The organism is Holtiella tumoricola (assembly GCF_027857615.1).
Lineage (GTDB): Bacteria > Bacillota > Clostridia > Lachnospirales > Cellulosilyticaceae > Holtiella > Holtiella tumoricola.
Genome location: NZ_JAQIFT010000030.1, coordinates 1 through 52,772 on the forward strand (window position 1 = coordinate 1; position 52,772 = coordinate 52,772).

50 protein-coding genes and 2 tRNA genes are annotated in these 52,772 nt (G+C 33.3%); 41 read left to right on the top strand and 11 right to left on the bottom strand.

The features are described from left to right. Positions 1-19 precede the first annotated feature (19 nt). The 8 genes from PBV87_RS07135 (at position 20) to PBV87_RS07170 (ending at position 7,043) form a co-directional block, all read left to right on the top strand. Positions 20-101 (top strand) — tRNA-Tyr (locus PBV87_RS07135). 5 nt (positions 102-106) lie between these two features. Continuing rightward, positions 107-179 (top strand) — tRNA-Phe (locus PBV87_RS07140). A 130-nt stretch (positions 180-309) separates the two neighbouring features. Beyond that, on the top strand, positions 310-1,650 hold the full coding sequence (locus tag PBV87_RS07145) for a L,D-transpeptidase family protein (protein ID WP_271011661.1): 1,341 nt from the start codon (positions 310-312) through the stop codon (positions 1,648-1,650). Between the two features lie 293 nt (positions 1,651-1,943). Beyond that, positions 1,944-3,293 carry an NADP-specific glutamate dehydrogenase gene (gene gdhA, locus PBV87_RS07150; protein WP_271011662.1) on the top strand — a complete coding sequence of 450 codons (1,350 nt, stop codon included), beginning with the start codon at positions 1,944-1,946 and terminating at the stop codon, positions 3,291-3,293. A gap of 150 nt (positions 3,294-3,443) precedes the next feature. After that, the gene (locus tag PBV87_RS07155; RefSeq protein WP_271011663.1) at positions 3,444-4,418 is read left to right on the top strand and encodes an HD-GYP domain-containing protein; all 975 of its coding nucleotides are present in this window, start codon (positions 3,444-3,446) and stop codon (positions 4,416-4,418) included. Positions 4,419-4,427: 9 nt separating this feature from the next. Then, positions 4,428-5,264 carry a sulfide/dihydroorotate dehydrogenase-like FAD/NAD-binding protein gene (locus tag PBV87_RS07160; protein ID WP_053983367.1) on the top strand — a complete coding sequence of 279 codons (837 nt, stop codon included), beginning with the start codon at positions 4,428-4,430 and terminating at the stop codon, positions 5,262-5,264. Further along, a complete protein-coding gene (gene gltA, locus PBV87_RS07165; protein WP_271011664.1) occupies positions 5,257-6,642 on the top strand; it encodes an NADPH-dependent glutamate synthase in 1,386 nt (461 codons plus the stop codon). The genes PBV87_RS07160 and gltA overlap by 8 nt, the downstream gene beginning before the upstream one ends. Positions 6,643-6,758: 116 nt before the next feature. Beyond that, positions 6,759-7,043 (top strand): hypothetical protein, encoded by a 285-nt coding sequence (locus PBV87_RS07170; protein ID WP_198524867.1) that lies wholly within the window; start codon positions 6,759-6,761, stop codon positions 7,041-7,043. 50 nt (positions 7,044-7,093) lie between these two features. On the opposite strand, the gene PBV87_RS07175 is transcribed toward PBV87_RS07170, so the two are convergent. Beyond that, on the bottom strand, positions 7,094-7,462 hold the full coding sequence (locus tag PBV87_RS07175; RefSeq protein ID WP_271011665.1) for a hypothetical protein: 369 nt from the start codon (positions 7,460-7,462) through the stop codon (positions 7,094-7,096). A 115-nt stretch (positions 7,463-7,577) separates the two neighbouring features. Between PBV87_RS07175 and PBV87_RS07180 the strand changes: the two genes are divergently transcribed. Both PBV87_RS07180 and nth read left to right on the top strand, forming a co-directional pair. After that, positions 7,578-9,308: a B12-binding domain-containing radical SAM protein gene (locus PBV87_RS07180; protein ID WP_271011666.1), complete on the top strand. Its 1,731-nt coding sequence runs from the start codon at positions 7,578-7,580 to the stop codon at positions 9,306-9,308. 14 nt (positions 9,309-9,322) lie between these two features. Next, entirely contained in the window at positions 9,323-10,015 is a 693-nt protein-coding gene (gene nth, locus PBV87_RS07185) for an endonuclease III (RefSeq protein ID WP_053983371.1), read from the top strand. A 67-nt stretch (positions 10,016-10,082) separates the two neighbouring features. Here nth and PBV87_RS07190 read toward each other — a convergent pair whose 3' ends face one another. Further along, a complete protein-coding gene (locus tag PBV87_RS07190) occupies positions 10,083-11,297 on the bottom strand; it encodes a glycosyltransferase family 4 protein (protein ID WP_271011667.1) in 1,215 nt (404 codons plus the stop codon). A gap of 67 nt (positions 11,298-11,364) precedes the next feature. Further along, positions 11,365-11,859: a hypothetical protein gene (locus tag PBV87_RS07195; RefSeq protein WP_271011668.1), complete on the bottom strand. Its 495-nt coding sequence runs from the start codon at positions 11,857-11,859 to the stop codon at positions 11,365-11,367. Positions 11,860-11,990: 131 nt separating this feature from the next. On the opposite strand from PBV87_RS07195, the gene PBV87_RS07200 reads away from it, so the two are divergent. The 3 genes from PBV87_RS07200 to PBV87_RS07210 are packed head-to-tail and all read left to right on the top strand — an operon-like array spanning position 11,991 to position 15,745. Further along, a complete protein-coding gene (locus tag PBV87_RS07200; RefSeq protein ID WP_271011669.1) occupies positions 11,991-14,021 on the top strand; it encodes an ATP-dependent helicase in 2,031 nt (676 codons plus the stop codon). Then, positions 14,014-14,166 carry a hypothetical protein gene (locus PBV87_RS07205; RefSeq protein WP_154668778.1) on the top strand — a complete coding sequence of 51 codons (153 nt, stop codon included), beginning with the start codon at positions 14,014-14,016 and terminating at the stop codon, positions 14,164-14,166. Before PBV87_RS07200 ends, PBV87_RS07205 begins: the two co-directional genes overlap by 8 nt. Positions 14,167-14,209: 43 nt before the next feature. Then, positions 14,210-15,745, top strand: a complete 1,536-nt coding sequence (locus PBV87_RS07210; RefSeq protein WP_271011670.1) for a VanW family protein — start codon at positions 14,210-14,212, stop codon at positions 15,743-15,745. Between the two features lie 62 nt (positions 15,746-15,807). On the opposite strand, the gene PBV87_RS07215 is transcribed toward PBV87_RS07210, so the two are convergent. Further along, positions 15,808-18,411, bottom strand: a complete 2,604-nt coding sequence (locus PBV87_RS07215; RefSeq protein ID WP_271011671.1) for a transglycosylase domain-containing protein — start codon at positions 18,409-18,411, stop codon at positions 15,808-15,810. Between the two features lie 235 nt (positions 18,412-18,646). Here PBV87_RS07215 and yunB point away from each other — a divergent pair, with 235 nt between their 5' ends. From yunB to PBV87_RS07250, 7 genes are all read left to right on the top strand, one after another. Next, complete coding sequence (yunB, locus tag PBV87_RS07220; RefSeq protein WP_271011672.1) at positions 18,647-19,414, top strand: sporulation protein YunB; 768 nt, start codon at positions 18,647-18,649, stop codon at positions 19,412-19,414. Between the two features lie 119 nt (positions 19,415-19,533). After that, positions 19,534-21,639 (top strand): glutamine synthetase III family protein, encoded by a 2,106-nt coding sequence (locus PBV87_RS07225; protein WP_271011673.1) that lies wholly within the window; start codon positions 19,534-19,536, stop codon positions 21,637-21,639. Positions 21,640-21,840: 201 nt separating this feature from the next. Further along, positions 21,841-23,097 (top strand): GTPase HflX, encoded by a 1,257-nt coding sequence (gene hflX / locus PBV87_RS07230; RefSeq protein WP_271011674.1) that lies wholly within the window; start codon positions 21,841-21,843, stop codon positions 23,095-23,097. A 196-nt stretch (positions 23,098-23,293) separates the two neighbouring features. After that, positions 23,294-23,539 carry a DUF6514 family protein gene (locus PBV87_RS07235; protein ID WP_053983381.1) on the top strand — a complete coding sequence of 82 codons (246 nt, stop codon included), beginning with the start codon at positions 23,294-23,296 and terminating at the stop codon, positions 23,537-23,539. 149 nt (positions 23,540-23,688) lie between these two features. Continuing rightward, the gene (locus PBV87_RS07240) at positions 23,689-24,327 is read left to right on the top strand and encodes a YigZ family protein (protein WP_053983382.1); all 639 of its coding nucleotides are present in this window, start codon (positions 23,689-23,691) and stop codon (positions 24,325-24,327) included. 82 nt (positions 24,328-24,409) lie between these two features. Continuing rightward, positions 24,410-25,144, top strand: coding sequence for a YebC/PmpR family DNA-binding transcriptional regulator (locus PBV87_RS07245; RefSeq protein WP_053983383.1), 735 nt, complete (start codon positions 24,410-24,412; stop codon positions 25,142-25,144). Between the two features lie 370 nt (positions 25,145-25,514). Next, complete coding sequence (locus PBV87_RS07250; protein ID WP_053983384.1) at positions 25,515-25,775, top strand: type II toxin-antitoxin system Phd/YefM family antitoxin; 261 nt, start codon at positions 25,515-25,517, stop codon at positions 25,773-25,775. A 93-nt stretch (positions 25,776-25,868) separates the two neighbouring features. On the opposite strand, the gene PBV87_RS07255 is transcribed toward PBV87_RS07250, so the two are convergent. Together PBV87_RS07255 and PBV87_RS07260 are read right to left on the bottom strand one after the other, a co-directional pair. Further along, the gene (locus PBV87_RS07255) at positions 25,869-27,077 is read right to left on the bottom strand and encodes a Coenzyme F420 hydrogenase/dehydrogenase, beta subunit C-terminal domain (RefSeq protein WP_271011675.1); all 1,209 of its coding nucleotides are present in this window, start codon (positions 27,075-27,077) and stop codon (positions 25,869-25,871) included. A 78-nt stretch (positions 27,078-27,155) separates the two neighbouring features. Next, the gene (locus tag PBV87_RS07260) at positions 27,156-29,006 is read right to left on the bottom strand and encodes a polysaccharide biosynthesis protein (RefSeq protein WP_271011676.1); all 1,851 of its coding nucleotides are present in this window, start codon (positions 29,004-29,006) and stop codon (positions 27,156-27,158) included. 177 nt (positions 29,007-29,183) lie between these two features. Here PBV87_RS07260 and PBV87_RS07265 point away from each other — a divergent pair, with 177 nt between their 5' ends. The 14 genes from PBV87_RS07265 to PBV87_RS07330 all read left to right on the top strand — a co-directional run bounded on the left by PBV87_RS07265 (position 29,184) and on the right by PBV87_RS07330 (position 43,461). Continuing rightward, entirely contained in the window at positions 29,184-29,864 is a 681-nt protein-coding gene (locus tag PBV87_RS07265; RefSeq protein ID WP_271011677.1) for a PIG-L deacetylase family protein, read from the top strand. Between the two features lie 10 nt (positions 29,865-29,874). After that, a complete protein-coding gene (locus PBV87_RS07270) occupies positions 29,875-30,501 on the top strand; it encodes a sugar transferase (protein ID WP_271011678.1) in 627 nt (208 codons plus the stop codon). A gap of 15 nt (positions 30,502-30,516) precedes the next feature. After that, positions 30,517-31,218, top strand: a complete 702-nt coding sequence (locus PBV87_RS07275) for a WbqC family protein (RefSeq protein WP_271011679.1) — start codon at positions 30,517-30,519, stop codon at positions 31,216-31,218. Then, positions 31,205-32,170: a hypothetical protein gene (locus PBV87_RS07280; protein ID WP_271011680.1), complete on the top strand. Its 966-nt coding sequence runs from the start codon at positions 31,205-31,207 to the stop codon at positions 32,168-32,170. Before PBV87_RS07275 ends, PBV87_RS07280 begins: the two co-directional genes overlap by 14 nt. 5 nt (positions 32,171-32,175) lie before the next feature. Beyond that, positions 32,176-33,336, top strand: coding sequence for a glycosyltransferase (locus tag PBV87_RS07285; protein ID WP_271011681.1), 1,161 nt, complete (start codon positions 32,176-32,178; stop codon positions 33,334-33,336). Continuing rightward, a complete protein-coding gene (locus PBV87_RS07290) occupies positions 33,311-34,381 on the top strand; it encodes a glycosyltransferase family 2 protein (protein WP_271011682.1) in 1,071 nt (356 codons plus the stop codon). Before PBV87_RS07285 ends, PBV87_RS07290 begins: the two co-directional genes overlap by 26 nt. Before the next feature lie 11 nt (positions 34,382-34,392). Continuing rightward, complete coding sequence (locus PBV87_RS07295) at positions 34,393-35,553, top strand: glycosyltransferase (protein ID WP_271011683.1); 1,161 nt, start codon at positions 34,393-34,395, stop codon at positions 35,551-35,553. Further along, positions 35,547-36,842, top strand: a complete 1,296-nt coding sequence (locus tag PBV87_RS07300) for a phospholipid carrier-dependent glycosyltransferase (RefSeq protein WP_271011684.1) — start codon at positions 35,547-35,549, stop codon at positions 36,840-36,842. Before PBV87_RS07295 ends, PBV87_RS07300 begins: the two co-directional genes overlap by 7 nt. A 7-nt stretch (positions 36,843-36,849) precedes the next feature. Beyond that, the gene (locus PBV87_RS07305; RefSeq protein ID WP_271011685.1) at positions 36,850-39,006 is read left to right on the top strand and encodes a polysaccharide biosynthesis tyrosine autokinase; all 2,157 of its coding nucleotides are present in this window, start codon (positions 36,850-36,852) and stop codon (positions 39,004-39,006) included. A 1-nt stretch (position 39,007) separates the two neighbouring features. Further along, positions 39,008-39,706 carry a YveK family protein gene (locus PBV87_RS07310; protein WP_271011686.1) on the top strand — a complete coding sequence of 233 codons (699 nt, stop codon included), beginning with the start codon at positions 39,008-39,010 and terminating at the stop codon, positions 39,704-39,706. Positions 39,707-39,847: 141 nt separating this feature from the next. Then, positions 39,848-40,993 (top strand): polysaccharide pyruvyl transferase family protein, encoded by a 1,146-nt coding sequence (locus tag PBV87_RS07315; protein ID WP_271011687.1) that lies wholly within the window; start codon positions 39,848-39,850, stop codon positions 40,991-40,993. Beyond that, on the top strand, positions 40,993-42,171 hold the full coding sequence (locus tag PBV87_RS07320) for a nucleotidyltransferase domain-containing protein (protein ID WP_271011688.1): 1,179 nt from the start codon (positions 40,993-40,995) through the stop codon (positions 42,169-42,171). The genes PBV87_RS07315 and PBV87_RS07320 overlap by 1 nt, the downstream gene beginning before the upstream one ends. 109 nt (positions 42,172-42,280) lie before the next feature. After that, positions 42,281-42,463, top strand: a complete 183-nt coding sequence (locus tag PBV87_RS07325) for a hypothetical protein (protein ID WP_271011689.1) — start codon at positions 42,281-42,283, stop codon at positions 42,461-42,463. An 86-nt stretch (positions 42,464-42,549) separates the two neighbouring features. Then, positions 42,550-43,461, top strand: a complete 912-nt coding sequence (locus tag PBV87_RS07330) for a phosphoenolpyruvate carboxykinase (ATP) (RefSeq protein ID WP_271011690.1) — start codon at positions 42,550-42,552, stop codon at positions 43,459-43,461. Here PBV87_RS07330 and PBV87_RS07335 read toward each other — a convergent pair. Then, complete coding sequence (locus PBV87_RS07335) at positions 43,445-45,106, bottom strand: ABC transporter ATP-binding protein (RefSeq protein ID WP_271011691.1); 1,662 nt, start codon at positions 45,104-45,106, stop codon at positions 43,445-43,447. The two genes, PBV87_RS07330 and PBV87_RS07335, sit on opposite strands and share 17 nt — an antisense overlap. Before the next feature lie 193 nt (positions 45,107-45,299). Between PBV87_RS07335 and PBV87_RS07340 the strand changes: the two genes are divergently transcribed. Further along, positions 45,300-45,611, top strand: coding sequence for a hypothetical protein (locus tag PBV87_RS07340; RefSeq protein WP_271011692.1), 312 nt, complete (start codon positions 45,300-45,302; stop codon positions 45,609-45,611). 68 nt (positions 45,612-45,679) lie between these two features. Here the strand turns inward: PBV87_RS07340 and PBV87_RS07345 are convergent, their stop codons facing one another. Next, on the bottom strand, positions 45,680-46,405 hold the full coding sequence (locus tag PBV87_RS07345; protein WP_271011693.1) for a flagellar brake protein: 726 nt from the start codon (positions 46,403-46,405) through the stop codon (positions 45,680-45,682). 173 nt (positions 46,406-46,578) lie between these two features. On the opposite strand from PBV87_RS07345, the gene rlmD reads away from it, so the two are divergent. Next, a complete protein-coding gene (gene rlmD, locus PBV87_RS07350; RefSeq protein ID WP_271011694.1) occupies positions 46,579-47,943 on the top strand; it encodes a 23S rRNA (uracil(1939)-C(5))-methyltransferase RlmD in 1,365 nt (454 codons plus the stop codon). A gap of 67 nt (positions 47,944-48,010) precedes the next feature. On the opposite strand, the gene PBV87_RS07355 is transcribed toward rlmD, so the two are convergent. Together PBV87_RS07355 and PBV87_RS07360 are read right to left on the bottom strand one after the other, a co-directional pair. Further along, a complete protein-coding gene (locus tag PBV87_RS07355; RefSeq protein ID WP_271011695.1) occupies positions 48,011-49,114 on the bottom strand; it encodes a tyrosine-type recombinase/integrase in 1,104 nt (367 codons plus the stop codon). Between the two features lie 130 nt (positions 49,115-49,244). Continuing rightward, positions 49,245-49,937: a helix-turn-helix domain-containing protein gene (locus tag PBV87_RS07360; protein ID WP_271011696.1), complete on the bottom strand. Its 693-nt coding sequence runs from the start codon at positions 49,935-49,937 to the stop codon at positions 49,245-49,247. Between the two features lie 183 nt (positions 49,938-50,120). Between PBV87_RS07360 and PBV87_RS07365 the strand changes: the two genes are divergently transcribed. The 3 genes from PBV87_RS07365 to PBV87_RS07375 all read left to right on the top strand — a co-directional run bounded on the left by PBV87_RS07365 (position 50,121) and on the right by PBV87_RS07375 (position 51,418). Beyond that, complete coding sequence (locus PBV87_RS07365) at positions 50,121-50,645, top strand: hypothetical protein (protein ID WP_271011697.1); 525 nt, start codon at positions 50,121-50,123, stop codon at positions 50,643-50,645. A gap of 76 nt (positions 50,646-50,721) precedes the next feature. Continuing rightward, positions 50,722-51,234, top strand: coding sequence for a hypothetical protein (locus PBV87_RS07370; protein ID WP_271011698.1), 513 nt, complete (start codon positions 50,722-50,724; stop codon positions 51,232-51,234). A 61-nt stretch (positions 51,235-51,295) separates the two neighbouring features. Continuing rightward, entirely contained in the window at positions 51,296-51,418 is a 123-nt protein-coding gene (locus PBV87_RS07375; protein ID WP_271011699.1) for a hypothetical protein, read from the top strand. 246 nt (positions 51,419-51,664) lie between these two features. Here PBV87_RS07375 and PBV87_RS07380 read toward each other — a convergent pair whose 3' ends face one another. Continuing rightward, a complete protein-coding gene (locus PBV87_RS07380) occupies positions 51,665-52,018 on the bottom strand; it encodes a helix-turn-helix domain-containing protein (protein ID WP_271011700.1) in 354 nt (117 codons plus the stop codon). Positions 52,019-52,157: 139 nt separating this feature from the next. Between PBV87_RS07380 and PBV87_RS07385 the strand changes: the two genes are divergently transcribed. Beyond that, positions 52,158-52,334, top strand: coding sequence for a hypothetical protein (locus PBV87_RS07385; RefSeq protein ID WP_271011701.1), 177 nt, complete (start codon positions 52,158-52,160; stop codon positions 52,332-52,334). Further along, positions 52,300-52,772: Rha family transcriptional regulator (locus PBV87_RS07390; protein WP_271011702.1), on the top strand; the 473-nt coding region annotated here is incomplete at its 3' end. The genes PBV87_RS07385 and PBV87_RS07390, both read left to right, overlap by 35 nt.

Sequence of the window (52,772 nt, forward strand, 5' to 3'; positions counted from 1 at the left end):
ATATTGATTAAGTTGATATGGAGGGGTTCCCGAGTGGCCAAAGGGGGCAGACTGTAAATCTGTTGGCACCGCCTTCGAAGGTTCGAATCCTTCTCCCTCCACTTATGCCCAGATAGCTCAGTCGGTAGAGCAGAGGACTGAAAATCCTCGTGTCGCTGGTTCGATTCCGGCTCTGGGCATTTACTTAAAGCATCTCTTAGGAGGTGCTTTTTTGTTTTTTACAATCCTTATTTTCTTGTCCACAAATCTGGTATGTTTGTCCGCTCTCTTACATATATATAAATCTAGAAAGTTATGTGAGGTGAGAGGATGAAGCCAAGTAAAACACTATTTTTAAGCGCTTTAACGCTAGTGTTATTAACGCTTGCACTATTCGTCGTGCGAGATTTAAACTTTCATTGGGTAGAAGTAGATGAAGCGGGTGCAACCGTCACAATTAATTTCCTATTCCCTATGGATAAAGAAGGTTTTAAAGATACGATTAAAGTTAAAAATCAATTAGGATATGCAGAAGAGTTTGGATGCAAGGTAGATTGGGTAAGCCCACAAGTTTGTAAACTCCAGCTTACTGAAGAAGGAGATGTACGTGGACAAAAAATCTATCTCATTATTGATCATGCGCCTACTAAGTATAGTGGAATGACTAAACAAGCAACCATTCCTATCCAGTTCCAAAGTGATATTCAAATTGTTTCTCCGGTGGATGAAATTCTCATTGCAACCACTCAGTCTTTTGAAGTACAATTTAACACACCGATGAATAAAGATGTTATTCATCGCTTCTTATCTTCAGATGCAGACTTTATTATTGAGCCTGTACAGTATACACAAGATGGTAAAAATATTACAGACTATACTCGCTTTAATTTTACGCCTAAAAAGCCATTAGAAAATGATCATAAGTACATATTAACCTTTAAAAAAGGAATGCCATCTCAATCTAATGTGATGTTGGCAGAAAATCAAAAAGTTGTTTTACATACAGATATTAAACCTCAGATTGATACAGTGTCTCCTAATGTTGGAAGTAAGTGGGTAGGACTGTATCCTCGAATTAGTGTTGCAAGTAAGACGCCTATGACAGCAGCTTATTTGCAGTTAGGTGATGAGACATTAGTTGGAAAGCTGAAATCTGAATACCGAGCAGAGTTTTATCCAAAAGAGCTACTAACTCCAGACAAAATCTATAAGGGCAACATACAAATTGAAGCGGCATCAGGGGAAAAGAGTGATCCTTTTGCCATTCATTTTACAACACAACCCTTGGCAGGAGACCGTTATTGGGCGGAAATCAAATTAGGGAAAAATCAAGAAATGATAGTTTATCAAGGCTCTCAAGTGGTAAAAAATATTCAATGTTCAGGTGGAAGTGAGAAAACACCAACTACAAAAGGAACATTTTATGTACAATCAAAGGGAGATAAATATTTTTCAGAGGAACATTTAGAAGGCGGTAATTACTGGATTATGCTCTCAGAGCAAATACGTATTCACGGTATGACACGCGATGAATATTGGCATATTAAGATGGATGTTCTTAATCGTTTAGGTGAAGGACAAACTAAAGGTGATATTGTCATGCGTGAAGAAGATGCTATGTGGCTCTATGAAAACCTCCCAAGTGATACAATGATTGTCATCCATGAGTGAGACACCATAAAATACTAATCAAAAAAGTGTTAGAAGAGGTATTGAACTATTGAAATACTAATAAAATAGTTCAGTATCTCTTTTTTAAAACTTAAAATTTGAACCTATGTATATATATTCTTGCAGGATAAGCGAAAAAGTATAAAAAATTCCCGAGGTTATAGTCATGAATATACAAAAATATGAAATATATAATTTTTAACTTGCATTTTTCTATGAATATGATAATATACTACTATATAAAAATGGTCTTTTACATAACTAACTAATTTAAATTATAGGGGGATAAAATTATGGCATTTCGCACAGCTTATATGACAGATTTAATGGAACGAGTTATTGCAAATCATCCAGCACAACCAGAATTTCATCAAGCGGTTCACGAAGTATTACTTTGTATGGAACCAGTAGCAGAAAAAAATCCTAAATATATAGATGCAGGAATCTTTGAGCGTATGGTTGAACCTGAACGTGTTATTATCTTTAGGGTTTCCTGGGTAGATGATGCAGGTAAAGTACAAGTAAATCGTGGATATCGTGTACAATTTAACAGTGCAATAGGGCCTTACAAAGGTGGTCTTCGTTTCCATCCATCAGTAAATCTTGGTGTCATTAAATTCTTAGGTTTTGAACAAATTTTCAAAAATTCATTAACAGGTCTTCCTATGGGTGGAGGAAAAGGTGGTAGTGATTTTGATCCAAAAGGTAAATCAGATCAAGAAATTATGAGATTTTGCCAAAGCTTTATGACAGAGCTAAGTAAACATATTGGACAATTTACAGATGTACCAGCAGGAGATATTGGTGTAGGTGCACGTGAAATTGGTTATATGTATGGACAATATAAACGTCTTCAAAATGAATTCACAGGTGTTCTTACAGGAAAAGGTCTTTCATACGGTGGCTCACTCGTTCGTAAAGAAGCAACTGGGTATGGTTGCTGCTATTTTACAGCTGAAATGCTTGCAACACGTAATGATTCCTTTAATGGTAAAACAGTTGTTATCTCTGGATCTGGGAATGTAGCTATCTATGCAGCTGAAAAAGCTGTTCAATTAGGAGCTAAAGTTGTAGCAATGAGTGACTCAAATGGTTACATCTATGACCCAGAAGGTATTGACCTTGATCTTGTTAAACAACTTAAAGAAGTAGATAGAAAACGTATTGCTGAGTATACAAAAACAAGAACAAATGCATCATACACAGAAGGATGCCGTGGCATCTGGCAAATTCCATGTGACATTGCACTTCCTTGTGCAACACAAAATGAGCTTCACGAAGAAGATGCTAAAATGCTCGTTGAAAACGGTGTAAAAGCTGTTGCTGAAGGGGCGAATATGCCTTGTACACCAGAAGCTGTTGAAGTACTTTTAGCAAACGGCGTATTATTCGGACCAGGTAAAGCAGCTAATGCAGGTGGTGTAGCAACATCGGGACTTGAAATGTCACAAAATAGTATGCGTTATAACTGGTCATTTGAAGAAGTAGATGAAAAACTTCATAATATTATGAAATCTATTCATCAGAGTGCACGTGATGCAGCGACAGAGTATGGTCAACCAGATAATTATGTACTTGGTGCTAATATTGCAGGGTTCTTAAAAGTTGCAGATGCAATGTATATGCAAGGTGTTGCTTATTAAAAATTAGGCTCCCTCTATGGGAGCTTTAATTTTTATCTGTTTTATTCGACAAAATAATTTTTTTTGATAACTTTACCTATTATTTATAATTGTATTATAATATAATATGCTTAGAAGCATTTATACTATGATCAGATAGGGAGAGAGGCTATGTATAAAATTGATCTTCCAGTTACAAGATGTTTACCAGGTATGGTAACAGCTGAACCTGTTATTGATCTAACTACAGGTTTAACAATTGTGGGGGCTGAGCAAATCTTGACAGATACAATTATACAAAAACTTTATAAATTCAATTATAACAAAATATGTGTCTACGTAGGTCCATGGAACAATATCTGGAATGTAGCACCTGAAGTTATTGAAAAATATGAGGGGCATCGCAAAGAACTTAAAGTTATTTTAGATCATTTAACAGTTACGAAAGTTTTAGATATAAAAGCACTTAAGGAGATTGCAGAACGTATGCAGCTTGACTTTAATCAAAATTATACAATTCTAGCTTGTATTAACATGATTCGTCTTGCTGATGAATATATATATACACATAGTATTAATGTAGCCTTACTTTCTATGCTTATGGGGAAATGGATGGAATGTAATGAAGAAATGATAGAAGAACTTATTCTTCTTGCTCTTGTGCATGATGTAGGACAAGAGAGAATTCCTGAGAAGGTTCTCAATGGGGCTGATGGTTTCGCTTGTGATGATTATAATCAAATGACAAAATATATTCGTTATGGTTATGAGGTGCTTGGTGAAATCAGGCATAATAAGATGGAACATCCTGTAGTAAGTCAAAAGCTACAAAATATTATTAACATTGCAGATATTTATGATGCTATGACTGCACATCGTATTTATCGCAAGAATCAATCACCTTTTGAGGTGCTAGAGCTTTTACAAAATGGGGTCTTTGGTCAATTAGATCCTGAAATATTAATGACCTTCATTAATAATATAGCTAATTATTATGTAGGGACATTTGTTGTTTTATCAACAGGTGAAGTGGGCGAAGTCGTATTTGTTCATCCACACTGTGTTTATAGGCCTATTGTACGTGTAGGGGATATATATATTGATTTACACGTTCAACACCATATCAAAATCTTGCAGATCGCATAGGAGGTTATCGTGTATAAAATAGTAGCAAAACAAAAATTGAATCATCTCGTAGAAAAAATGGTTGTCCATGCACCTTATGTAGCACGTAAGTGTGAACCAGGACAATTTATTATATTATGTGCAAATGAAGGAGACGAGCGTATTCCATTAACTATACAAGATTACGATCGTGAAGCTGAAACCGTTTCTATCATTTATCAGATAGTAGGTTACTCTACAACAAAATTAGCAGAAAAAGAAGTTGGAGATACCATTGCCCATTTTGCTGGGCCTTTAGGCATGCCTGCTCAGTTACATGCTAAAAAACGTGTACTCGGTATTGGTGGAGGTGTAGGTGCTGCACCATTATATCCACAAATTAAAGAACTGAAAGCGCAAGGTGTAGCTTGTGACGTTATCTTAGGTGGACGTGATAAAGACTACGTTATTTTACAAGAGGAGTTCAAAGAAATTACTGATAATGTATACTTTGCAACGAATGATGGTTCACTGGGAACAAATGGATTTGTAACAGACGTACTTAATGAACTTTTAGCTAATGGCGTTGTTTATGATGAAGTTATTGCCATTGGTCCACTGCCTATGATGAAAGCAGTTGTAGGTATTACAAAACCTTTAGACATTAAAACTATGGTTTCACTCAATCCAATTATGATTGATGGAACAGGGATGTGTGGTGGATGCCGTGTAACAGTTGGTGGCAAGACTAAGTTTGCTTGTGTAGATGGACCTGATTTTGATGGTTTTGAAGTAGATTTTGATGAAGCGATGCGTCGTCAAAATATGTATAAGAAACAAGAAGAACATGTATGTCGTATGAAACTTGGAGGTGGCCAAAATGCCTAATATGCGTTTGGATAAAGTGGCTATGCCAGAGCAAGATCCTAATGTACGTAATAAAAACTTCAAAGAAGTTACCCTAGGCTATACAGCAGAAATGGCTGTTGAAGAAGCTAGTCGTTGCTTAAACTGTAAACAACGTTTTTGTGTAGATGGATGTCCAGTTAATGTACCTATCCCAGAATTTATACAAGAAGTAGCTAAAGGTCATTTTGAACAAGCTTATGAAATCATTACAAGTGAAAATGCTTTACCTGCTATTTGTGGACGTGTTTGTCCTCAAGAAAATCAATGTGAAGGTAAATGTGTAAGAGGAAGAAAAGGTGAGCCAGTAGGTATTGGACGTCTTGAACGTTTTGTTGCAGACTATGTAATGGACAATGTAACACAAGAAGTGAAAAAAGTAGAATCAAATGGTAAAAAAGTAGCGATTGTTGGTGCAGGTCCAGCAGGTCTTACATGTGCAGGAGAACTAGCAAGACTGGGCTATGATGTAACCCTTTTTGAAGCCCTTCACGAAGTAGGAGGCGTATTAGTGTATGGTATTCCAGAATTTAGATTACCTAAACAACTTGTTGCAAAAGAAGTTCAAAAAATCGTTGAATCAGGTGTACATATTGAAAAAAATGTTATCGTAGGAAGAAGTATTACGATTGATGAACTCATGGAAGAGGGTTATGAAGCAGTATTTGTTGGTAGTGGTGCTGGACTTCCTAACTTCATGCATATAGAAGGGGAAAATTTAAATGGAGTATATTCTGCAAATGAATTTTTAACCCGTTCTAACTTAATGAAAGCTTATGACTTTCCAAATGCCCCAACACCTATTTTTGTAGGACAAAAAGTAGCGATTGTTGGTGGCGGAAATGTAGCCATGGATGCTGCACGTACAGCAAAACGTTTGGGTGCAGAAGAAGTGTATATTATTTATCGTCGTGGAGAAGAAGAGCTACCAGCAAGACGTGAAGAGATCCATCATGCTAAAGAAGAAGGCATTATTTTTAAACTTCTATGTAATCCTGTAAAAATCCATGGTCAAGATGGTGCTGTAAGCCAACTTGAATGTGTGAATATGACACTTGGAGAGCCAGATGCTTCTGGTAGAAGACGTCCTGTAGAGGAAGAAGGAAGTAATCATTGTCTAGATATGGATACAGTGATTATTGCCATTGGACAAAGTCCAAATCCATTAATCCGTAGTACAACACCAGGACTTGAAGTTCAAAAATGGGGTGGCATTATTGTACATGAAGAGACAATGGAAACGAGTAAAGAAAATGTGTATGCAGGTGGTGATGTTGTAACAGGTGCTGCAACTGTTATTTTAGCAATGGGTGCAGGTAAAAAAGCTGCTCAAGCCATACATGAAAAACTAACAAACTAATAAAAATAAATTAGAGGTTAAATTATCAAATTTAACCTCTTTCTTCTTGGAGTATAAAATATTGAACTTTGCTTATAATAAGGTCATAACATTTATTTAGCAAAGGAGAATGCAATATGAAAAAAGCATGCATGTTAATGTTAGTAGTAGCAGGTGTTTTATCTTTCGTAGGTTGTGCTGCAGGTTATGATTCAACAACAGGTTATGATGGTTATGGCTATAATGGCTATGGTAACTATGGTAATGGTTATGGCTATGGCTATGATGGAACAGGTACTTATAATAACGGTACTTATAATAATGGCACATACAATGGAACAACAGGATATGGTACAACAGGCTATGGCACAACTGGTTATGGCACAGGATATGGTACATCAACTGTAAATCCTAACTACTAAAATTTCTATATAAAAAAGCACTAGCTTAAGCTAGTGCTTTTTTATATAGATTAAGCGATAAAGAGTGTTAAGCCTAATAAAACAAGCGTAATACAGAGCGCCACACCATTAATCATTTTAGAATAGCGTAGAACACCTATAGACCATTTCTTTTTATAGGTTAAATATATACTGATTCCAATTAATAAAAGTCCAACAATAAGTCCAGTCAATCCTATAGGAAGCTGATAGCTTATACCTACATCAATAAACATATACATGATTAAAATAAGAACATCCCCAATTAAGGCAATACTACTTAAATGCCAAGGCTCTAGGGTTCTGGTAGCTTTTTGTTCCCAGTCATAGACTTCTTTTTTTTCTTTTGGTGGTAACTGCCCTTTAACAAGACTAACCGTTGTATCCTTTGTTCTTTTCATAGTCATTCCCCCAAGATTAATAATGTAACATAGTATAACAAATTCTTGCTCCTTTTGGCAATAGACGAACTTATGTTATAATAGTAGTATTATACTAAGGAAGGATTTAATTATTGTGAAGATATTACTTGTTTCATTTAATGCTAAATTTATACACTCTTCATTAGCACTTAGACTTATTCGTGACTATTGTAACGATTACAAAGAGCATATGGAGATATTAGAACTAACGATTAATCACCAGATGGGTGCTATATTAAAAGAGATTTATGTTAAACAACCCGATGTACTTGGATTGTCTTGTTATATTTGGAACATGGATTTAGTGGAAGAACTTGTTCCACTTATTAAAAAAGTACTGCCAGATACAAAAATTGTTTTAGGTGGCCCAGAAGTTTCTTATAATAGTGAAAGTCTATTTGATAAAATGCCTATTGACGTTGTTATTGAGAATGAAGGTGAAGAAACTTGGTATGACTATGCATCTTATCTGATTGAAGATGTAGGTGATTTAGAAAGTATCAAAGGTATTGTATATCGTGACAAAGAAGGAAAAGTACAGCGCAATATGGCACGTCCACTTATGGATATGGCCAAGTTACCTTTTGTATATGATGACCTTACAGGTCTTGAACATAAAATTATGTACTATGAAGCTTCAAGAGGGTGCCCTTTTAACTGCCAATATTGTTTATCTTCTATAGAAAAAGGTGTACGTTTTATGCCACTAGAACGTGTCCTTTCAGAAATTCAATATTTCTTAGATAATCGTGTTAAACAAGTTAAATTTGTGGACCGTACTTTTAATACCCATAAATATTATGCCAGGTCCATATGGCAGTATATTATAGAACATGATAATGGTTATACTAATTTCCACTTTGAAATAGCAGCAGAACTTTTAACTGATGAATGTCTTGGACTTTTAAAAGATGCAAGACCAGGGCTTATTCAATTTGAAATAGGAGTGCAGTCTAGTAATCTAGAAGTTCTGACAGCCATTGACCGTAAAATGCCATTTGAAGATATTCGCGAAATTTCACTAAAAATAAAAAAACTTGGTAATATTCATCAGCATTTAGATTTAATAGCAGGTTTACCTTTTGAAGACTACGCATCTTTTAGACAATCTTTTAATGATGTCATTAGTTTAAGACCAGAACAATTTCAACTCGGTTTCTTAAAGCTTCTTAAAGGTTCAGGCCTTCGTAAAAAAGCAGAAGAATATGGCATTATTTATCATCAAAAAGCACCTTATGAAGTGCTTTACACTAAACATATTAGTTTTGCAGAACTTTTAAGATTACATGGTATAGAAGAACTGGTTGAGCGTTATTATAATAGTGAGCGCTTTAGTAGAAGTTTAGAATACCTCTATACACTTTGTACATCACCTTTTGATTTCTACGAAGCCTTTAATGATTTCTGGGAAGAGAAAGGCTATGATAAGGTTGCTCATAAAAAGGATGCTTATTACTTAATCCTTGTTGAATTTGCAGATACATTAGCAGGTATCAACTCAGAATTAGTACGAGAACTGGTAAAAATGGATTGGTATGCTCATGAAATGATTAAAGAGGTACCGGCTCAACTTGTTACATTAGATCAAACGCCTTACCATGAACATGCAAACAGTTTAATACGTGATGATGCCTTTATGGTAGAAGAAGTAGGTGTAGATTCTACTTGGACCTCTAGACAACGTCTTAGAAAAATGCATATTGAATGGTTTGAGTATGATGTGAATGGTCATTTACAAAAAGAATGCATTCCAATGGCTATACTCTTTGACTATACAGTACAACCTGCACGCTATACACACTTAAACTCATTGATTAAGGCTTAGTAAAAGGAGACAACATGACAGAGAAACAACGTATAGAACGTATTTTAGAAACACTAGATACCTATTATGAAAAAGAAGTGATTTGTTATTTAAATCATGAAAATCCACTTCAGCTTCTTATTGCTACTATGCTTAGTGCACAATGTACGGATGATCGCGTGAATATTGTCACACAGAGCCTTTTTAAAAAATACCGTACAGCAGAGGACTTTGCAAAAGCTGACTTAGAAGAGCTGGAGCAAGATGTAAAAAGTACAGGATTCTATAAAAATAAGGCAAAAAATATTAAGGCTTGTGCAACCACATTATGTGAGAAATATGGAGGGGAAGTGCCACAAGATATTGATGCCTTGACACATTTAGCGGGAGTAGGGCGAAAAACAGCTAATGTTGTACGCGGTAATATCTTTCATATTCCAAGCGTTGTTGTAGACACACATGTTAAGCGTATTTCTATTCGTTGGGGGCTCACATTAGCAACAGACCCAGTTCCAATTGAAATGGAACTGATGAAAAAGTTACCTAAAGAACATTGGATTCGTTATAATACGCAAGTCATTGCTCATGGACGTGCTATATGTACAGCACGTGCACCTAAGTGTCTAGATTGTATGTTCTTAACTGTATGCCCACACGGCTTAACAAAGCGTTTAAAAGACCTTCCAGCACCAGCACAAGAGGCGCTTGAAAGAGGACATATGTACTAAAGAAGAGATGAGTGTACTTCAATGATTAGAAATAAAAAGGAGAGTTGCACCTGACAACTCTCCTTTTTTATTTTTGTTTTTTAGGTTTAATTAAATGTTTTTTTGCTTTTGCTTGATTTTTAGCTTCTTGTTTGGCAGCAAGAATACGTTCATAGTAAGCCATTGCATTTTGACCAAAGATCTCATCTGAAAGTGGTGCAACAGAACTCATGGCATGAACAGATAAGGTTTTACGATAGCGTTCATCTTCTAAAAGATCAATGAGTGCTTTAGAAAGTTCTTCTTTTGTTATAAATTTACGCCCATTGTAATCATCTTGAACAAGTGCTTCAATACTTTCATCATGTTTTGCTACAACAGGTAAGCCAGCAGCCATAGCTTCGGCAAAGGTTAAACCTTGCGTTTCTGAGACAGAAGCACTAACAAAGACATCACCTAATTGATAAAACTTCCCGATAGTTGCCCAAGGTTGCAGACCTGCAAAAATAACTGAATCTTCTAATTGCAACTCTCGTACTTGTTCTTTAAGGTTACTTGTTTCAGGGCCATCTCCTACAATGAAGAATTTAGCCTTTGGAATGTGTCTTACAACCTCAGGGAAAGCGTCAAGTACAAAATCAATACTCTTTTCTTTAGCAATACGTCCTACAAAAAGTACAGTAGGTGCATCTTGTGGTAAATGATACTGTTCTTTCAACGTGCGAATATCCTCTTGTGTATAACGGCTTGGACTAAATGGAGCAAAGTTAATGCCTGTAGGAATAACCTCAATAGGTTTCTTTACACCATAGCTTAAAAGTAAATCTTTAGTTTTTTGTGTAGGTGCCACAATACCATCAACACTATTACAAAACATTTTGCTATATTTACGTGCAAGTTCAGGAGAGAATTCAACACCTTTTGAAATATAGTGCATGTATTCTTCATACATCGTATGGTAAGTATGTACCATTGGTACATCGAGTTTCTTAGAAATAAGTTTTGCTAAGAAACCAAGTGAAAATTCAGTTTGAGATAGAATAATATCTAACTTTAACTTTTTAACACGATTGACAAGTTTTTGTGAGTAGATAATACCTACACGGTGGTCTTTCAAGAAAACAAAAGGTAAGCTTGGTATACGATAGACATAAGATTTATTGTCATCTGCTTGTGGATGGCTAATTGTAAAAATATAAACGTTATGACCTTGTTTTTTTAGTTGTTCTTCAAGCGTTACGATGGAACTGACAACGCCGTTAATTTGCGGTAAATACGTATCTGTAAATATCCCAATATTCATATCTAACACCCTCTTAATTCGTTTTAACTGTATGTTTTAATGCTTTAAGTTTTCAAACAGTCCCCGTCTATTCATAATGAGTCATAAGTTTGCCTCTCATCTTTTGATTGCTGTAATCAAAAGACATAACATATTCATATACCTGTATGCTTTCCTTTAAAAAGTTTTCTTCTTCTAATAGGTCTCCATAAGCAATAAGATGCTTCATAAATTGATAAAAAGTTTCCTCATTTTGAATCAGTTGACTAAAAAAGTTAATTCCATATAGTTTCTTGACTTCTGTATTAGAAAGATCTTTTAAATGGACCATTTTTTTAGTTTCAAAAGATAAAAGTGTATGATAAAAAACTTCACATTTTTCACTTGTAACCTGAGGTATTTTATTCCAATCTATCGTCAATAATAATTGAAAAGGGAAAGAAGTTTGTAGAGTAGCATTGGCTTCACATTCTTCTTTTAAATAGCTTTCCCAACTATCATTACGCTTATGAATTCCTTTTTTTATACACCAAGCACAAACTAGAAAGAGAATTACTACACCGATCACACCACTAAAACGCACGACTAAATTTAAAAAAGGATTCAAAGTATCATTCCTTTCTTTCTTCACTAAGGTATAAAAACTACATTTATTATAATACAAATTGATTTTAATTGAAAGAAGAGAGTATAATGAAAAGAGAAAACTTATGAATGAAAGATGACATACTTATGAAAAATAGAATGCTTAATGACAACCAATATGCTGCAGTTCATATGCCGCTTGGTCCAGTGATGGTTATTGCAGGACCGGGGTCAGGTAAGACCTTTGTTATTACAGAAAGAGTCTATCATATGATTCATGCTTTAGGATGTAACCCTAGAAATATTTTGGTAATTACCTTTACTAAAGCAGCAGCAGAAGAAATGAAAATACGTTATCATCAAAAAGATGGTTTGCATCAAGTGGCATTTGGTACATTTCACTCCATATTTTACCGTATTTTAAGAAATAGTAATCCAAACCGTTATGCGCTGGAGCGTCTGCTTCAAGAAGATAAAAAAAGACAAATCATTGAAAAGATTTATGCAGGAATGGATGTGAGTGATGATTATGAAGATTTTGTAGAAGTCTTCTTAAGCCATTTGACACTTATGCAAAATCAATTGATTCAACCAAGATTTTATAATCCAGATGGGCTTTCTAAAGAACTTTTTTTAGCCGTATATCAAGCCTATGAAAATTTCAAAGAAAGGCAAGGCCTTTTTGACTTTGATGATATGCTTACACATACTTATTATCTCTTACAAAATGATCCTAATGTACTTAAGTTCTACCAAGCTAAGTACAAGCATATTTTAATAGATGAGTTCCAAGATATTAACTGTGTCCAATTTGAAATTATCAAATTGCTTGCAGGCCATAAACCTGATCTATTTGTAGTAGGAGATGATGACCAAAGTATTTATCAATTTAGAGGTGCAAAACCAGAATTTTTACTTTCTTTTGAGGAGTATTTTAAACCTGTCAAGAAAGTCATACTCGACGTAAATTATCGTTCAACAGAAAATATTTTACGTTACAGTAATAACTTAATAGGTTATAATACGATTAGGTACGAAAAACGTATGTTAGCGCATCAAGGTACAGGCCCAAATCCAAACATTCTTTACTGTAAAGATAGTAATGACCAAGCAGAGATGTTGCTTCAAGAAATTTTTAAACTCCAAAAACAAAATGTCCCTCTTCACGAATGTGCCATTATTTATCGTACCAATGTGCAAGCAAGGCCGATTATTGAAGCATTAAGAAAAGCTCAACTTCCTTTTGTGATTAAAGATGCTTGTGCGACTCTTTATGACCAATGGATGACTAAAGATATTTTAACTTACCTCCATCTAGCTAAAGATCGTGGTAATGCAGAATTAGGTATGCAAATTATCAATCGTCCAAGTCGTTATATTAGTAAAGTTGCACTTCAAGAGGCAGCTGCAAAAGGTGGAGATTTCTTAAATACATTAACTCGTTTAGCAAGTCTTAATCAAAGTCAGCATGATAGAGTAGAAGAATTGATTTTCCATCTCCAAAGACTAGCAAATCTTCCACTTAAAGAGGCCGTTCCTTACATACGTCATATCATAGGCTATGAGCACTATATGCTTGACTATGCGAAATACCGCAAAATACCTTCAGAGGGTCTCATTGAACTATTAGAGGAGCTAGAAGAATCTGCAAAAGCGTACAAAACAGTAGAAGAATGGGAAGAAAGTCTAATTGCTGTAGCTCAAAGTATAAGGCAAAGTATGAAAGATAAAAGCCATGTAGGCATTAGTTTATCAACTATGCATAGTGCGAAAGGACTGGAGTTTAAAGCCGTATTTTTGATTGATATTGTTGATGGGATTGTACCACACAATAAAAGTTTAGGTGAAATACAGTTAGAAGAAGAGCGTCGCCTTTTTTACGTTGGATTAACAAGAGCAAAGGCCTACCTTTATTTAATGATTCCCAAGGAACGCCATCAAAAGAAAACAGAAAATTCTCCTTTTGTTTTAGAAATGCTTCATCCGAAAGTGGTTCTAAAAGAAGGTGAAAAGGTAAAACATAAAATTTATGGCAAAGGTATTATTGAAAAAGTAGATGGGCCCAAAGCAACCATTCGTTTTAATACAACAAGAAAAGTAGTCGATTATACTTACTGTATTAAGCACCATTTATTATACCGGGAGGAAGAAAATGTCTAAGAATAATCAAAAAAATAAAAAGAAAAAATCCAATCAAAACCTGTTTAGTATGATGCATAAACATAAAAAACAAGTTGTTATGGGTGTTAGTTTACTACTCATCGCTGCAATGGTATTAAGCGTATTTGCACAGTTTGCTTTTTAGTACAATAAGGTTAAAAAGATTATTTATATAATAGGAGGCGGCTATGGCAACTAACAAGAAGAAAGTACTTATCGTTAGTATAATCATTGGGCTCGTACTCATATTAGGCGTTATATGTAGTGCACTCGCTTATGTGCATCATGTTGTATCTGCTTATGACTTAGTTTATAGTCAAGAAGTATATATTAATGATATACCTATAGGGGGGCTTACACCTGAGGAGGCAAAGAAAAAAGTCACCAAACAGCTAGACACCTACCATGAGAACCATGCTATTACTTTAATGAATGAAGATCAAAAACAAACGATTACATTAAGTCAATTTTCACCAGAAACAGATCTACAAACTTGCTTAGATCAAGCCTATTTGGTGGGACATGAAGGCAATTACTTTGAACGCTTCAAGGCAGCCCGTAATAAAAATTCGGGACCACACCATTTTACGACAAAAACAACTTATGACAGTGCAGAGATAGAAAATATTTTAGAAAGTAAAAAAGAAATTTTTGAAATCGCGCCTATTGATGCAACAATGAAAAGAGAAAATCGTAAGTTTAATTTTACAGTAGAAGAGAAGGGTTATACATTAGATGTAACTGAAACGGCTAAGATTGTGGCTGATGTATTAAATAGTGATACCTTAGATGAAACACCTATTCAAGTTGTAATGAAAGCGGTTATGCCAATGGTTACAAAAGCCCATTTAGCAGAAGCACAAACACCACTTGCAAGTTTTTCAACTTCTTATAACAATGCGGATTTAGACCGTAATGAAAATCTTAAACTTGCATCTCAAAAGATTAATATTCAATTAGCACCCGGTGAGATCTTTTCCCTTGCCAATCAGCTTGAACCCATTACTCAAGCAGCAGGGTATCGTAACTCTAAAGTTATTGTAAATGGGAAATTAGAAGAAGGGATAGGCGGAGGTGTATGCCAAATAGCTTCTACTTTATATAACGCTTTACTGCTTAGTGATGTAGAAATTTATTCTCGTGCAAATCACTCTTTACCTGTTGCTTATGTCCCATTAGGAAGAGATGCAACGTATGCATCAGATATTATTGATTTTAAGTTTAGAAATAACTCAGAATATCCATTATTTGTAGAAGCATATTGTGAAAATAATCATGTGATTGTTAACATTTTTGGATATAAAGGCCTTAAACTAGAATATGATGAGATTAAATTTGCCTCTGAACAAATTGAAACTATTGAACCACCAGAGACAAAGATTATTCAGGATTCAGAACTTTATACAGATCAAAAAATTCAAGAAGTGCGTCCATTAGAAGGTAAAAAAGTAAAACTTTATCGTCTTCTTTATAGAAATGGGCAACTTATTGACAAACAGCTGATTAATACAAGTACCTATCGTGCACGTGGTGAAGTTATTCGTGTTGGAACGAAATCTAGGGTAGGTGAAGCAATAGAAACAAGCACGCAAAATGCTGCCCAGCCACAAGCCGTTAAGCCAGAGATTGCTAAACCTACACCAGCTAATCAAATTTTAGATGAAATAGTAGAAGAAGTACCATTAATGCCATCAGAGGCAGATAATCCAGCACCACTAAGCTAAAGGAATAAGAGAATAGTTAATACAATAAAAAGCCGGTAATGTTTAACATTACCGGCTTTTTATTAACCTTGTGGAATGAAGAATCCACTTTCATCATCTGGATTTGGTGTAACAGGTTCTCCTGGTGTAGTAGGAGGTACTGGTTGGTCTGGTGTAGTAGGAGGTGTTGTTTCACCTTCTGTAGGTGGTTGGGTATCTTCGCCACCACCCCAAGGCCATTCACCCCATTCAGGAAGTTGTGGATCATCTGGTGTTTCAATTTCTGTATGCTGTGTATGCACATCACATAATTGATCTTTACTTACTTCACCATGACGATTAACTACTTTTGTTACAATACTATCTTGTGGACAGAACTCTGTAGCAATTTTACCTGAGACACTACATATTTGTTCATGGACATGAACGTCACAGTACTCAGATGGTGCTTGATTCTTTTGGAAGTAATCAGACACAATTTTGTTATCGCTAGCGGAAGAACAAAGTTCTGTAGGAATCTTACCAGAAGCTGAACAAATAGACGTTTTAGTATAACCTGTTGTAACAAGTTCAAAATCTTTATTAGGAAGATCTTTATGAACTTCTGACATAATACTTGACCAAAGGTTAAGGTGTGCGCCATTGGCTGTAAATTCTTGTGGTCTATCATAACCCATCCATACTGTTGCAGTATAATAAGGTGTATAACCAGCAAATAAAAAGTCTTTATTATCTGAAGTTGTACCTGTTTTACCAGATACAGGCATACCACCCATACCATTAGCAGCTTTTGTACCTGTACCAATTTTAACAACGTCTTCCATCATGTCTGTAAGCATAGAAGCAGTAGAAGGTTTGATTACAGTATGTGTCTTTGGAACGGTATTATCTAAAATAACTTCTTTATTACGATCAAGAACTTGTGTATAAAGAAGTGGTTCAGTATAGGTTCCTTGATTAGCAATAGCAGCATAAGCTGCATTGAGTTCAAGAGGTGTCACACCGTCTGTTAAACCACCCAGTGGAAGCGAATACACTTTATCAGTATCTGATAAGGTTGTAAATCCAAAGTTTAATAAATAATTATAAGCGGTATCAATACCTACCATATCAATGGTTTTAACTGCTAAAACGTTCATAGAATCCCAAATAGCTTCACGAATGGTTGTAGGACCTTTGTAATAACTACGCCAGTTTTTAGGTGAGTATTTGTTAATAGTATAAGGCTCATCTACAAGTACTGATCCAGGTGAAAGAAGACCTAAATCTAATGCTGGAGCATAAGCAGCAAGTACTTTAAAACATGAACCTGGTTGACGTTTTGCTTGTGTCGCACGGTTAAATGTACGATCACCGTATTTCATACCACGTCCACCTGAAAGAGCTTTTACATGACCATTATATGGATCTGAAATAACGAAGGCAGCTTGTGCTTGAGGAATGAATTGAACGGCTTCGTTGACAAGTTTATCACCTTCTTCAACACCCCATTCTTCCTGTTTAGCCTTTTTGAAAATTTCTTCTTCATCTTTAGACTTTATAACGCCTTCTGCACCGCGATGGATTTCTTCACCATCAGGTTTAACAATTGTTGCACTATAGTTAATGACATACTCTTTATAGCTTGGGAAGAGACTATCATCAGCCATTTTATTATCTACAATACGTTGAATATCTTGGTCGAGTGTCGTATAAATTTCAACACCACCACCAAAGAGTAAGTTATTGGCTTGAGTTGGTGTCATACCTTGTTCCACTAAATCATCAATAACTTGTTCAATTACAGCATCTACAAAATAGCTATGAGAAGAATCTTTCTCGTATTTTTGGTTAACTTCTTGAATATTTTTATATGGATCTTCTAGAAGTGCAGCTTGTCTTTCTTCTTCAGTAATATAACCTTGTTCTTGCATGTAAGATAAAATAAGCTTTGCTTTATCCCAGTTGTTTTCTGGATTACGTATTGGACTGTATCGTGTTGGGGCTTGAGTAATCCCTGCAATAACGGCACATTCAGCAAGTGAAAGTTCGGATACATCTTTTCCAAAGTAACGATTTGCAGCAGCTTGTACACCGTTAGTACCATGACCAAGTGGCATTGTATTAAGGTAGTACTCTAAGATAAGCTCTTTATCATAAAGGGCATCTATTTGAAGTGCTAAATATTGCTCTTGGATTTTACGAACAAAAGTTTGTTCACTTGTTAAAGCATTGTTTTTGATAACTTGTTGCGTAATTGTACTTGCCCCTTCAACAATATCACCAGCTTTTAAATTGACTACAATCGCACGCATAATACCACGGATATCAATCCCGTTATGTTCATAGAACCTTGCATCTTCAATCGCAACGACAGCATCTTGAAGATTTTGCGGGATTTGCTCCATTTTTGCATAAATACGATTTTCTCCACCGGATAATCTATCAATTTCTACACCATTTTGGTCATAGACAAAAGAAGTAAAATCTGTGGTTGGTTTAATGTTGATAGTGGATACATCTGGCGCACTTTTGATAATGCCCATGAAGATCCCAAGTCCTGCACCGAATACGGCAAACACTCCGATGACAAGGGCTATGACAACGACACGAAATGCCGTGACTTTTGCTTTTTTAGTCTTTTTCTTTTTTGTATTTTTATTAGTCTCGTCGATTTTTTTTGAACGTGAATCTTTAGAATAATTCATCTATCATCCTCCTCACTAGGGTATTATAACAAATCTGGTGAATTTGGGCAAAATAAAATACAAGGTATACTCTGTATCAGTATAAGCTGAAATATTAGAATAGGAAAGTCTTACTAATGAATAGTAATAAAACTTTAATATTTAATTCATTATTTGAGTTATGTTTTATTGTTTGTCATGGAATTCCCCTTAGTCGAATATATTAATAAAATAAAGTATTAAATGGAGGCAAGCTATGTTTAGAAATTATAAATATCGCTATAGACCCACCCCTAAACCGAAACATTATGCTTATTCATCGCCTTATGTTAAAAGTAATCAGAGTCATAATATTAAAGGTGCCTTTGCACTTCTTTTAATTATTGCCATATTTGCCGTAATTTATATTCAATTAGATCGAGAAGTTATGCCAACTGTTATTGCTATGGCAGAGAAAGAAGCCACTACTATTTCGACAAAAGCAATTAATGAGGCGGTCAATCTCTCTCTTGAAAGCTCTCAAGTAACAGAGGAAGACTTAATCAGTTATGACTATAATGATGCAGGTGAACTGGTTTCTTGGAATGTAAATTCTATCCTTATTAATACATTGTGTGCTGACATTGTAGATAAGGTAGTAGAGAAGCTTGCAACAATAGGAACGATTTCATTTAAAGTTCCTCTAGGTAATTTGACAGGCAGTCGTATTTTTGCCAATTTAGGACCTGAACTTAGTATTCAAGTTCTTCCCATAGGAACAGTTAAAGTTGACTATGATAATCAGATTCGGTCTACAGGAATTAATCAGGTAAATCATACTGTGTGGTTAGATGTTGATACAACCGTACAAGTTGTTGTACCTCTATTCTCAGACCAAGTACATATTTCAAGGCGTATTGTACTTATTGATAAAATGGTATCTGGTAAAGTACCTCCAAGCTATGTTAATGTACTCCCTAGCAATGTACTGGACGTTGCTCCAGGTGAGGTTTCGGAACAATTCGACATTTATGCCGAACCTTAGACATAATGCACAAGTGATTTTTTAACCCTTCTATAAATTTCTCTATTTTCATGAGTTGTTATTAGATACTAGAAATGATATATTAAATTATACTAATCTTACGACAAAGGGGCAAAAAAATGGAAAACATCAAGTTATCTGAGTTATTTGGTAAAAATGTATTTGACGACAAGGTGATGCGTGAGCGACTCCCAAAGTCTACTTATAAACAGCTACATAAAACAATTGATGAAGGACTAGAGCTTGACCCAAGTATTGCAGACGTGGTAGCAAATGCAATGAAAGATTGGGCCATCGAACATGGTGCAACACACTTTACTCATTGGTTCCAACCAATGAATGGACGTACAGCTGAAAAACATGATTCTTTCTTATCTCCAACATCAGACGGTCGTGTGATTATGGAGTTCTCAGGAAAAGAACTTATAAAAGGTGAAGCAGACGGCTCTTCATTCCCATCAGGTGGACTTAGACAAACTTTTGAAGCAAGAGGATATACAGTATGGGATTGTACTTCACCAGCTTTCTTAAAAGAAGATATTAGTGGAGTAGCCCTTTGTATTCCAACTGTATTCTATTCTCATACAGGTGAAGCATTAGACAAAAAGGCGCCTCTTTTACGCTCAATGCAAGTTATCGAGCAAGCCTCTTTACGAGTATTACGTGCGTTAGGTGATCATAAGAGCAATAAGGTCATCTCAACAGTTGGTGCAGAACAGGAATATTTCTTAGTTGACAAACGTCAATATCAACAACGTAGAGACTTAATCTTTACAGGACGTACACTTTTTGGTGCAATGCCTCCAAAAGGCCAAGAAATGGAAGATCATTACTTCGGAAGCATTAAAGAAAAAATCGGTAAATTCATGCGTGAAATCGATATTGAACTTTGGAAATTAGGTGTGCCTTCTAAAACAAAACATAACGAAGTAGCTCCAGCTCAACATGAGCTTGCCCCTATTTTTGCTACTTCAAATGTAGCATCTGATCAAAATCAATTAGTTATGGAAACATTACAAAAAGTAGCAAATCGCCATGACCTTGCTTGTTTACTTCATGAAAAACCATTTAAAGGTGTAAATGGTTCAGGTAAACATGATAACTGGTCACTTGTAACGGATACAGGTAAAGTTTTATTCTCACCTGGAAAACAACCTAAAGATAATTTAGAGTTTCTTGTTTTCTTAAGTGCAATTATCGAGTCTGTTGATAAACATGCAGATCTTTTAAGACTTTCTGCAGCAACAGCAGGCAATGACCATCGTTTAGGTGGGAATGAAGCACCACCAGCAATTATTTCTATTTTCTTAGGTGAAAGTCTTACAGAAATGCTTTATCACGTAGCACGTGGAGAAGATGGTGATAGCTTTACAAAAGAAGTGATGGAAATGGGTGTTGCAACCCTTCCTAAACTTAAAAAAGAAGTAGCAGACCGTAACCGTACTTCTCCATTTGCTTTCACAGGAAATAAATTTGAGTTTAGAATGTTCCCTTCATCAGGCTGTGTATCAGAAGCTAACGTGATTATCAATACCATTGTTGCAGATACATTAAACAAATTTGCTGAGGAACTTGAAAAAAGCGAAGATATCCAAAGAACCATTAAACATATTGTACGCCATACATTAAGAGACCATGGACGTATTTTATTTAATGGAAATGGTTACTCAGAAGAATGGGTAGAAGAGGCAACACGTCGTAACCTTCCAAACTTCACTTCAACTGTAGATGTACTTCCAGCATTGATTTCTGAAAAATCAATAGATCTTTTTGGTAGAAATAAAGTATTTACAGAGGTAGAACTTCATTCACGTTATGAAATCATGGTTGAAGAGTATTACAAAACACTTAATATTGAAGCACGTACAATGCTTAACATGGCTAAAACACAAATTATGCCAGCAGTGCTTAATTATATGACACAAGTTGCTCAAAATGTAAGTATTATGACAAGTCTTGGTCAATTTAATATTGATCCACAAAGTGAATTACTTGGGGAACTTAATCGCCTCTTCAATGGTCTTAAAAAGTCTATTGATGCCTTAGAAGAAGCACATACAAGTACAATTCAAATTTGTGATGGGTTAGAAAAAGCAAAAGCATTCCGTGAAAAGGTTCTTCCAGAAATGGAAGCTTTACGTGAAGTAGCAGATGCTCTTGAAACAATCGTAGATGAAAAAATCTGGCCAATTCCAACTTACAGCGAACTTTTATTTAGAGTATAATATAATACGTAGAAAAAGAGTCACTGCATCGCAGTGGCTCTTTTTTTGAAAAAATAAGTATTACGAGTGGGATAAGACAGAAATAAACACTATACACACAGATAAATAAAAAGAATTAGGCAAAAACCTTATAGCTTAGGTGAAATTTTGGTATAATAATGAAAGCATTATGCCAATTGGCATCTATCAGAAAGGAATACTATGGAAGAATTAAAAAAAGTACAAGAGCGTGTCATTCTTTTTGCCGCTCAAAAGAAAAATTTAAAAGAAGAGGCTGCATGGGAAAGTCTCGATGAATTAGAAGAATTGGTAAATACAGCTGGAGGAGAAGTCGTTGCCAAAGTACTACAACGTGTAGATAGCATTAATCCAGGACTTTATATTGGAAGTGGAAAAGTAGAAGAGATCCGTGAAATGGCTGCCCTTCATGATGTTACAGGTGTTATTTCCGATGATGAACTTTCTCCTGTACAAATGCGTAATTTAAGTGAAGCATTAGGCATTAAAGTCATGGATCGTACGCTTGTTATCTTAGATATTTTTGCACAACGTGCACGTTCAAAAGAAGGTAAACTTCAAGTAGAAATGGCACAGCTTAAATACCAGAACTCTCGTTTAACAGGATTTGGTGCCATGCTTTCAAAACAAGGTGGTGGTATTGGGACACGTGGACCTGGAGAAAAGAAACTAGAGTTAGATAAACGTCATATTCGTACACGTATGGAGCTTTTACAAGCTGAGATTGATCAATTTGAAAAGCATCGTCAGCTACTACGTAGTCGTAGACAAAAAAATAGTACACCTGTTGTAGCTATTGTAGGTTATACCAATGCAGGAAAGTCTACTTTACTCAATACATTAGCAGATAGCGATATCTACGCAGCTGACCAACTCTTTGCAACGCTTGATCCAACAACACGTGCAGTGGCACTCCCAAGTGGAAGTGAAATCCTTTTAACAGATACCGTAGGATTTATTCGTAAATTACCTCATCATTTAGTCAAAGCATTCTATTCTACATTAGAAGAAGCAAAGTATGCAGATATTATTTTACATGTTGTGGATGCAAGTTCAGAGCATTTAGCAACTCATTATGAAGTGGTGCATGAAACACTTAAATCATTAGGCATTACAGATATTCCTATCATTACAGTCTATAATAAAATCGATAAAGTGAATGAGCACTATTTAAAAGATGAACAGGCAATGCAGCATGTTGAAATCTCAGCACGTGAAAAGAAAAATTTAGAAGGTTTATTAAATATTCTAGAAGAAATGCTTTATGAGAAGATGAAAGCGTTCAAAATTCTAATACCTTATGCTCAATCAGATTTAGTAGCATTCTGCCATGCACAAGGGGAAAGATTAGAAGAAGAGTATTTAAATGAAGGTGTACTTTTATCAGGTTATATGCATTCAGATTTATTCTATCGAATAAAAGATTATATCGTAGACTAAAAAGTTTTTTGCAATCTTCGACAACATAAATGAATTTTCAGAATATAATTTCCAGTATTAGGATATCTTGAAACGTTATTTTAAATTGTTTGACGATTTATAGCGTAAACAGATATTTATTGCGATATCTTTTGCTTTTAAAAAATTCTATAATCTTCTATAATAAAAATAGATGAAAATCAAGGGGGATTATTAGATGTTATTTAACAAAGTTTATGTTGGGGAAGCTGTTGAAAATACGCTTCAGATTCAGTATTTTGTTATTCAGAGAGAGAATTTTTACGGGATTGGTTTAGAAGAAGCAACAGAAAGAGGCATTCTGTGCGATTATGAATACTTTACGGAAGAACAAGAAGAAGCCCTTGAAGTTGCTAAAATGTTACAGCAAGGTAGTGTAACACTTACATCTATGACCGAAATCCTCGACGACTATATTCAATAAAATGTTTAACAATAAATACGGGAATCACAAAGAGTAAGAGTAGAGCCATCTTTTGATGAAATGCTTTACTCTTATTTTAGTGTTAATAATTTACCTTTTAATAGGTATATGCTATGATAAAATGAGCAAAATTAAGACAGGTGGTGACTATGTTAGAGCGTTATATCACAATAGAAGGGGAAGGGTATGCAGAAATCGTAGAAAAAAAATCACGTTTTATTGCATCCGTATTTCCTGTAGAATCTCAAGAAGAGGCAGATGCTATTTTGGCAAAGCTTCGTAAAAAGTATTGGGATGCGACACACAACTGCTTTGCTTATCAAATAGGTGAGCGTGATGAAATTCAACGTTTTAGTGATGATGGAGAACCAGGTGGCACTGCTGGGAAACCTATTCTAGATGTTTTAAAAGGGCATCAGATTAAAAATACATTAATCGTTGTGACACGTTACTTTGGCGGTACTTTACTAGGTACAGGTGGGCTTGTACGTGCTTATGGTAAAGGTGCAAAAGAAGGTATCTTAGCAGCAGGTCTTGTTGAGAAAATGCGTGTATGCCTTTTTACGTTAGAAATGACCTACCCTCTTTCAGGGAAAGTACAATATCTTTTAAATGACAAAGCGTATGTTATTCGTGAAACACAATACACCGATGTTGTACGTTTTATAGTAGAAGTAGAAATGGGTGAAGAAGAAGCCTTTACTGAATGGCTTATAGAAAAGACAAATGCTGAAATCTCTATTGAAAAAGGTGATTATGACCTTATTCAAAGAAGTGTTAAGTGTTGATACAACCCTACAAAATATGTTACAATAAGGAAGAAAATTGTTTATGTACGTAAGTGTATAAATTTAAGGAGGCTTATAATATATGTCAGGACATTCAAAGTTTGCCAATATTAAACATAAAAAGGGCAAAAATGATGCTGCAAAAGGAAAAATCTTTACAAAAATTGGTCGTGAAATTGCTGTAGCGGTAAAAGAAGGTGGCGGATCAGATCCTAGCATTAACCGTAAATTACGTGACGTTATTGCAAAAGCAAAATCAAATAACATGCCTAATGATACGATTCAAAGAAGTATCAAAAAAGCTGCTGGTGAAGATGGTTCTGTTACTTATGAACACATGACATATGAAGGTTATGGTCCAAATGGTGTTGCTGTTATCGTTGAAACACTTACAGATAACAAAAACCGTACAGCTGCAAACGTACGTGCTGCTTTCTCTAAAGGAAATGGTAATATGGGTACATCAGGCTGTGTAGCATTCATGTTTGACAAAAAGGGTCAAATCGTAATTGAAAGAGAAGCGACAGACATGGATGAGGACGAGCTTATGATGCTTGCAATTGAAGCTGGTGCAGAAGACTTCGAATCAGAAGAAGAAGGCTTCTCTATCACAACAGATCCAGAAGTATTCTCAGATGTATATGCTGCAATTGAAGCCGCAGGTATCGAAATGGCACAAGCAGAAATTACAATGGTTCCACAAACATCAGCTACAATTACAAATGAAGCTGACCTTAAAGCTTGGGATAAAATGATGGGACTTCTTGAAGATGATGATGATGTTCAAGAGGTGTACCATAACTATGAAGAAGAATAAGTTATAGATTAGCAGAATCACCTTTTTATAGCATGAATGAATGTTATAAAAAGGTGATTTTTTATTAAAAGAGCCTCTAATAAATAACTCAACATTAAATACTTATGTTTGAAGGATTACTATAAATTATAAAAGTGACTTAACTATATAGGGCTAATTGATTTGCAAATGACATAAAAAGACATTTATTGTTTAAAATATACAATCTAAAAGAATGTCTATTAGTCATTTTGTTTTATATTTCCAACGAAGATCTATTAAACAGAAAATTAATTCTTATAAATTGTTATTTATATACAAAATAATATAATATTTAGATTGTTATTATTGTTTAATTCTGTTATAATGAATGAACAAAGGAGGTGAAGAAATGCCAACAGTAAGGCCTATTGAAGATTTACAACAGCCAAATGAGATTTTTGAAATGTGCCATGAGAAAAAAGAACCTATCGTTTTGACAACAAAGGGATATGGAGATTTAGTTGTCATGAGTATCAAAACTTATGCACAGTTATTAGAAGGTAATCAGATAGATGCTATTTTATCTGTTTCCGATAAAAGTTATAAGGATGACATCAAGCGTTTAAATGCGAAAGCTTGTCTTTCAAGTTTAAGGAGAAAAACATTTTGAGTAGACTAATTTTATAACCCCCTATTTTCAGTATGATCCACTGAAAATAGGGGGTTTTGATTTTTGGTTCTTCCAAGATTCTTAGTTGTATAGCTATAATCGTTTTCTAAGATAACGACTAAGCTTATAAAAGGGTTTATATATACCCAATTTAAAAAGTAATTTTTTGAATGAAAGTTTTATTCTGTTGTATGTATCTTTAGGTTTTACATAGTTATTGAAAATTGTATATAGGTCCTTTTCACCTGCTTCAATTTCAGCTATAAATGCATCTCTCTCTAAAGGTTTAGGGTAAGGTCTTAGGAGATTTTGATTACCTTTAAAAATTTCTTCTCGTTCAACAGGTATAAAATGAACTCCTGATCTGATCTGTTCAAATAAGAAGCGACCTTGATTACTTAATACTAATATACAAGAAAGCCCTTTATCATCATCTATTTGATTATATTTTTTAGGAAGTTCCCAAAAGTCGCCTACAAGTAAATCCGCTTTCATTTTATCTCCTTTAAAAGTACATGAAAAACAACGCTCTCGTAAAATGAAACCTTTTAAGAAAGCTTTCATATAAAGGGCATCTACAGAGACATTGTAGCAAATTGTTTTATTTGAAGCAAAAGTAATCTTGTTAAAGAAGTTAGTCCATCCTAAAGTTTTATCTCTAAATTTATAATTGATGACTTTACCATATTGATTTTCTAATTTTTCAAGATATTGTTTCCAGATACTTGGAATAGCAACACCGTGGCAAATAACTCCCATCGTATACAAATTGGGTTGAGAGCCCACATAACGATAAAGTGCATCGAGTTGACAAGGTGTTCCTGTAAATAATACTTTATGATTCGCTTTTAAAAGGTGTTTGATTTCTTCATAGCAGTTCTTAGCTATGCTACCTATATATTTTGACCCCATCATTTTTAAAATATCCTCAGGTTTATTAGAAACAATATGTACGGGGAGCATTTGATTATCCCAAACACACCCACATACATAATCACCATTTTTAATAAATAAATCTGCTAATAGTTTGAATAATCCACCTGATGAACTGGCTAGACGTACTTTTTCATCCTTATTATAAGCAGCATAAGCATCAGCAGTACTTAAACTATTATTGCAAGAAGGGGGATTTAAATGAGGACAAATCCGATCACATTTACCACAATTTATACATAAATCTATTGCAACATTCGGTACTAAACTAGCTTCTACATTAGGTTTAAAGGTAATAGCTTGAGTGGGGCAGGATGTTTCACATAAACCACATGAATAGCAATCTTTATCAAAATCAAAATTAATCATGTTGAACCTCCTCAAACGTATTTTTCTGAAAGATGTTTTTATCTATTTATATTATTATATACATATATATATGAAAGATTATTTTTTAGCTTGTGTATAGGTAGGAACGATATGAGCCAGAGATTGTCTAATGGAATCGGGGTCTGCTAAAGAATGGGACAATTCTTCTAGCCTAATTAAAAGTTCGTTAAAATCAATAGTACTAGGCTGAGCAATGAAGATTTTATTAGAATCGGTTTTGCCAAGTCCTTCTTCGCTTAAGAGAAGTTCTTCATACAGTTTTTCACCTGGTCTAAGTCCTGTAAAAATAATGTCAATATCTTTGTAAGGTTCTAATCCAGAAAGTTTAATAAAGTTAAGTGCTAAATCATAAATCTTTACAGGTGCGCCCATATCTAATATAAAAATTTCTCCACCAGATGCAAAGGTCATGGCCTGTAAGATTAGACTAACAGCTTCAGGAATAGTCATAAAGTAACGAATAACTTCTGGATGTGTAACCGTTAGTGGTCCACCATGTTCTAATTGTTTTTTAAAAAGAGGTATAACACTCCCATTACTTCCTAATACATTACCAAATCGGACAGCTACATAGTCTGTATCAGATGTGGTTTGATTAATGGACTGTATAATCATTTCACATGCACGTTTTGTTGCACCCATTACATTAGTTGGATTAACAGCTTTATCTGTGGAGATAAAGACAAATTTTGATGTTTTATATTTCTTAGCACATAAGGCTACATTAAGTGTTCCAAAAATATTGTTTTTCACAGCTTCTTCAGGATTATCTTCCATAAGAGGAACATGTTTATGAGCAGCGGCATGAAAAACGACATGAGGTGAATAGGTTTTAAAGACATATTCTAATTTTTCTTTATCTCTCACAGAACCAATAATTATTTTTAAAGCAGTTTTAGAAATACCATTTAAGAGTAATTCATTTTGAATATCGTAAGCGTTATTTTCATAGATATCAAAGATAATTAGTAGCTTAGGATTGAACTTTAAGATTTGTCTACAGAGTTCAGAACCTATTGACCCCCCACCACCTGTAACAAGTATGGTACGATCTGAGAGCAGCGTAGATATAATATGATTATCTAAATGAATAGGATCTCTACAGAGTAAATCTTCTATATTGACTTGACGTATAGGTAATAAGTTTGTGGTAAGAGAGTGATCAAGACCTGGAAAAATCATGAGCTTGCAGGTAGTATGGCTACAAATATTTATAATTTCAGTAATACGCTTTTTTGAAGCAGAAGGAATAGCAATAATAATTTCTTCAATGTCATAGATACGAGCTAGTTGTGGTATCTGTTCAATATTTCCTAAAACAGGTATCCCAATAAGCCTATGGGATTGTTTAAGTTTAGAATCATCTACAGCGAGTATAATTTGTCTGTGTGAAGAGACTAGATTCATATCTTTAATCAAAATATTAGCAGCAGTTCCGGCTCCAACAAGCATAGTACGTATTGCACTATGTGTATCATGTATTGGAAATGTGTTGCGGTATAGAGCCTTTAAATGTCGATAACCATCAATTATAAGTCGAACACTAATACGACTACCTAATGTAAATAAGATAAGTATAAGAAGATAAATGAGATAAATACCATTAGGAAGAGAAATAGGATACACTTTTGTATATATATAAAATAAAAGAGTTGATAAAAGATTAGAAGCAATTAATTGAGTAAAATCATGAATGCTCATATAGCGTAGAAGACATTTGTAAACTTTAAAACAAAGATTAGTTGCAAGATTAATAAGTGATAAAACAAAAAAGATTTGAAGATAAATAGCCCAATAATCACCTGGTATACAAAAATCAAAATGTAGTAGTAGTGCCACTAAAAAGGCTACATTGACTAGAATCATATCTCCTATAAACAAGGTATATTGATAGACTTTTGAGAACATTTAAATTCCTCCTATTTTAGGTGCTTCTTTTCATTTTTATTATATGGACAATTATTTTATAAAGTGATTAATAAATGAAGTAAAATTTACAAAAATTTAAAAATAATGAACAAGTAATGTCATTTAAAAATATAATAGAATTGAAATATATGTTGATTTTTAGGAGGGGAATAAAAAATGTCTTACTTAATCGTTGTAGCTCATCCTGACGATGAAGTCCTAGGAGCTGGAGCTACGTTGGCAAAGCTTTCGGCAAAAGGAATAGAAACCAATGTTTGCATTCTATCGGTCAATGCGGATGCTAGAAATTATAGACCAGAGCTGGAAGAATTGGATAAAAATATAGAAGCTACTAGACAAGTATTAGGAATCAAGAAAATCTATAAAGGTAATTTTCCTAATATTAAGCTCAATACAGTATCTCACCTTGAATTAGTACAATTTATTGAAGCAGCCATCTTAGATTGTGGAGCAGATGTTTTAATCACCCATGATCCGTCTGATCTAAATAATGATCATTTACAAACTTCACTAGCTTGTCAAGCAGCAGCCAGATTGTTTCAAAGAATGCCTCATATAAAACCTTTAAAAGAACTTATGTTTATGGAAGTACCGTCTTCTACAGAATGGTCTTTAAATACAGGGGGAAAATTCACACCAAACTTATTTATAGAAGTAGGAGAGGAATATATTGATAAAAAGATAGAAGCGCTTAAACACTATATAGGTGTAATGAGGGACTATCCTCATCCAAGAAGTGAAGCTTTTATCAAAGCACAGGCAGTTTATCGTGGTGGTCAATCTGGTATAGCATATGCTGAAGCTTTTAATGTTGTTTTTAGAAGAATAGTAGAGTAGGTAGTGTCTTATGAAAGAGAATAAAGGACAATATTTCTTAAAAAGAGTATTTGATAAGTGTTTAGCTAGCTTTTTACTGGTGAGCATGAGCCCTTTTCTATTAATCGCTATCTTATTAATTAAGATAAATGATCCTACCAGTCCAGTTTTATTTAAACAAGTACGAATTGGTTATCAGTGCAAGTCTTTTATAATATTAAAGCTAAGAAGTATGACTAATGAAAGAGATGAAAAAGGAGACTTACTGCCAGATAATTTAAGGCTTAAGTGGTGGGGAAAGCTACTAAGAAAAACCAATATTGATGAAATGCCTCAAATGATTAATGTGTTAAAAGGTGAAATGTCATTGATTGGACCAAGACCTGTGCTTCCTTCAGATGTAGAGAACTTTAATGCTTATCAGCTTAGAAGACAAGAGGTGTTGCCAGGTATTTCAGGATGGGAAGCTGTAAATGAATGGAAAACACCAACGTGGGATAAGAAGTTTGAATATGATATTTACTATGTAGAAAACTTTTCACTCTGGTTAGATGCTAAGATCTTTTTAAAAACAATCTATGTGATTTTGTTTGCCAAAAGACCAAGTGATGATTATCGCCCCACACGTTTTAATGGAAATGATGATTTAACTAAATAAAAGGAGAGGGTGCTCGTGATTATTTCAATTCATCAGCCAGACTATATTCCTTATATTGGATATTTTTATAAAATAGCCTATTCGGATTTCTTCGTTTTTTTAGATGACGCTCAGTTTTCAACGGATAATATGCATCATTGGAATAATATAAAAACACCCCAAGGTGAACTCCGCCTTAAGGTACCTGTAGAGAATAAATTAGGCATGAAAATTAATGAAGTACGTACGAGAGACACCCTAAAGTGGAAAGAAAAACACCTTAAAACAATAGAAATGAACTATAAGCGAGCTCCATTCTTTGAGCAAATATTTTCGACCTTTTCCCAACTCCTTTTAAAAGAGTATAGTAGTCTAGCTGAGATGAATATTAACATTAATAGCTGGATTGCTAATAGTTTTAAACTGAATACACCATTGCTGTTGTCTTCTAATATGGGCATTACAACAACTAAAGAGACACGTGTAATCGATATTTGCAAAGTCCTAAATGGCAACACTTATTTATCTGGAAATGGTGCAAGAGCCTATCAAGTTCCTGAACATTTTGCTGATAATGGATTAACTTTAACCTATACAAATTATAAAGCCTTTGAATATCCTCAGCTCTGGAAAGATTTCATACCTAATTTATCTATTTTAGACTACATTTTTAATTGTGGATTTGATTGGACATTAATAGAAACCCATCTAGGGGGGAAGTTGGATGGAAATAGGTAGTTTTTTAGAATTGGCTTTTGATCAAGGTCATGAATATTACACAGGTCCTAATGTAGCTAGGCTTAACACGGGAAGGGCAGCCATTTATCATGCAATGTGTGTATTAGAATGTGATACGTTATGGTTACCTTATTATCAATGTGATACAGTACGAAACTTTTTAAAACAAAAAAATATTAAACTTAAATTTTATAAAATAGATTCTTATTTTAATCCTATTCATCTTAGTCCTTTAGAAGGAGAAGCTGTATTACTAGTTAATTACTTTGGTATTATGAGCAATAAGCGTATGCAGAGCCTGGCTTCTTTATATTCTCATGTCATTATAGATAATGCACAAGCTTTTTTTAGCGCACCTATTGAGCAGTGTTTAAATGTCTATTCGGCTAGAAAGTTTATTGGTGTACCGGATGGTGCTTATGTAATAGGAGAAAATGCCAATAGGCAGATGGACACATATGGTCAGGATTATTCTGCTGATACAAGCTTATTTTTGTTACAAAGGATAGAAAATGGATGTGAGGCCACTTATACTTCACGAATGATCAATGAAAAACGGCTTGATTATGCAGATGTTTTATGTATGTCAAAGTTAAGCCATACCATTTTAGATAGTGTAAATTATAAAATAAATAGAGAAAAACGGGTAGAAAATTTTAAACTTGCTAGGGGATTATTTGATGGTTTGAATCAGTTGGATGTGGGTACCTATTGGGATGATACTTGCATTCCTATGGTTTATCCCCTTGTTATAGAGAGGGATAACTTATTAGAAGAACTTCAAAAAAGTAAAGTATTTCAAGGGCATTGGTGGGGATACTTGCTTCACGAACTTCAAGAAGATACCTTTGAATATTATCTTTCACGCTATATTATTCCTATTACCATTGATCAACGATATGGTCAAGAAGCTTTAGAATTTATGGCAGCAATCATTAAAGAGGAGAGGTGATCTTGATGAAAAAAGTATTGCTCATTGCGCCAATGTCATCCGTACATGAACGTTTTAATCGCATCAATATAGAAGTTCTAAAAAGTTTAGGTTATGAACTTCATGTAGCAGCAAATTTTGAATGTGGATCTACGGAAGATTTACGTTATCATGCACGCTATAAAAATCTATTAGAAGAAGAAGGGATTATTGTTCATCAGATCCCTTTTTTTAGAAGTTCTTTAATCAAAAATATTAAAGCAATACAAGTATGCAAAAAACTATTTTCGAAGGAATGCTTTGACATGATTCATGTGCATACAGAGACTGGTGGCTTTATTACAAGGATTGCTTTACTTCATAATACCCAAACACGACTTATATATACGCCTCATGGCATGTCTTTTTATAAGGGAAGCTCTCTCAAGAGTTGGTTCTTTTATTATCCCATTGAAAAATGGATTTGTAAAAGAAGTAGTGCTAACTTGGCTATGAATCAAGAAGAATTTGCTGTACTCAAAAATTATCATTCAAGTACAGCTTATTTTGTACATGGAGTTGGTCTAGATATAAACAAAATCAGTAATCAACAGGTTAATCTGATACAAAAAAGACAAGAACTTGAGATACCGGAAGATGCATTTCTCATTTTATCCATTGGAGAGCTTAATAAAAATAAAAATCATGAGATAGTACTTAGGGCACTTGCTAAAATGAAGGATCTTAACTGGTACTATTTAATATGTGGGGAGGGATCACTTAAACAACATCTTGAAGCAGTAGCATTGTCTCTAGGCGTTTCAAACCAGGTTCTGCTTGCTGGATATAGACGTGATATACCTCAAATTATTAAAGTTGCAGATTTGTTTATTTTTCCTTCTTTTCATGAGGGATTACCAGTGTCTTTAATGGAAGCCATGGCTGGGGGATTGCCTATAATTTGTTCAAAAATACGAGGTAATGTAGATTTGATTACAGAGGGAGAGGGAGGCTATCTATGTCCTCCTGAGAGTATAGAGGCCTTTTATAAAGCACTTGTTACACTTAGATTTAATAAGGGCTTAATAGAGCATATGGGACAGAATAATTTAAATAGAATTCAAGACTTTACACAGGAGAAGGTTGCAAATGAATTAGAAAAAATTTATAAGGAGGTTCTATATGATGAAGAAGAATCCTTTAATTAGTATTATTGTCCCTGTGTACAATACAGAGAAATATCTAGAGACATGTCTTGAAAGTTTAGTAAATCAAAGTCTTTATGAGTTAGAAATTATTTGTGTAAATGATGGAAGCTTGGATAGAAGCTTAGAAGTGCTTAATAAGTATGCACAAAAGGATGGACGTATTCAAGTAATTACACAGAAAAATGGGGGGTTGTCTGCTGCTAGAAATACAGCACTAGATCAAGTAAAAGGTCAGTATGTTCTCTTTGTAGATAGCGATGATTGGATTGATACTATACTATGTGAACAGCTTTATCAAATAGCTACAAAGGAAAATGCAGATTGTGTAATGTGTTCTTATATAAAAGAATTTAAAAATCATTCTACAATTAATCACATTTTTGACAAGGCATACATAAGTTGGAATGAGCAAGCTATTCAATCTCAAATACGTAGAAAACTTTTTGGTCTCGTTGGAGAAGAGTTAGCAAAACCACAAGATGGAGATTTGATAGTTTCCGCATGTATGCAATTATTTAGAAGTACTCTTCTCCGAGACTTAAGATTTGTAGATAATAAGGTAATAGGAACAGAAGATGCATTATACCAAATTATGTTTTATAAAAAATGTAGAAAATTTGTGTATATAGATCAACCTCTCTATCATTATCGGAAAACAAATGAATCCTCTATTACCTCATCATATAATGCTACACTTTTTGAAAAATGGCAAAATCTCTATGATCTATTAGCAAGAGCAATTGAAGAAGAAAACTTAGAACCTAGCTATTTTGAAGCATTTTATAACAGGGTTGCTCTAGGAATGATTGGGTTAGGACTAAATGAACTTAAAGCTAAGCATAAGACAATGAATCAAAAGGCTACACGCCTTAAAGAAATACTGAATACTAAAAGATATAAAAATGCCTATGAAAAGCTTGAATTTACTTATTTACCTTTTAAGTGGAAAATATTTTTCTACCTGTGCAAATATCAAAAGACAATGCTTCTTGTCATCATGCTAGAGTGCATTGAATTTTTAAGAAAGAGAGTTAGACTTCCATAGGAGGAGATTTAATGATGGAAATATCAAAACCTATTAGAATATTAAATCTTTTTACTATCATGGACCGTGGTGGTTCAGAGACAATGGTTATGAACTTATATCGAAAAATAGATAGAAATAAGGTTCAATTTGATTTTATGGTCTATCATACTGAAAAAGGACAATATGATGATGAAATTGAAAGCCTAGGTGGGAAAATCTATCGTTTACCACCGTTAAAAGTACGCTATTATTTAAAATATATAAAAGCAGTTAAAACCTTTTTTGTAGAACATCCAGAATATAAGGTTATCCATGGACATATGGGAGAAATTGGATATTTTGTCTATAAAGAAGCTTACAGGCATCATGTTCCCGTAATCATTCTACATGCGCATAGTGGAAAATCTATTTCTTCAAAGTCTATGTCTTTAACCTTTATTGTAAAAACTAAAATTAAAACATGTGTTGAAAAGTTACTTAAAAAGTTATCAAAGCCTTATATAACAGATAATTTTGCTTGTGGAGCACAAGCAAAGGAAGAGTTTTTTGGTAAAGAGGATAGGAAAGTTATTATATTAAATAATGCGATTGATGCTCAAGCCTTTAGATATAATCCAGATGAAGCCGTTGAAATGAAAAAGAAATTAGGTCTTTACGGAAAGTATACGATAGGAAATGTAGCACGAATGGATAACCAAAAAAATCAATTGTTTTTATTGGAGATTTTTAGATATATTCATATGAAAGACCCAGAAACGACTTTAATTTTAGTTGGGGATGGCATATTAAAAAAACAAATAATAGAAAGAGTAAAGAAGTATCATCTTGAAGATGCAGTTACCTTAACAGGAGTTAGAAATAATGTATCAGAGTTTTTGCAAGTAATAGATGTCTTTGTATTTCCATCTCTTTTAGAGGGTGTACCAGTAGCTTGCATAGAGGCACAAGCAGCAGGTTTACCATGTATCTTATCAGAAGGCATTGCACAAGAAACAAGTATTACAAAAAATTGTCAATTTATTTCTTTAGAACAATCTGCTGAGTATTGGGGAGAAAAAATTCTTCAGTATAAGTACTTTGAAAGAAAAGATACCTCTCAAATAATTATAGATGCTGGTTATAATATCGATCAAACAGTACCTTGGCTACAAAACTACTATTTGGATAAATGGGAGCATATATCATGTTAGCCTATTTCGTAACCATTCTAGCGGAATTAGTGATATTAAGATTTATACAAAGTAATCCTATTCAAATAGATTCTACTGGACTGTGTTGGGGAATGATAGGTATAGCCTCTCTTGTATTTCTTATCACTATTATACAAGAAAAAGATAACAAATTTGTACTTACTATGATTGGTTCATACTTGTTTAGAATAAGTCTATTGATTTTTGATTTATATGGTAGAAACATTTTCGTACTCCCTAATAGTGGATTAGATTCAGAACTCTTTCAAAGGGAATCTTTATGCTATGCATTAAATGGTGGTGATGTAAGTATGACTGCCAAAACTTTTGGACTCTTCTATAGGTACTTTGGGGAGCATAGAATTTATCTCCAATATCTTAACTTGGTCCTCTCTATATTGACGCTGTATATTATATGGTTAATATTAAAGAAACTTGACCTGGACAAAAAAATTCGTCACACTGTGTTCTATATTACTGCATTCTTACCTAATTATGCGATCCTTTCTGTCATCCTACTACGTGAATCCATAATTATTTTTCTTTTAACATGTTCTATGTACTTTTTCGTAGAGTGGTGGAAACACCATAAAAATAGTGCGTTTATTTTAGCAGTCCTTCTCTCACTATTAGCAGCAATGTATCATTCTGGCGGTATTACAAATGCTGTTGGCTATGTGCTGATTTATATTTTATATGATACACGAGGCCAAAAATATCAACTCAGCTTTAAAACCTTCCTATTCAGCCTATTATTCTTTCTAGGGTTTTTCTATTTATTTAATCATTATGGCAACACTTTTTTTTCCTATGTAGACAATGTGAATTCACTTGATGATATTACACGTAAAGTTGTAGATGCTGGTGGTGGTGGCTCAGGATACGACTATATAGGGGGAGCCAACATAGATTCTCTAGGTGAACTTATTTTATATTCTCCTATTAGAATGTTCTATTTTATTGCATCTCCATTACCTTGGATGTGGAGAGGAATAAATGATATGATTGCCTTTTTATTTAGTGCTTTATTTTATTTAACTTCTTTATATATGGGATTCCAAGTATTGTTTCAAAGAATGCACAGTAAAAATAAAAACCTTATTTTTGCACTTATCCTTATATGCGTTATAGGAATGGCACTTTTTGCATGGGGAGTAAGTAATGCAGGAACAGCACTTAGACATAGAGATAAATTTTTGATTGATTATGTTATTTTATTTGCAGTAAGTTATCAAGAATATTTAAATAGCCATCATACAAAACATAAAATAACAACTAGAGGAGCGTGAGCACAAAATGGAGTCGGACTATGGTTTGTTTAAAAATACATTATATTTTGGAATTGCCAATATTGGTTCACGCTTAATTTATGTTATTCTTACACCACTTTATGCCTATGCATTAACTGCAGAAGAATATGGACTTTCTGACTTAATACAATCTACAGTTTTATTTTGTATGCCTTTATTTACCATACAAATCTCCAGTAGTGTTATGCGCTTTGCTATGGATAAAAACTATGAAAGAGGCAGTATCTTTCGAACTGCAATAAAAATTTTATTTCTTTCAACGGTGTTAGTAGGAGGGCTTACTGGAGGAATTGTAACATTTATGAACTTGAGTCCATATTATTTCTTTTTACCTATATTATATTTTTTTAGTGCGGCACAGGAAATTTTTTCTCAATTTTGTAAAGCTAATGACAAAGTCTTTCTATTTGCAATAGAAGGTATACTTTCTGCAAGTACATTACTTGTTTTTAATGCTTTATTTTTACTTGTTTTTAAGATGGGCGTATTAGGTTATATGCTTGCTATTGTTATATCCAATATTATATCTTTAGTGTTTCTTACAATCGGAGGAAAACTGGTTAAGTATTATAAAATAGGAAAAAAAGATAGAGCTCTTACGTATGAAATGATCCGTTATTCTTTACCACTTGTTCCTAGTAAAATATCATGGTGGATAATGAGTTTATCAGATCGTTATATTATAGGTGCTATTTGTGGTGTAGCAATGAGTGGTATGTATGCAATAGCCTATAAGATTTCTGGTATTTTAGATGTTTTTGTCAATATATTCATTCAAGCATGGCAAATCTCTATTATAAAGAGATATGAAAATAAAGATGAAAATAGTAGTGTCTATTGTAGTGATATATTTCATAAATACACAGCATTAATTTTTATAGCAGCAGCTTGTTTAATTATATTTATCAAGCCACTTGCAAAAATTCTTTTTACAAGTAGTTTTTTTGAAGCGTGGAAATATGTCCCCCTTCTAATAGTGGCTATATTATTTTCTAGCATTCAAAATTTTTTTGGTTCTATATATACTGCTGCAAAGGCGAGTAGTAAAGTTTTTTATAGTACTTTAGTAGGTGCTTTAATCAATCTTATACTCAACTTTTGTCTCATTCCTATATGGAATGTATATGGAGCAATTATATCTACCTGTATAAGCTATATGATTGTTGCATTTTATAGAATGATAGATTCTAGGCGTTATATAATTGTCAATGTATCTTATATGAAAATTTCTTATAGTACTCTATTATTAATAGCTCAAGCGATTAATATATCTGCAGAATATCCCTATAAATACTTTATCCATTTCGTCTTATTTACTTTACTCATTTTAACTTATAGAACAGAAATTAAAACAGTTATTAAAGCCACACTGGATTTTTTAGAACGACACTGTCCATTATTAAAACGTCATAATAAAGTTGATATAAGGAGGGGTATAATGAAAAAGTCAAACCAATATGCCATTTTGCAACCTAATACGGAAGACGAAATTAAGGAAGCTTATAAAATGGTAATGATGAATATTCAACATCTATTAGTAGAAGAATTAGGTAAAAAAATTGTTATATGTAGTGCAAATCCTCAAGAAGGTAAAACAACAACCTGTATGAATCTTGCAATAACCTTTGCAGAAGCAGGTAAAAAAGTAATTATAATTGATGGAAATTTTAGAGAATCTATGTTATCTACTCTTTTTAATCAAGATACCTCGGTAGGATTATCCAATTTACTAAATAATGAAGTTGCATTACAGGATGTAATAAAAGCAACCTCTTATCCAAACTTAAACTTTATTAGCACCGGGTATATTCCTTCTAATACTCTTGAACTTTTAAACTCCCATGAATTAAATCAAGTACTAAGAACACTGAGTTATCAATATATGTATATTTTTATAGATACACCTGCTCTTGACTATGCCGTTGATGGTGTGATATGGGCGACTAAAGCATCTGGAGTAATCATAGTTGGTAAACAAAATCAAACCAGTTATCAAAGTATTGAAGAAGTGGTAGAAAAGTTACAAAAAATGGATACGAAGATACTAGGAACAATTATTAATGAAGTGGATGTACCCAGTCATAAAAATTTCTCATTTAGTAGAGCGAGTAAAAATATAAAGATAGGTAGTGAGGAGGAATAGTATGAATGCTATATCAGATAAACAGTTGATAGAAGAGGAAAATCCTACAAGGCTGACGCTACTAGAAATTTTGAATTTCATTTGGCGAAAAATAGGTTTTATTCTATTAGGTCTTTTAATAGGTGGAAGCCTAACGTATATAGGAACAAAAGCTTTTATTCCGCCAATTTATGAATCTCATATTATGCTATATGTTAGCAGTGGAACAGATATGAATTCTAGTGATCTTAATATCTCCAAACAAATAGCACCAACATATATACAAGTTCTACAAAGTAACATGTTTATAGATAAGGCAATTGAGTCTTTAAATCAAGAATATACTAGAAGCGATATTAAACATATGATGAAAATAAGCTCTGTAGCAGACACAGGATTGATTAAAATAAAGATACAAAGTAGTGATCCACACGAAGCTGCAATGATTGCTAATACTATAGGTGAAGTTGCTCCAAGTGAACTAACAAAAATGATAGGGATAGGAAATGTAAAGATTATTGATAATGCAGAAGTTGCAATGTATCCTATTACGCCCAATATGATAGTGAATACAGAGCTAGGTGCATTGGCAGGAGGTATTTTAACAGTACTGGCTTTGTTAATTTATGCAATATTTGATAATAGGATAAAAGATGAAAAACGCTTAGAAGCTTATACTCAATTACCTTCTTTAGGTACTATCCCTAAAATAAAGAAGTAGCGTAAAAATGTAAAAGATACCTTAGATGAAATATGACATTTATCTAAGGTATCTTTTTATGTAACAAATAGAGAGATAAAGAGTATCATAAATAAGGAAAATATATACTAAAAGTAATCTCTTAAAGGCGGTGAAAAGAATATGAAAAAAGCTGCAGTTATAACCTTTCACGCTTCTCATAATTATGGATCAGTCTTACAAGCTTATGCTTTACAGACTCTTCTCACTCAATTAGTAGGTAACTGTGAAATTATAAATTTAAGAACAGAACGTCAAAAAGATCTATATACAGTTTTTACAAAACGAAAAGGCCTAAAATATTGTTTGAAAAATTTAACTCATGCTCTGTATTATTTTGCCTTAAAACAAAAATATAATAGATTTAATCAGTTTATCACTGAGCAATTAAAAACAACCTCACAGATCTATCTATCCTTAGATGATCTACAGAATGAATCTTTTAATTATGATTATTATATCTGTGGTAGTGATCAAATTTGGAATCCTAATCCTGTAGATTTTGATTGGTCTTACTATTTACCTTTTGTGAAAAAAGGTAAAAAAATTTCTTATGCACCAAGTTTTGGTCCCATAGGTAAGATACCTAATGAAGAAATGCGCACAAGAATAGCTGATTACTTAGCATCTTTTGATAGTTTATCTGTTAGGGAGTTGAAATCCCAACAAATCGTTCAAGAATTATCTCATAAAGAGGTACCTATTGTATTAGATCCTACCTTATTACTTACACCAGCTGATTGGGAATATCTTTTGCAAGATAAGAAATATAAAAATGAGAAATATAAAAATAAAGATTATATTCTCCTATATACACTTTATGCGAATCCACAAATAATTTCTCTTGCAAAGTTCTTTTCAAGATATTTTAAGATGCCGATCGTTATAACTAATTTTTCTAATCAATATGATGTCTTAACGCCTTTTAAAAAGCAATATGATGTAGGACCTATTGAATTTTTAACAGTCCTCAAGAATGCGAAGATAGTACTTACATCATCTTTTCATGGAACAGTATTTTCTATTTTATTTAATAAACCTTTTTTTACTTTTGAAGGGAATAAGGATGCTAGAATTCATAATTTATTAAGTCTTACAGATCTGACAAATCGTTCAATCAATTCTAATAATGTATTGAATCAACTAGAGCATACTTATGATATAGATTTTGAAAGGGCACAAAAGTTATTAGAAAATGAAAAAAACAAAAGCTTAGCTTATTTGAGAAATGCTTTAGAAATTGATTCTTTAGAAAAAGAGGTGAAGTAGTGAATACACAAAGCTATCGACAACTTATTCAATTATTATCTATAGCTATTAAAAATCAAGAAGGAAACACTGTATTAGCTCAACCAATTAATTGGGAACAAGTGTATAAGTATGCTCAAGCACACCAGATTGAAGGGCTTCTTTATACGACTATTCAACAACTACCTTATAGAGAAGACCTACCTAAAGAATTACTAGAAACTTGGAAAAAGAATACGTTTATTACAGGAGTTACTCAACATATTCATATTAAGCAAGTTGCTCAAATACTCAAGATGTTTAATGAAGCTTCTATTCCGGTAATTATTCTCAAAGGGCTTATTTTACGACAATATTATCCAAGACCAGAGCAAAGAACAATGTCTGATGCAGATTTACTCGTACATGCAGAAGATTTAAATAGGATAGATGAGCTGCTTAAAAATGCAGGGTATAATGTGAATCATGCTACACCTATTCATATCGTTTACACCGGACCAGATTCTCTACCTATTGAAATCCATTGGACACTTAAACATAATACTCTTTTCAAAAAAGTTAATAATATAGAAGGAGGATTATGGGCAAATACTTTAGAAACGGAAATAGAAGGTGTAAAAACACTATGTTTAGGCTTAGAGGATCAAGTATTTCATTTATGTACTCATATGGCGACTCATATGGTGGAAAGTGGATTTGGAATAAGGCAAATAGCCGATTTAGCTTTAATAGTTGAAGCACATAAAAATGATATTCAGTGGGAGGTTTTCTGTAATCAAGTAGAGCAATGGCATCTAGAAAAGTTTGTATCAGCTATTTTTGGAGTGTACCAAAAACTATTTAAAATGGAGAAAATTATAGATATAGAAAGGTTAGGTACTTCATCCATACAAATAGTAGACGCCCTTATTGAAAATTTATTAGAAGCGGGGGTATATGGACACGAAAATATAGCTTTTATATCCGAACAGAGATATCTTAATATTCTTTTCCCTAAAAAAGAACATTTGATTCCTTTAGAACAGTATGCGTATCTTAAAAAATCATCTTTATTGTTACCTATAGCATGGATACATCATTTATATCGAGCTATTTATCATAAACGTTATAGTAATGAAGCAAAGTTAAAGTTTGCATGCTATGGCATACAGCAAGTGAAAAAAAGAAATTATTTACTTAAACAACTTGGACTCCTTTGATAAGAGAAAATTATACTAATAAATACGCCTATTTGCCTTAAATTGCATACTATATAGAGATAAGACAAGTGCTTCTTATCACATTATCTTACAGAGAGGAGGTGATATTATGAAAAAAGTATGGATTAAACCAGAATTAGCAACAATCGGTGTACAAAATACTACAGATAATTTACCCATCACATTCTTTAAGAGTAAAAATCACGGACATGGTCATTGTCATTGCCACTGTAACCATGGATCAGGTGGGCATGATAATGAGTTCCCAGTAGAGCCTCCTATTAGTGGTTAATCTTCCCTAAAAGGGCTGTTATATAACAGCCCTTAATTATTTATAAGTGGATATAATAAATAAGATAGTGAAGTAGGTGATGGTTAATGAATAACTTTTATACGGTTTATGGACTAACGATAAAATCGGATGTTCTTCTACCTGAGCTTATCTGTGCTGATTCACAGGATTTAAAAACAGTAGATTGTGAAATTCATTATGGCTTAGTAGATGAAGAGATTAAGCAAACTATAGCTAGAGGTAAAATGGCTCAATACACACCTCAAAAAATATGGTTTCACATTAAGGCACTAGCAACTTTTATTATAGTAGATGGTACTCAAATTATTATAGATAAATGTCAAGATGGAAAAGAAGAGCGAATCAGGCTTTACTTATTAGGAACTTGCTTAGGATTCATTCTATTTCAGAAAAATAGACTAGTAATTCATGGCGGTACAGTTTGTATTAACAATAAAGGAATGATTTTTACGGGGAAAAGTGGAGCTGGGAAATCTACACTTACATCCGCCTTAAGATTAAAAGGTTATGGATTTGTAACAGATGATTTATCTGTACTGGTTAAAAATGGATATCCTGAAGTTGAATCAGGATATCCTCAACAAAAATTATGTGAAGATGCTATGAAAAACTTAGGCTATAACAGAGACCATTATCAGCAAATAGGAGAAGGAAGCCGTATGAAATATTTGATCCCTGTAAAAGACCAGTTTGTAAATCAATCAGTACCTTTACAAGGCATTTGCGAAATTACATTAGGGCAGGTTGAACATGTAGAAAAACAATATCTTAGAGGTAGTGAGAAAATAAATGCACTCTATCAAAATATTTATAATATTGACTTTAAAGAATATATGGGTATAAATCCGGACTATTTCAAGCACTGTATAAGTGTCGCTCAAAAAATACCTATTTATAGAATAATAAGACCCCAGGACCATGTTTCTATAGAAGAGGAAATTCAACTCGTAGAGCATCTTGTTAATCAACTTGATTAAGCTTATGATTTTCTAATTTATAGACGCGATGGCATAAAGAAAGGGCAGAGGGTCTATGAGTTATAATAATGCATATAGGCTGTTGATGAAGTTGTTTAAGACCATTTAATATATGCATTTCGGTGTCCATATCTAATGATGAGGTTGCTTCATCTAAAATAAGAATGGGTCTAATACGAAGAAATGCACGAGCTATGGCAATTCGTTGGGCCTGCCCTTCTGAAAGTCCTATTCCTTTTTCACCTATCACAGTATCTAACTGATTATCTAATTGCTCTATAAAGTCCCATGCACATGCTAAGCGACAGGCTTCTTCAATTTCAAGTAATGTAGCATTTCTATAGCCATAGCAAATATTATCTTTTAAAGTTCCGGAAAAAAGTGTATTTCCTTGAGGTACATAAGAGATAAGTTCGCGATGGATTGAAGCAATAGACTCTGTAGAGTGACCAGCTGAAATTAAAATGGAACCTGATGTAGGTGTTGCAAGAGCAAGCAGTAATCGGATAAGTGTAGTCTTTCCACTTCCAGATGTACCTATTAATCCAACGGTTTCACCAGAATGAATTTCTAATGTAATATCTGATAAAATCGGTCTTTCATCCATATAACTAAAAGAAACATGGTCAAAGTGAATAGTAAGCGGTATAGACTGAATGGATAGAACAGATGGAATAGATTCTTCTAAATTCATATCTTCAATCTCCATAAGCCTTTCTATAGAGGCAAAACTTTTAATAATACCGGGTACCATATAAGCTAACTCAGATAAAGGTTCTTGAATATTATTAAAAAGTTGAAAAAGTGCAGTGAGACTTCCAAATGTAATAAGACCTTTGGCTAATTTAATACCACCTATACTTAAAATAATAAAGTATGTGAGATAAGAGCAGAATAAGAGTGCAGTACTAGAACGTAAGTTAAGAGAGTTTGCTTTAAGATTAAGCTCTAATTTACGTTTTTGAAGTGCATCTAGAAGTGAAAGACTTTTAGTTTCAGTACAGAAAGCTTTTACAATCATAATATTTTGGAGTGCTTCTTGAATAAATGAATTATACTTAATAGCCTGGTCTTGGATTTCATTATAAGTCACCTTAAGCTTCTTGGCGAATAGGATACTTATAACTAAGAATATAGGTGCAATAAGAACAGATAAGATTGCAATGGTCGCATCAAGGTAAATTAAAGTATAGAATGAAGTAATAAATGTAATGCTTAAAGAAATAACTTTTACTAATGTAGATGTTACTAAGTTAGTGATTGTGGCTACATCATTATTTATACGAGTAAGAAAGTTAACACTATGATACTTATGATGTTCTAACCATTTAGCATAAATCACGTGTTGGAAAACATCTTTTTGGATTTGATTTTGAAATTTTGTCGAGCAGTATGTAGAACTTAGAGATAAAATAGATGACAGTACAATATCTACCAAAAATAAGCTTCCCATAAAAACGAGATATTTAACTACTAAATCAAGGTTACCACTAGTAGCCGAATCGATAAGAGATTTGGATAAAATAGCAGTATAGACACCTATGCCAGCAAGGATGCCACTTATACAAATATTGGGAATCAAAAACCATATAATAGATTTTGTATAGGCAAAGATCCATTTAAGTTGCAGATAGATTTTTTTCATAATCAAACTCCTAGCACTTCAAATTTATAAATATTTTTTTAATTACTAATATGTATAAGCACAAAGATGCTAAAGAGTTACATTAATAAAATGTAGAAAATATTTTTAGGAGGTACGATACGAGAAGACTTGTAATTCATAAGCGTATCTGTTACCCTAAATATAAAGATTTTAAACAAAAGGAGCACAGGCTATGGATAAAGAACTTGATAAATTAGCAAAAGAAAATGCCCCTTTACCTATGGGCCTTCCAGCTTATAAGCAATGTTATTACATTGGCGCACGTAGTCTATATCAACAATATGAAAAAGGGGATATTACACTAGAGCGTGCAAGACAAGAAAAGCAAGAACTTCTTAGAACCTATAAAGAGGGTGAATGGGAATGGAACTATTTTCTTAAACTACATGAACTCAAAAATCATTTCCAGCAGCTTTATGAGGATGGGTTTAATTCAGTATTAGAATATGAGATTATGGAAATGATAGAAGAACTCCTAAAATAAAGCATATAGATAATGTTTTATTTTAGGAGTTTTTATATAGAAAAAAGAAGTAAAACGTAAAATACGCCTTACTTCTTAAAAAGTGGTTGGTTATTGGACTTTACAAGTAAACGTTGCTTCTCAAAAATCAATTTAGAAAGTAAATTTTCTTTGCGTGCATCTAAGTTGATAAAGCGTATACGATGTGTGTAATTACCTGTTGTATTTCTTTCACCTTGTTCTAAGACTTCCCCTTGAATATTAAATTCATGATCCAAGAATTGGAAGGTGATTTCAACACAATCTTTTGGTTGGAGCTGATACTTAGTAAGTAGGCACATGCCTCCTGCACTAATGTTCACAGTAGTACCTTCATTTAAATTTAAAAGTTGTTCATTGTCTACTCGTTGATCTTCACGTGGTATAAGGCGATACTTTACGTGAAAAAGTGTAGTAAGTCGGTAATGTGCCCGTTGTTGTTTTTTTACAAGGGGGCTAGTTAAATAACCTTTATACAGTAATTTACCATTTACAGGCTGACGTGTTGTCACATGAATATTTGCTACAAAAACAGTTTGCTTTGTAATAAAACATATTTCTAAATCAATAGGTAAAGGGAAAATAACAAAGTCACAGCGTTCTATCGGTGCGGCAAAAATAATGTCGTTTTTTTCCCATTTTGAAAGAGCAGAAGTATATACTTTTCCTTCTGAATCGACAAGACGTACAATAGAATTGATGTCTTTTAAAATAATATCATGATATTGAGAGACACTGTTTGCAATCTCTAACTGGGCTTTTGGATCTAATATCACTTGCATTCCCCCTGTATTGAATAATCTAAAGTCTACAATTTATTATACTTGATAAGTAGTCTAAATTTCAATATATTAACTAGACTTGCTTCAAACTACTTGAAAAACAAGTGTCAATATGTAACAATAAATAAGGTTTATATCTAAAATTCGCATATATTAAAGGAGTTCTTATGGCTAAAAAGAATGAAATCGTAGACGGTATAATTGAAAAAGTTAAATTCCCTAATAAAGGATTTATGTATATAGAAGAAAATGTTCCAGTATGTGTGCCGGATACTTTTCCAGGACAAAAGGTAAGTGTACGTCTTCAAAAGAAACGTAAAGGCGAATGGCTTGGAAAAGCTGTTGCTTGGCATGAACAACCAGAGCACTTCATTCAACCAAAATGTGAGTACTTTGGTACATGTGGTGGGTGTGCAATGCAACAAGTACCTTATGAATCTCAACTTGAGCATAAACATGGTTTAGTAATGGATTTATTAAAAGGTGCAGGTGTAACGGATTTTGAGGATATGGGGATTTTAGCAAGTCCAATGGAGTGGGCATATCGTAATAAAATGGAATTCTCATTTGGTGATGCATGTAAAGACGGTCCAATGTGCCTTGGTATGCACCGTAAAAATAGTACATTTGATATCATTACAGTAGATGGTTGCCAAATCGTACATGAAGATTTTAGTATGATTTTACGTTTTGTATTACGTTATGTACAATCTATGGGACTTCCATTCTACAAAAAGAAAATACATGAAGGTTACCTCCGTTACCTCATTGTACGTCGTTCAGAAACAACAGGTGAGTTACTCATCAACATTGTAACGACAACACAGCGTGAGTTTGACTTTACACAACTTGCGAATTATTTAGTAGAAATGGGTACAAAAGGCAAGATTGCAGGTATCCTTCATACAACATCTGATACGCTAGCAGATGCCGTAAAACCAGAAGGTGTAAAACTTGTATATGGACAAGACTACTTTACAGAGAATATTTTAGGGTTAAACTTTAATATTTCTCCATTCTCATTCTTCCAAACAAATACTAAAGGGGCGGAAAAGCTTTATAAAACAGCTTTAGATATGCCTGAAGATATTGCAAACAAAGTAGTATTTGACCTTTACTCTGGAACAGGTACAATTGCGCAAATTATGGCTACACGTGCTAAGGAAGTATACGGTATTGAAATTGTAGAAGAAGCAGTAGAAAAAGCAAAACAAAATGCAAAACTTAATGGACTTACAAACTGTAACTTTGTAGCGGGTGATGTACTTAAAGAAGTAGGGAATCTTCATGTTAAGCCAGAGCTTATTGTGCTTGATCCACCAAGAGAAGGTATTCATCCAAAAGCAATTGATAAAATTATTGGATTTGATGCAAAAGAGTTACTTTATATCTCTTGTAAGCCAACAAGTTTAGCACGTGACTTACCTGTATTTGAAGAAGCAGGTTATAAAGTACAAAAAGTATGCTGTGTAGATATGTTCCCACATACACACCATGTTGAAACAATTGCATATCTTATTAAAGAAAGTTAATATTTTCAATGGTTTTATAGTTTTAAAATTGGACTAAAAGAGTGCTTGGACAAATTTTGGACAAATTCTAATTAGAAAGTTCCTTAAAAGTGGTATCAATACTAGTTGCCACTTCTTTGTCCACTGCATCTAAAGAATGGGTATAAACTCGAAGGGTAGTTTGTGTATCACTATGACCAAGACGTTTACTTATAGCTTGTACATTTATATTGCTATGCATTAGTAGTGTAGCTTGTAAGTGTCTAAGGTCATGGAAGCGAATAGGAGTAATGCCTATTGATTCACAGACATATCTAAAACGTTTAGATAGACAATGTTTACTAATTGGTTTGCCAGTAGCTAACGACCAAAAGATTTGTTTGCTAGGTGGAATAAATGGTAAACTATTGATATAATCTTTTAAGATATCTATAATAAACATGGGAATATAAATTTTTCTAATTGAGCTAGGCGTTTTAGGGGAGCTGATACCTTCCACTATTTCGCCTAGCTCATTTCTTATTTCTGCTAGTTGTTTATTAATAGTTAGTACGCCATTTTCAAAATCTATATCGTCTATAGTTAAGGCTCTTATTTCACTATTTCTAAGTCCACAACCTATAGCTAAGTAGAAAGCAGTTTTATGTAGTAAGTTACTTTCTTTAGAGTAGTGATCTAAAAGTATTTTTATTTCCTCTATAGAAAGTAGTTCAGCATGATTTGTTTTAGCTGGTTTAGGTAGTTCAATATGCTTATAAGGTGAGTCTTTAATCAACTCCCATTTTTCAGCTAGTGAAAATGTTTTTCCTAAGCATCCCATACAATTCCCTATAGTATTAGGTTTTAAAGTTTTAGCCATATTATTTACTAATTGCTGAATATGTATAGGTTTAATAGAAGATACCTTCATAGAACCAAGAGCAGGAAGAATATAAGCATTATAATTTTGTTTGTATATCCGTTGTGTACTAGCCTTGCAATTAGGAAGTACATAGTCTTTATAAACTAAAGCACATAATTCATCCATTCTCATATTTTCATCTGTTCCAATTTCACCCCTTTCTATTTCAAGTCTAAAGAGGTCATGAGCCTTTTTAGCTTGTTTTTCTGTTCCTTTAAATGTTTTAGTATAGGTCTTACCATCTTTTCGGATACGGAAACGCCATGTATCGCCTCTTTTGTCCATTGACATAAATATCAACTCCTTTATTGAAATAATAGGGTGAATAAGATATTAGATTTGTTGATAAGATATCTTATTCACTGATTTATACAAAAGGCTTAGTGTTAGTAGCACTAGGTCTTTTGTATTGGAAATAATTTTAAAACTTTCTAATAGATTGGATAGCTTTACCTAGTATTTTTAATGTATTTAATTCGTGTCCTGTAAAGACTCTAGATTCATAAGCAGTATTAAGAGGTTGAAGTATAATAGCATCAGGACTTTTTATAATGCGCTTTAAAGTACTTTCTTCATTATCTACAAGAACTGCAGCAATAGAACCTGTAGGAACATCTGACATAGGCTCAATAAGTACTAAGTCATTTTCTAAAAACATAGGGTACATACTATCACCTTTAATTTTTAAGAAAAAACAATTTGACTTTCCTAATATGCTGTTTTTTTCAATATACTCATAACCAAGCAATTCATTATTTGCACAAGCATTATAACCAGCCTTAATTTCCCCGAGAATAGGAATTCGTACAGTTTCATTAATAGGGAATAGTCCTAGTTCTTGGAGTTGAGTTTGAAGAGAGGAATCACAAGAAACTTCTTCTATTACATTTTTATATGGACTACGACAAGTCAAGTAATCCATGGATACATCAAAAAACTCACTAAGATATTTTATGAAATCAGATCTAGGATATTCTTTATTGTTTTCCCATTTAGAAATCATAGTTCTATTAATAATAGTATTAAAACGTTTATTAAAGATAGTTATTAATTCTTCTTGACTCAATTTTACACCTTTACGTAATGCATAAAGACGTTCACCTAATGTATTCATAATAAAATCATCCTTTCTTTGAATTTATTATAGTGAAAAAGAATTTTAAAAGCAACAAAAATATACAGTTATAAAAAAATGTATTGACGTCGTAACAATAATATAATATTATTGATTTATAAATCGAACAAATGTTCTATTGATAGGGCGCTATAGATAAATTTGTATGAAGAGGAGAATGAAATGAAGGATTTGATTGTAGGATCAGCAAGGTATTGGTTACCACATAAAACATTACCTAGATACATATTTAATAATACTGATTTATTTTTAAGAATGGTGAGGATAGGCTCAGATAAGCAGATATGTACTATGATTAAATCATTATGGGAAACATGTCAGATGGAAACAGGGTATTGTGAGTCACCTTATATACCACAGGTAGTTAAAAGAGAGTATAGAGATTTTAGTGTATTAGTATTAACAATGCCTACTCCAAAGGTAGGGTTAGAAGTGTTCTATGTAGGAATTACTTATAATAATGAAAATGAAGTGAGATATTTTGTACTAGAAAATAGTATGACAAAGCCTGATGATGCAATAGCTAATTTATGTGAATGGACAAAGGAATGTCATCACATAAATTATAGATTTACAAATAATATTGAGTTAGAACATTTTATTGATTTTATTGCTGAAGAGTTTAGAAACAGAAATCATGAACCAGGAGCAATCTCTTCGTTTTCAAGAGAGAATAAAAGATGGTGATAAAGGGTAATAGTAAGGATTATTTTATAGTGAGATAAAGAAAAATTAATAAATTTATTATAAAGGAGTAAATTTGATGAAAACATTAAGAGAAAGATCATCAAGATATTGGTTAGCACACAAAATATTACCTAATTACATTTTTACTAATACAAAATTATTTTTAGAAAAGGTATGTACTGGGTCTGATACTGACGTGTATAGATTTATTAATTTTTTATGGGAAAGAGCTCAACGAAAAGTGGCAGAGAAACCAACTGTTTATATGCCACAAGTGATAAAAGAAGAGAGAGAAGATACTAAAGTGTTAGTAATGTCTATGCCAATTCCAGAAGCAACACTAGAAGCTTATTATGTAGGTGTCGTATATAATAATGCAAAAGAAGTTAGATATTTTGTATTAGAGAGCAGTAATTTAGTAGAGGAAGATGTAATAGCATGTATGTGTGAATGGACAAAAGATGGGAAACATCTTAATTATGGTTTTACAAAAGATATTGCCATTGAAAACTTTATAAAATTTATATTAGATGAGTGTATGAATGAAGAGTATAAAATACTTTGTATTAATCCATTAGGTACAGATTAGGATAGATAGCAGAAGTACATAGATATTATCAATTATAGAAAAGTTAAGAGGTGGTGTTGGAATGAAAGAGGAAACAACAAGAATGAAAGAGGAAATAATAAGAATCATAGAAGATATTGAGGATGAAGAAATTTTAAAAAAGATATATAGGTTTGTACTAGATGCTATTAAAGGAAAGGAGTAAAACATTTAGCAGAGTTCTTTAATGGCTCTACAATATTAGTAATATATAAGTTTATTCATTTATCAGCTCTGCTTTTATTAGCAGAGCTTTTTGTGTGAGCAAAAAATAGACACTGCATTAACATAATGAGATAGCACCTTAGTAGTTATAAGTAGTGTAAGTGAAGAAAATGACTATCGATAAGATAGTTTTATTTTTTAACTTCAAATCGAACATACATTCGTATTAAAGAGCAAGAAAAAAGCCCTAGGATTTAGGGCTTTGAGAGGATTGATTACGAATTAATAATGAATCAACAATTTCATTGATTATTTTTCTATCACTAAGAGCAAGAAGATTATATTTCTCTATAAGTTCTCGTTCTAATGGGGTTAATCCTTTATCTTCAATTAAGAACATTTCACCTTCACCTAGTTTCAGCCATGTAGGATTAACATTAAACTCCCTTTTTAAAGATTCGTAAAATCTATCGCTAGGATTTTCTTTTTTACCAGAAAGAATCATGGATATATAGGCTTGAGTGAAATTTATTTTTTCTGCAAAATCGCCTTTTTTAATATCTAGTGTAGATATCAATTGGTCTAATCTATCAGATAGCATATGCTCACCTCCTTATAGTTAAAATTATATAGCAGAAAATTAACTAGGTCAAATGAAAAATAAATAAGTTAAAAAACGTTGACATGTTAACTTAGTTATGTTAATATTTAACCAAGTTAAAAAGAAAGGAGTTTTTATTATGATTTCTAATTTAACTTTTGAGGAAAAAATTAAATTACTTCCTCAAGATGACAAACTTTACTTAGCGGGCTTTGTAGATAGGGCACTAAGTGATTATAAGTTTTTAGCTAAAAAAAGCAAAAAGAAGGAGGAACAACAAAATGCAAACATCAACATTAATCATACCAGTAGATAATGACTTACATTTACAAACAGAAAACGGACAAGTAGTAGTAAGTAGCCGTTATGTGGCTGAAAGATTTGGGAAAGAACATAACAAGGTGGTTAGAGCTATTGAAAATAAGATAGAAAGTCTAACCCGCCAAAATTGTCGGGTTAAAAATCTCTTTATAGAAGGTAAATATAACCATAACGGAAATGAGTATAAAGAATACCTATTAACACGTGATGGATTTACTTTTATAGTTATGGGCTTCACAGGAGCAGAAGCCGACATATGGAAACTTAAATACATAGAAGCATTTAACAAGATGGAACAGATATTAAAGGAACAGCAATCACTTCCACAAGACCTAAGCCCACAACTTCAATTCATGATTAACATGGAACTAGAACAGAAGAAAATGCAACAACAACTTAATCAAGTAAATCATCATGCATTAGAAGCTAAGGC

Excerpts from the sequence above, each read along its gene's own strand:
- PBV87_RS07145 (WP_271011661.1), top strand. The coding sequence starts at position 310 with ATGAAGCCAAGTAAAACACTATTTTTAAGCGCTTTAACGCTAGTGTTA.
- gdhA (WP_271011662.1), top strand. The coding sequence starts at position 1,944 with ATGGCATTTCGCACAGCTTATATGACAGATTTAATGGAACGAGTTATT.
- PBV87_RS07155 (WP_271011663.1), top strand. The coding sequence starts at position 3,444 with ATGTATAAAATTGATCTTCCAGTTACAAGATGTTTACCAGGTATGGTA.
- gltA (WP_271011664.1), top strand. The coding sequence starts at position 5,257 with ATGCCTAATATGCGTTTGGATAAAGTGGCTATGCCAGAGCAAGATCCT.
- PBV87_RS07170 (WP_198524867.1), top strand. The coding sequence starts at position 6,759 with ATGAAAAAAGCATGCATGTTAATGTTAGTAGTAGCAGGTGTTTTATCT.
- PBV87_RS07175 (WP_271011665.1), bottom strand. The coding sequence starts at position 7,462 with ATGAAAAGAACAAAGGATACAACGGTTAGTCTTGTTAAAGGGCAGTTA.
- nth (WP_053983371.1), top strand. The coding sequence starts at position 9,323 with ATGACAGAGAAACAACGTATAGAACGTATTTTAGAAACACTAGATACC.
- PBV87_RS07190 (WP_271011667.1), bottom strand. The coding sequence starts at position 11,297 with ATGAATATTGGGATATTTACAGATACGTATTTACCGCAAATTAACGGC.
- PBV87_RS07200 (WP_271011669.1), top strand. The coding sequence starts at position 11,991 with ATGAAAGATGACATACTTATGAAAAATAGAATGCTTAATGACAACCAA.
- PBV87_RS07205 (WP_154668778.1), top strand. The coding sequence starts at position 14,014 with ATGTCTAAGAATAATCAAAAAAATAAAAAGAAAAAATCCAATCAAAAC.
- PBV87_RS07210 (WP_271011670.1), top strand. The coding sequence starts at position 14,210 with ATGGCAACTAACAAGAAGAAAGTACTTATCGTTAGTATAATCATTGGG.
- PBV87_RS07215 (WP_271011671.1), bottom strand. The coding sequence starts at position 18,411 with ATGAATTATTCTAAAGATTCACGTTCAAAAAAAATCGACGAGACTAAT.
- yunB (WP_271011672.1), top strand. The coding sequence starts at position 18,647 with ATGTTTAGAAATTATAAATATCGCTATAGACCCACCCCTAAACCGAAA.
- PBV87_RS07225 (WP_271011673.1), top strand. The coding sequence starts at position 19,534 with ATGGAAAACATCAAGTTATCTGAGTTATTTGGTAAAAATGTATTTGAC.
- hflX (WP_271011674.1), top strand. The coding sequence starts at position 21,841 with ATGGAAGAATTAAAAAAAGTACAAGAGCGTGTCATTCTTTTTGCCGCT.
- PBV87_RS07235 (WP_053983381.1), top strand. The coding sequence starts at position 23,294 with ATGTTATTTAACAAAGTTTATGTTGGGGAAGCTGTTGAAAATACGCTT.
- PBV87_RS07240 (WP_053983382.1), top strand. The coding sequence starts at position 23,689 with ATGTTAGAGCGTTATATCACAATAGAAGGGGAAGGGTATGCAGAAATC.
- PBV87_RS07245 (WP_053983383.1), top strand. The coding sequence starts at position 24,410 with ATGTCAGGACATTCAAAGTTTGCCAATATTAAACATAAAAAGGGCAAA.
- PBV87_RS07250 (WP_053983384.1), top strand. The coding sequence starts at position 25,515 with ATGCCAACAGTAAGGCCTATTGAAGATTTACAACAGCCAAATGAGATT.
- PBV87_RS07255 (WP_271011675.1), bottom strand. The coding sequence starts at position 27,077 with ATGATTAATTTTGATTTTGATAAAGATTGCTATTCATGTGGTTTATGT.
- PBV87_RS07260 (WP_271011676.1), bottom strand. The coding sequence starts at position 29,006 with ATGTTCTCAAAAGTCTATCAATATACCTTGTTTATAGGAGATATGATT.
- PBV87_RS07265 (WP_271011677.1), top strand. The coding sequence starts at position 29,184 with ATGTCTTACTTAATCGTTGTAGCTCATCCTGACGATGAAGTCCTAGGA.
- PBV87_RS07270 (WP_271011678.1), top strand. The coding sequence starts at position 29,875 with ATGAAAGAGAATAAAGGACAATATTTCTTAAAAAGAGTATTTGATAAG.
- PBV87_RS07280 (WP_271011680.1), top strand. The coding sequence starts at position 31,205 with ATGGAAATAGGTAGTTTTTTAGAATTGGCTTTTGATCAAGGTCATGAA.
- PBV87_RS07285 (WP_271011681.1), top strand. The coding sequence starts at position 32,176 with ATGAAAAAAGTATTGCTCATTGCGCCAATGTCATCCGTACATGAACGT.
- PBV87_RS07290 (WP_271011682.1), top strand. The coding sequence starts at position 33,311 with ATGATGAAGAAGAATCCTTTAATTAGTATTATTGTCCCTGTGTACAAT.
- PBV87_RS07295 (WP_271011683.1), top strand. The coding sequence starts at position 34,393 with ATGATGGAAATATCAAAACCTATTAGAATATTAAATCTTTTTACTATC.
- PBV87_RS07300 (WP_271011684.1), top strand. The coding sequence starts at position 35,547 with ATGTTAGCCTATTTCGTAACCATTCTAGCGGAATTAGTGATATTAAGA.
- PBV87_RS07305 (WP_271011685.1), top strand. The coding sequence starts at position 36,850 with ATGGAGTCGGACTATGGTTTGTTTAAAAATACATTATATTTTGGAATT.
- PBV87_RS07310 (WP_271011686.1), top strand. The coding sequence starts at position 39,008 with ATGAATGCTATATCAGATAAACAGTTGATAGAAGAGGAAAATCCTACA.
- PBV87_RS07315 (WP_271011687.1), top strand. The coding sequence starts at position 39,848 with ATGAAAAAAGCTGCAGTTATAACCTTTCACGCTTCTCATAATTATGGA.
- PBV87_RS07325 (WP_271011689.1), top strand. The coding sequence starts at position 42,281 with ATGAAAAAAGTATGGATTAAACCAGAATTAGCAACAATCGGTGTACAA.
- PBV87_RS07330 (WP_271011690.1), top strand. The coding sequence starts at position 42,550 with ATGAATAACTTTTATACGGTTTATGGACTAACGATAAAATCGGATGTT.
- PBV87_RS07335 (WP_271011691.1), bottom strand. The coding sequence starts at position 45,106 with ATGAAAAAAATCTATCTGCAACTTAAATGGATCTTTGCCTATACAAAA.
- PBV87_RS07340 (WP_271011692.1), top strand. The coding sequence starts at position 45,300 with ATGGATAAAGAACTTGATAAATTAGCAAAAGAAAATGCCCCTTTACCT.
- rlmD (WP_271011694.1), top strand. The coding sequence starts at position 46,579 with ATGGCTAAAAAGAATGAAATCGTAGACGGTATAATTGAAAAAGTTAAA.
- PBV87_RS07355 (WP_271011695.1), bottom strand. The coding sequence starts at position 49,114 with ATGTCAATGGACAAAAGAGGCGATACATGGCGTTTCCGTATCCGAAAA.
- PBV87_RS07360 (WP_271011696.1), bottom strand. The coding sequence starts at position 49,937 with ATGAATACATTAGGTGAACGTCTTTATGCATTACGTAAAGGTGTAAAA.
- PBV87_RS07365 (WP_271011697.1), top strand. The coding sequence starts at position 50,121 with ATGAAGGATTTGATTGTAGGATCAGCAAGGTATTGGTTACCACATAAA.
- PBV87_RS07370 (WP_271011698.1), top strand. The coding sequence starts at position 50,722 with ATGAAAACATTAAGAGAAAGATCATCAAGATATTGGTTAGCACACAAA.
- PBV87_RS07375 (WP_271011699.1), top strand. The coding sequence starts at position 51,296 with ATGAAAGAGGAAACAACAAGAATGAAAGAGGAAATAATAAGAATCATA.
- PBV87_RS07380 (WP_271011700.1), bottom strand. The coding sequence starts at position 52,018 with ATGCTATCTGATAGATTAGACCAATTGATATCTACACTAGATATTAAA.
- PBV87_RS07385 (WP_271011701.1), top strand. The coding sequence starts at position 52,158 with ATGATTTCTAATTTAACTTTTGAGGAAAAAATTAAATTACTTCCTCAA.